The sequence below is a fragment of the Pusillimonas sp. MFBS29 genome, assembly GCF_020687695.1.
Taxonomy (GTDB): Bacteria; Pseudomonadota; Gammaproteobacteria; order Burkholderiales; family Burkholderiaceae_B; genus Pusillimonas_C.
The window spans coordinates 230,687-287,088 of record NZ_JAJEWL010000002.1 but is presented as its reverse complement, the minus strand read 5'-3'; the positions used below and the strand labels follow the sequence as shown (position 1 = coordinate 287,088).

The 56,402-nt window shown below is 57.9% G+C and carries 58 protein-coding genes (2 of these 58 running past the window's edge); 26 read left to right on the top strand and 32 right to left on the bottom strand.

Annotated features, from left to right (window positions below):
* The 7 genes from LKR43_RS04000 to LKR43_RS03970 form a co-directional block, all read right to left on the bottom strand.
* Positions 1 to 401, bottom strand: partial view of an efflux RND transporter periplasmic adaptor subunit gene (locus LKR43_RS04000; protein WP_227682568.1) — the beginning only. Its footprint begins 904 nt before the window's first position; only the first 401 of its 1,305 coding nucleotides appear in the window; its start codon is at positions 399 to 401; the stop codon falls past the left edge of the window.
* A 131-nt stretch (positions 402 to 532) separates the two neighbouring features.
* Entirely contained in the window at positions 533 to 1,327 is a 795-nt protein-coding gene (locus tag LKR43_RS03995; RefSeq protein ID WP_227682567.1) for an ABC transporter ATP-binding protein, read from the bottom strand.
* A gap of 1 nt (position 1,328) precedes the next feature.
* Positions 1,329 to 2,225, bottom strand: coding sequence for an ABC transporter permease (locus LKR43_RS03990; RefSeq protein ID WP_227682565.1), 897 nt, complete (start codon positions 2,223 to 2,225; stop codon positions 1,329 to 1,331).
* Between the two features lie 103 nt (positions 2,226 to 2,328).
* Complete coding sequence (locus tag LKR43_RS03985; RefSeq protein ID WP_227682563.1) at positions 2,329 to 3,297, bottom strand: ABC transporter substrate-binding protein; 969 nt, start codon at positions 3,295 to 3,297, stop codon at positions 2,329 to 2,331.
* Between the two features lie 136 nt (positions 3,298 to 3,433).
* Entirely contained in the window at positions 3,434 to 4,201 is a 768-nt protein-coding gene (locus LKR43_RS03980; RefSeq protein ID WP_227682561.1) for a spermidine synthase, read from the bottom strand.
* Positions 4,194 to 5,375, bottom strand: a complete 1,182-nt coding sequence (locus LKR43_RS03975; protein WP_227682559.1) for an acetyl-CoA C-acyltransferase family protein — start codon at positions 5,373 to 5,375, stop codon at positions 4,194 to 4,196. The genes LKR43_RS03980 and LKR43_RS03975 overlap by 8 nt, the downstream gene beginning before the upstream one ends.
* Before the next feature lie 157 nt (positions 5,376 to 5,532).
* On the bottom strand, positions 5,533 to 5,676 hold the full coding sequence (locus LKR43_RS03970; RefSeq protein WP_227682557.1) for a hypothetical protein: 144 nt from the start codon (positions 5,674 to 5,676) through the stop codon (positions 5,533 to 5,535).
* A gap of 118 nt (positions 5,677 to 5,794) precedes the next feature.
* Between LKR43_RS03970 and xth the strand changes: the two genes are divergently transcribed.
* The 5 genes from xth to LKR43_RS03945 all read left to right on the top strand — a co-directional run bounded on the left by xth (position 5,795) and on the right by LKR43_RS03945 (position 10,217).
* A complete protein-coding gene (gene xth / locus LKR43_RS03965; RefSeq protein ID WP_227682555.1) occupies positions 5,795 to 6,580 on the top strand; it encodes an exodeoxyribonuclease III in 786 nt (261 codons plus the stop codon).
* A gap of 82 nt (positions 6,581 to 6,662) precedes the next feature.
* Positions 6,663 to 6,998 carry a hypothetical protein gene (locus LKR43_RS03960; protein ID WP_227682554.1) on the top strand — a complete coding sequence of 112 codons (336 nt, stop codon included), beginning with the start codon at positions 6,663 to 6,665 and terminating at the stop codon, positions 6,996 to 6,998.
* Between the two features lie 58 nt (positions 6,999 to 7,056).
* The gene (gmk, locus tag LKR43_RS03955; protein ID WP_227682553.1) at positions 7,057 to 7,692 is read left to right on the top strand and encodes a guanylate kinase; all 636 of its coding nucleotides are present in this window, start codon (positions 7,057 to 7,059) and stop codon (positions 7,690 to 7,692) included.
* Positions 7,693 to 7,724: 32 nt separating this feature from the next.
* Positions 7,725 to 7,928, top strand: coding sequence for a DNA-directed RNA polymerase subunit omega (rpoZ, locus tag LKR43_RS03950; RefSeq protein WP_227682552.1), 204 nt, complete (start codon positions 7,725 to 7,727; stop codon positions 7,926 to 7,928).
* An 18-nt stretch (positions 7,929 to 7,946) separates the two neighbouring features.
* The gene (locus LKR43_RS03945; protein WP_227682550.1) at positions 7,947 to 10,217 is read left to right on the top strand and encodes a bifunctional (p)ppGpp synthetase/guanosine-3',5'-bis(diphosphate) 3'-pyrophosphohydrolase; all 2,271 of its coding nucleotides are present in this window, start codon (positions 7,947 to 7,949) and stop codon (positions 10,215 to 10,217) included.
* A 15-nt stretch (positions 10,218 to 10,232) separates the two neighbouring features.
* Here the strand turns inward: LKR43_RS03945 and LKR43_RS03940 are convergent, their stop codons facing one another.
* Positions 10,233 to 11,078, bottom strand: a complete 846-nt coding sequence (locus LKR43_RS03940; RefSeq protein ID WP_370632066.1) for a peptidoglycan DD-metalloendopeptidase family protein — start codon at positions 11,076 to 11,078, stop codon at positions 10,233 to 10,235.
* 6 nt (positions 11,079 to 11,084) lie between these two features.
* Positions 11,085 to 11,765 carry an ABC transporter ATP-binding protein gene (locus LKR43_RS03935; protein ID WP_255675951.1) on the bottom strand — a complete coding sequence of 227 codons (681 nt, stop codon included), beginning with the start codon at positions 11,763 to 11,765 and terminating at the stop codon, positions 11,085 to 11,087.
* A 4-nt stretch (positions 11,766 to 11,769) separates the two neighbouring features.
* Here LKR43_RS03935 and LKR43_RS03930 point away from each other — a divergent pair, with 4 nt between their 5' ends.
* Positions 11,770 to 12,441, top strand: a complete 672-nt coding sequence (locus LKR43_RS03930) for an arylesterase (RefSeq protein WP_370632059.1) — start codon at positions 11,770 to 11,772, stop codon at positions 12,439 to 12,441.
* Here the strand turns inward: LKR43_RS03930 and LKR43_RS03925 are convergent.
* Positions 12,438 to 14,402 (bottom strand): SurA N-terminal domain-containing protein, encoded by a 1,965-nt coding sequence (locus LKR43_RS03925; RefSeq protein ID WP_227682548.1) that lies wholly within the window; start codon positions 14,400 to 14,402, stop codon positions 12,438 to 12,440. The two genes, LKR43_RS03930 and LKR43_RS03925, sit on opposite strands and share 4 nt — an antisense overlap.
* A 217-nt stretch (positions 14,403 to 14,619) precedes the next feature.
* Here LKR43_RS03925 and ugpQ point away from each other — a divergent pair, with 217 nt between their 5' ends.
* Together ugpQ and LKR43_RS03915 are read left to right on the top strand one after the other, a co-directional pair.
* Positions 14,620 to 15,378 carry a glycerophosphodiester phosphodiesterase gene (ugpQ, locus tag LKR43_RS03920; protein ID WP_227682547.1) on the top strand — a complete coding sequence of 253 codons (759 nt, stop codon included), beginning with the start codon at positions 14,620 to 14,622 and terminating at the stop codon, positions 15,376 to 15,378.
* Positions 15,379 to 15,387: 9 nt separating this feature from the next.
* On the top strand, positions 15,388 to 16,242 hold the full coding sequence (locus LKR43_RS03915) for a 23S rRNA (adenine(2030)-N(6))-methyltransferase RlmJ (protein ID WP_227682546.1): 855 nt from the start codon (positions 15,388 to 15,390) through the stop codon (positions 16,240 to 16,242).
* 61 nt (positions 16,243 to 16,303) lie between these two features.
* Here the strand turns inward: LKR43_RS03915 and LKR43_RS03910 are convergent, their stop codons facing one another.
* Positions 16,304 to 17,038: a pseudouridine synthase gene (locus tag LKR43_RS03910; protein ID WP_227682545.1), complete on the bottom strand. Its 735-nt coding sequence runs from the start codon at positions 17,036 to 17,038 to the stop codon at positions 16,304 to 16,306.
* 81 nt (positions 17,039 to 17,119) lie between these two features.
* Between LKR43_RS03910 and LKR43_RS03905 the strand changes: the two genes are divergently transcribed.
* Positions 17,120 to 17,671, top strand: coding sequence for a chorismate lyase (locus LKR43_RS03905; RefSeq protein ID WP_370632058.1), 552 nt, complete (start codon positions 17,120 to 17,122; stop codon positions 17,669 to 17,671).
* A gap of 1 nt (position 17,672) precedes the next feature.
* Here the strand turns inward: LKR43_RS03905 and LKR43_RS03900 are convergent, their stop codons facing one another.
* Genes LKR43_RS03900 through LKR43_RS03890 form a run of 3 tightly spaced genes read right to left on the bottom strand, consistent with a single transcriptional unit; the run spans position 17,673 to position 19,868 of the window.
* Positions 17,673 to 18,209 (bottom strand): YaeQ family protein, encoded by a 537-nt coding sequence (locus LKR43_RS03900; RefSeq protein WP_227682543.1) that lies wholly within the window; start codon positions 18,207 to 18,209, stop codon positions 17,673 to 17,675.
* A 24-nt stretch (positions 18,210 to 18,233) separates the two neighbouring features.
* Positions 18,234 to 18,572, bottom strand: a complete 339-nt coding sequence (locus tag LKR43_RS03895) for a P-II family nitrogen regulator (RefSeq protein WP_227682541.1) — start codon at positions 18,570 to 18,572, stop codon at positions 18,234 to 18,236.
* A 51-nt stretch (positions 18,573 to 18,623) separates the two neighbouring features.
* Positions 18,624 to 19,868 carry a mechanosensitive ion channel family protein gene (locus LKR43_RS03890; RefSeq protein WP_227682812.1) on the bottom strand — a complete coding sequence of 415 codons (1,245 nt, stop codon included), beginning with the start codon at positions 19,866 to 19,868 and terminating at the stop codon, positions 18,624 to 18,626.
* A 123-nt stretch (positions 19,869 to 19,991) separates the two neighbouring features.
* Between LKR43_RS03890 and argH the strand changes: the two genes are divergently transcribed.
* Positions 19,992 to 21,410, top strand: coding sequence for an argininosuccinate lyase (gene argH, locus LKR43_RS03885; protein WP_227682540.1), 1,419 nt, complete (start codon positions 19,992 to 19,994; stop codon positions 21,408 to 21,410).
* Positions 21,411 to 21,427: 17 nt separating this feature from the next.
* On the opposite strand, the gene rlmD is transcribed toward argH, so the two are convergent.
* The 6 genes from rlmD to surE all read right to left on the bottom strand — a co-directional run bounded on the left by rlmD (position 21,428) and on the right by surE (position 26,833).
* Positions 21,428 to 22,759 (bottom strand): 23S rRNA (uracil(1939)-C(5))-methyltransferase RlmD, encoded by a 1,332-nt coding sequence (gene rlmD, locus LKR43_RS03880; RefSeq protein ID WP_227682539.1) that lies wholly within the window; start codon positions 22,757 to 22,759, stop codon positions 21,428 to 21,430.
* Positions 22,760 to 22,953: 194 nt separating this feature from the next.
* The gene (locus LKR43_RS03875; protein WP_227682538.1) at positions 22,954 to 23,580 is read right to left on the bottom strand and encodes a hypothetical protein; all 627 of its coding nucleotides are present in this window, start codon (positions 23,578 to 23,580) and stop codon (positions 22,954 to 22,956) included.
* Positions 23,581 to 23,686: 106 nt separating this feature from the next.
* On the bottom strand, positions 23,687 to 24,469 hold the full coding sequence (locus LKR43_RS03870) for a 3'-5' exonuclease (RefSeq protein ID WP_227682537.1): 783 nt from the start codon (positions 24,467 to 24,469) through the stop codon (positions 23,687 to 23,689).
* On the bottom strand, positions 24,466 to 25,257 hold the full coding sequence (locus LKR43_RS03865; protein WP_227682536.1) for a peptidoglycan DD-metalloendopeptidase family protein: 792 nt from the start codon (positions 25,255 to 25,257) through the stop codon (positions 24,466 to 24,468). Before LKR43_RS03865 ends, LKR43_RS03870 begins: the two co-directional genes overlap by 4 nt.
* A 14-nt stretch (positions 25,258 to 25,271) precedes the next feature.
* The gene (locus LKR43_RS03860) at positions 25,272 to 26,090 is read right to left on the bottom strand and encodes a protein-L-isoaspartate(D-aspartate) O-methyltransferase (RefSeq protein WP_227682535.1); all 819 of its coding nucleotides are present in this window, start codon (positions 26,088 to 26,090) and stop codon (positions 25,272 to 25,274) included.
* On the bottom strand, positions 26,075 to 26,833 hold the full coding sequence (gene surE / locus LKR43_RS03855) for a 5'/3'-nucleotidase SurE (protein WP_227682534.1): 759 nt from the start codon (positions 26,831 to 26,833) through the stop codon (positions 26,075 to 26,077). The genes LKR43_RS03860 and surE overlap by 16 nt, the downstream gene beginning before the upstream one ends.
* A 111-nt stretch (positions 26,834 to 26,944) precedes the next feature.
* On the opposite strand from surE, the gene plsY reads away from it, so the two are divergent.
* Positions 26,945 to 27,586 carry a glycerol-3-phosphate 1-O-acyltransferase PlsY gene (plsY, locus tag LKR43_RS03850; RefSeq protein ID WP_227682533.1) on the top strand — a complete coding sequence of 214 codons (642 nt, stop codon included), beginning with the start codon at positions 26,945 to 26,947 and terminating at the stop codon, positions 27,584 to 27,586.
* Between the two features lie 40 nt (positions 27,587 to 27,626).
* Here the strand turns inward: plsY and tsaD are convergent, their stop codons facing one another.
* Complete coding sequence (gene tsaD, locus LKR43_RS03845) at positions 27,627 to 28,697, bottom strand: tRNA (adenosine(37)-N6)-threonylcarbamoyltransferase complex transferase subunit TsaD (RefSeq protein WP_227682811.1); 1,071 nt, start codon at positions 28,695 to 28,697, stop codon at positions 27,627 to 27,629.
* A 154-nt stretch (positions 28,698 to 28,851) separates the two neighbouring features.
* Between tsaD and LKR43_RS03840 the strand changes: the two genes are divergently transcribed.
* Entirely contained in the window at positions 28,852 to 30,144 is a 1,293-nt protein-coding gene (locus tag LKR43_RS03840; protein ID WP_227682532.1) for an NCS2 family permease, read from the top strand.
* 128 nt (positions 30,145 to 30,272) lie between these two features.
* Positions 30,273 to 30,653 (top strand): thioredoxin, encoded by a 381-nt coding sequence (gene trxA, locus LKR43_RS03835; RefSeq protein ID WP_227682531.1) that lies wholly within the window; start codon positions 30,273 to 30,275, stop codon positions 30,651 to 30,653.
* A 24-nt stretch (positions 30,654 to 30,677) separates the two neighbouring features.
* Here the strand turns inward: trxA and LKR43_RS03830 are convergent, their stop codons facing one another.
* The 6 genes from LKR43_RS03830 to LKR43_RS03805 all read right to left on the bottom strand — a co-directional run bounded on the left by LKR43_RS03830 (position 30,678) and on the right by LKR43_RS03805 (position 36,818).
* Positions 30,678 to 31,271: a YigZ family protein gene (locus LKR43_RS03830; RefSeq protein ID WP_227682530.1), complete on the bottom strand. Its 594-nt coding sequence runs from the start codon at positions 31,269 to 31,271 to the stop codon at positions 30,678 to 30,680.
* Between the two features lie 18 nt (positions 31,272 to 31,289).
* On the bottom strand, positions 31,290 to 32,891 hold the full coding sequence (locus tag LKR43_RS03825) for an ABC-F family ATPase (RefSeq protein WP_227682529.1): 1,602 nt from the start codon (positions 32,889 to 32,891) through the stop codon (positions 31,290 to 31,292).
* Between the two features lie 54 nt (positions 32,892 to 32,945).
* Positions 32,946 to 33,899 (bottom strand): LD-carboxypeptidase, encoded by a 954-nt coding sequence (locus LKR43_RS03820; RefSeq protein WP_227682527.1) that lies wholly within the window; start codon positions 33,897 to 33,899, stop codon positions 32,946 to 32,948.
* 86 nt (positions 33,900 to 33,985) lie between these two features.
* On the bottom strand, positions 33,986 to 34,444 hold the full coding sequence (tadA, locus tag LKR43_RS03815; protein WP_227682810.1) for a tRNA adenosine(34) deaminase TadA: 459 nt from the start codon (positions 34,442 to 34,444) through the stop codon (positions 33,986 to 33,988).
* A 10-nt stretch (positions 34,445 to 34,454) separates the two neighbouring features.
* The gene (locus LKR43_RS03810; protein ID WP_227682526.1) at positions 34,455 to 35,303 is read right to left on the bottom strand and encodes an HAD family hydrolase; all 849 of its coding nucleotides are present in this window, start codon (positions 35,301 to 35,303) and stop codon (positions 34,455 to 34,457) included.
* 30 nt (positions 35,304 to 35,333) lie between these two features.
* The gene (locus LKR43_RS03805; RefSeq protein ID WP_227682525.1) at positions 35,334 to 36,818 is read right to left on the bottom strand and encodes an NAD(P)H-hydrate dehydratase; all 1,485 of its coding nucleotides are present in this window, start codon (positions 36,816 to 36,818) and stop codon (positions 35,334 to 35,336) included.
* Between the two features lie 87 nt (positions 36,819 to 36,905).
* On the opposite strand from LKR43_RS03805, the gene LKR43_RS03800 reads away from it, so the two are divergent.
* Both LKR43_RS03800 and LKR43_RS03795 read left to right on the top strand, forming a co-directional pair.
* Positions 36,906 to 37,832, top strand: coding sequence for an ABC transporter ATP-binding protein (locus tag LKR43_RS03800; protein WP_227682524.1), 927 nt, complete (start codon positions 36,906 to 36,908; stop codon positions 37,830 to 37,832).
* Complete coding sequence (locus tag LKR43_RS03795) at positions 37,829 to 38,590, top strand: ABC transporter permease (protein ID WP_227682523.1); 762 nt, start codon at positions 37,829 to 37,831, stop codon at positions 38,588 to 38,590. The genes LKR43_RS03800 and LKR43_RS03795 overlap by 4 nt, the downstream gene beginning before the upstream one ends.
* A gap of 5 nt (positions 38,591 to 38,595) precedes the next feature.
* Here LKR43_RS03795 and LKR43_RS03790 read toward each other — a convergent pair whose 3' ends face one another.
* From LKR43_RS03790 to LKR43_RS03770, 5 genes are all read right to left on the bottom strand, one after another.
* Positions 38,596 to 39,078, bottom strand: a complete 483-nt coding sequence (locus LKR43_RS03790; protein WP_227682522.1) for a YajQ family cyclic di-GMP-binding protein — start codon at positions 39,076 to 39,078, stop codon at positions 38,596 to 38,598.
* 56 nt (positions 39,079 to 39,134) lie between these two features.
* Positions 39,135 to 40,790 carry an acyl-CoA synthetase gene (locus tag LKR43_RS03785; protein ID WP_227682521.1) on the bottom strand — a complete coding sequence of 552 codons (1,656 nt, stop codon included), beginning with the start codon at positions 40,788 to 40,790 and terminating at the stop codon, positions 39,135 to 39,137.
* 95 nt (positions 40,791 to 40,885) lie between these two features.
* On the bottom strand, positions 40,886 to 41,611 hold the full coding sequence (locus tag LKR43_RS03780) for an LrgB family protein (protein WP_227682520.1): 726 nt from the start codon (positions 41,609 to 41,611) through the stop codon (positions 40,886 to 40,888).
* A complete protein-coding gene (locus tag LKR43_RS03775) occupies positions 41,608 to 41,961 on the bottom strand; it encodes a CidA/LrgA family protein (RefSeq protein ID WP_227682809.1) in 354 nt (117 codons plus the stop codon). The genes LKR43_RS03780 and LKR43_RS03775 overlap by 4 nt, the downstream gene beginning before the upstream one ends.
* Before the next feature lie 53 nt (positions 41,962 to 42,014).
* Positions 42,015 to 42,878 (bottom strand): DMT family transporter, encoded by an 864-nt coding sequence (locus tag LKR43_RS03770; protein ID WP_255675960.1) that lies wholly within the window; start codon positions 42,876 to 42,878, stop codon positions 42,015 to 42,017.
* A 156-nt stretch (positions 42,879 to 43,034) separates the two neighbouring features.
* On the opposite strand from LKR43_RS03770, the gene LKR43_RS03765 reads away from it, so the two are divergent.
* The 11 genes from LKR43_RS03765 to dhbA form a co-directional block, all read left to right on the top strand.
* On the top strand, positions 43,035 to 43,772 hold the full coding sequence (locus LKR43_RS03765; RefSeq protein WP_227682518.1) for a hypothetical protein: 738 nt from the start codon (positions 43,035 to 43,037) through the stop codon (positions 43,770 to 43,772).
* A gap of 70 nt (positions 43,773 to 43,842) precedes the next feature.
* Complete coding sequence (locus LKR43_RS03760; protein WP_227682517.1) at positions 43,843 to 44,895, top strand: iron ABC transporter permease; 1,053 nt, start codon at positions 43,843 to 43,845, stop codon at positions 44,893 to 44,895.
* Positions 44,896 to 44,900: 5 nt separating this feature from the next.
* A complete protein-coding gene (locus LKR43_RS03755) occupies positions 44,901 to 45,686 on the top strand; it encodes an ABC transporter ATP-binding protein (RefSeq protein WP_227682516.1) in 786 nt (261 codons plus the stop codon).
* 4 nt (positions 45,687 to 45,690) lie between these two features.
* On the top strand, positions 45,691 to 46,821 hold the full coding sequence (locus LKR43_RS03750; RefSeq protein ID WP_227682515.1) for an ABC transporter substrate-binding protein: 1,131 nt from the start codon (positions 45,691 to 45,693) through the stop codon (positions 46,819 to 46,821).
* 18 nt (positions 46,822 to 46,839) lie between these two features.
* Entirely contained in the window at positions 46,840 to 47,646 is an 807-nt protein-coding gene (locus tag LKR43_RS03745) for an alpha/beta hydrolase (protein WP_227682514.1), read from the top strand.
* A 106-nt stretch (positions 47,647 to 47,752) separates the two neighbouring features.
* A complete protein-coding gene (locus tag LKR43_RS03740; RefSeq protein WP_227682513.1) occupies positions 47,753 to 49,396 on the top strand; it encodes a (2,3-dihydroxybenzoyl)adenylate synthase in 1,644 nt (547 codons plus the stop codon).
* The gene (locus LKR43_RS03735; protein ID WP_227682511.1) at positions 49,393 to 49,632 is read left to right on the top strand and encodes a phosphopantetheine-binding protein; all 240 of its coding nucleotides are present in this window, start codon (positions 49,393 to 49,395) and stop codon (positions 49,630 to 49,632) included. The genes LKR43_RS03740 and LKR43_RS03735 overlap by 4 nt, the downstream gene beginning before the upstream one ends.
* A 78-nt stretch (positions 49,633 to 49,710) precedes the next feature.
* On the top strand, positions 49,711 to 53,703 hold the full coding sequence (locus LKR43_RS03730) for a non-ribosomal peptide synthetase (RefSeq protein ID WP_227682510.1): 3,993 nt from the start codon (positions 49,711 to 49,713) through the stop codon (positions 53,701 to 53,703).
* Positions 53,704 to 53,781: 78 nt separating this feature from the next.
* Positions 53,782 to 55,182 (top strand): YncE family protein, encoded by a 1,401-nt coding sequence (locus LKR43_RS03725; RefSeq protein ID WP_227682509.1) that lies wholly within the window; start codon positions 53,782 to 53,784, stop codon positions 55,180 to 55,182.
* Positions 55,183 to 55,244: 62 nt separating this feature from the next.
* Complete coding sequence (locus LKR43_RS03720; RefSeq protein ID WP_227682508.1) at positions 55,245 to 55,904, top strand: isochorismatase family protein; 660 nt, start codon at positions 55,245 to 55,247, stop codon at positions 55,902 to 55,904.
* Positions 55,901 to 56,402, top strand: the 5' portion of a protein-coding gene (gene dhbA, locus LKR43_RS03715) for a 2,3-dihydro-2,3-dihydroxybenzoate dehydrogenase (RefSeq protein ID WP_227682507.1). 284 nt of this gene lie beyond the right edge of the window; 502 of the gene's 786 nt are visible here — the first part of the coding sequence; it begins with the start codon at positions 55,901 to 55,903; its stop codon lies beyond the right edge, outside the window. The genes LKR43_RS03720 and dhbA overlap by 4 nt, the downstream gene beginning before the upstream one ends.

Sequence of the window (56,402 nt, the reverse complement as noted above, 5' to 3'; positions counted from 1 at the left end):
AGCTTGGCATAGCGATCTGCCAGCAATCGTGCGCTACGCACGTCGGCCTCGGCGCTCTTGAGCTGGGCAACCGCTTGCGCACGCTCGGCAGCATAAGGAGCAGGGTCGATTGTGAACAGCAGCTGCCCGTCTTTGACATCGCTGCCCTGTTCGAAATTGATCTCGGTAACTATCCCGGTGACACGAGCGCGAATTTGAGCATCTTTAAGTGCCTGGACACGGCCTGGAAGATCGACAAAGACTTCGGTGCGCGATGGCTCGACAGTCACTACGCTGACCGGTACCTTCATGCCGCCCGGCCCCTGCTGTTCTGGTTTTTCGCCACACGCAGCCAGCACGAGAAGGCCGGCAAGCACAACAACATATCCTTTCCGCCGGGTAGGCAGTGTAAGGTTAGGCATTCAATAACTCCTGTACAGCGCGGCACTTCATGAGTCCGCCCCGGGCCCTGGGCACTAGGTTAAAGCGTGAGTATATATGGAAAACCGCGCCATTAGCCACCCTGCAGGGAGGCTGTATTGCAACCGCCAGCCTAACTTAACAGCAAACCGTCGTCGGAAAGTGCTTCGCCACGAACACGCTCAAACATGTGTAACAGATCAGGGACATCCAGCCCCTGGCGCTGCGGCCCCGATACATCAAGTACGACATTACCCTGGTGCAACATGACCGTGCGCTCGCCGACATCCAGCGCCTGCCGCATGCTGTGGGTCACCATCATGGTAGTGAGCTTGCTTTCCGCCACAATACGGGTGGTGAGCTCGAGCACAAACTGAGCCGTGCGTGGATCGAGCGCCGCGGTGTGTTCGTCGAGCAGCAGTATGCGCGAAGGACGCAAAGCAGCCATCAGCAGGCTGACAGCCTGGCGCTGGCCGCCCGACAGCAGGCCTATGCGGTCGGTCAGGCGGTTTTCCAGACCCAGGCCGAGTGTGGACAAGCGCTCCCGAAACTCTTCACGCATGGATTTCCTGACAGCTGTGCCGAGTCCACGGCGTTCACCTCGGCTGGAGGCCAGAGCCAGATTCTCTTCGATGGTCAGGTCTTCACAGGTGCCGGCCATGGGATCCTGAAATACCCGCGCAACACGCTCGGCACGTGTCCATACCGGCTGGCGGGTGACATCTTGTCCATCGATGACAATGCTGCCTTCGTCTACGGGCAAATCACCGGAGACGGCATTCAGGAAGGTAGACTTGCCTGCTCCGTTCGAACCAATGACGGTAACGAACTGGCCTGCGGGTATCTCGAGCGTCATGCCGCGCAAGGCACGGGTTTCTATGGGCGTACCGGGATTGAAAGTAATGTGCAGGTTCTTGGCGCTCAACATATCAGTATCCCCCTTGCTTCTTGCCGCGTAGTCGTTGCTTGATCAAAGGGATGACCAGGGCAATGGTCACCAGCACGGCGGTCACCAGATTCAAATCCTGGGCTTTCAAACCCACGAAGTCGGCATTCAGTGCCAGGGCGATAAAGAATCTATACAGTATGGCACCCACGATTACGGCAAGCGTCAGCACTACCATACGACGCGACGGCATGATGCTTTCTCCTACGATCACAGCGGCCAGGCCGATCACGATGGTGCCTATACCCATGGAAATATCTGCACCGCCCTGTGATTGTGCAAACAAGGCACCGGCCAGGGCGCACAGCGCATTCGAGATGCCCATGCCTGCCAGCACGCGGTTACCTGTCGCAACACCCTGGGAACGCGCCATGCGCGGATTGGATCCTGTGGCGCGCATGGCCAGACCGGCCTTGGTCGCGAAATACCAGTCCAGCCCCAGCTTGATGACGATGACCAGCACCAGCAACAGCAAGGGACGAACGATAAAGTCGCTCAAGCCTTCCGGCTGCAGGATGGTGAATACGGTGGGTTCGGAAATAAGCGGTACGTTAGGCCGGCCCATGATGCGCAGATTTATGGAGTACAGCGCGATCATCATCAGGATACTGGCCAGCAGATCCATGATCTTGAGTTTTACATTCAGCCAGCCCGTGACCATACCGGCGAAGGCGCCTGCGAAGGTTGCGACCAGTGTCGACGTGAATGGGTCCATGCCTGCGCTGATAAGCGTGGCGGCTACTGCACCGCCCAGAGGAAAACTGCCATCCACGGTCAGGTCGGGAAAACGCAGCACCCGGAACGAGATGAATACACCGAGCGCCACCAGGCCAAAAATCAGGCCGATTTCAAGCGCGCCCCACAGAGAATAAATAGACATTTAGGTAATCAATCCAGCCAAAAACAGAAGCAGGCGGGCTGTAGGCAACAACCCGCCTGCTTTAAGCCGTGCAGCCGCTTTTCAGCCGACAAGCAACAATATTTTACTCGACAACCTGTGTGGCCGACTTGATGAACTCTTCGGACAGGGTGACGCCCTGCTTCTTCGCCGCGCCCGGATTGACGTAAAGCTCGAGCTTGTCGCTGGTTTCAGAGGCAATATTGCCGGGTTTCTCGCCCTTCAGGATCTTGATGACCATCTTGCCGGTCTGCAGGCCCAGATCTTTGTAGTTCACGCCCAGCGCGGCAATGGCACCGCGCTTGACGCTGTCGGTGTCGGACGCAATCAGGGGAACCTTGGCGTCGATGCCAACCTTGACCATGGCCTCGTAGGCCGATACCACGTTGTTGTCGGTATTGGTGTAGATAACGTCAACTTTGCCAACCAGACTGCGTGCTGCCGCACCGACATCGACGGTGCGGGCTGCCGTAGCCTCGACCAGCGACATATCTGCTTGTGGCAGTAGCTTGCGCATTTGCTCGACGACAACCACCGAGTTGGCTTCGCCAGGGTTATAGACCATACCTACCCGCTTGGCGTTTGGTACGACTTTCTTGATGAGTTCGACCTGCTTTTCCAGTGCCAGGCTGTCGGAGACACCGGTGACGTTGGTACCCGATGGCTCCATGGATGGCACCAGCTGCGCAGCTATGGGATCGGTAACTGCCGAGTAAACGACCGGAATCGACTTGGTGGCGGCAACCACGGCCTGAGCTGAAGGTGTGGCGATCGCAACGATGACATCGGGATTATCGCCTACGAACTTGCGCGCAATCTGTGCTGCGATGGCAGTATTGCCCTGTGCCGTCTGAAATTGCCATTCCAGTCCTTTGGCCTGGGTGTAACCGGCCTCTTTCAGTGCTTGCGCGACGCCGTCCCTGATGGAGTCCAGCGCCGGGTGTTCGACAATGGAGGTAACCGCCACCGACTGCGCCGACACCGGCCCCCACGTCAGCGCGCTAAGGATTGCTGCGGTTCCGAAAGCCAGCTTGGCAGAATTGCTAAACCTCATGAAATGCTCCTTGGACAAATAACTGGCGGCGCATCTGCGCGCCGCAGATGGGCGGTAGTCTAACCTGTTGAACGCCAAAATACCCCAAGGGATATCCCTTGAAAACTGCTGCATCAAGCCAGACCACGACCATTTGCTACACAGACAGTGAGCGCCCGGGCCGCTGGGACAACAGCTCTTTGGCCCACCGGCGTGCGGGCAAGTCGTACCCGGACTGCAGCTCGTCTGCGCGCAGCAAAAACTGTCTGGCGCTGACATCCAGCACCGGCCCCTTGAACGCAAGCACGATTCGGTTGCCGGCGTCCATTTCGGGCAATTCCAGCACTCTGCCGTCGAAAGCTTCGCGAATATTCTGCAGATTCGGGCCAAAGCTGGCGTGGTCGCCAAACAAATTCACCGTCATGACACCGGTGTCTGCCAGGGCGCGATGGCAACCTTGATAGAACTCCAGGGAATCGCGCACCGGACCCATCGCGTCAGCATCGTACAGATCGACCATTAATGCCATATAACGATTGAAATTCCGGCTGTCCTGCACCCACAAGGCCGCGTCTTGGTGGTCTATGCGGGATCTGCGTGTTTCGGGCAGGCGGAAGTACGCGCGGCAGATTGCCGTAACGGCCGGATTCCACTCCACAGTAACGACTGAAGCCGGCGTGTACTTGAGTGTATACCTGAGCAGGGATCCGGCTCCCAGCCCCATGATGCCGATCTGGTCGGATTTGGCCGGCTCAAGAAACATGAGCCAGGCCATCATCTGGGCCGTGTAGGCCAGCACCAGTTCGGCGGGCTTGCGCACGCGCATTGCACCCTGCACCCACTCTGTACCGAAATGCAGATAGCGTATGCCGTCAAGTTCGGACAGCGTGGGCTCATCGACCAGGTAAGGTTGTGACTCAGACACGCTCGAAGATCGCTGCAATACCCTGTCCGCCGCCTATGCACATGGTGACCAGCGCGTAGCGCCCCTGGATGCGCGTCAGCTCATGCAGTGCCTTGACCGTAATGATCGCGCCTGTGGCGCCTATGGGGTGACCCAGGCCTATGCCGCTGCCGTTAGGGTTCACCTTGGCAGGATCCATGCCCAGACCCTTGGTGACCGCACACGCCTGCGCAGCAAACGCCTCGTTGGCTTCGATAACATCCATTTGCTCTATGCCAAGACCTGCCTTCTCGAGTGCGATCTTCGTGGCCGGCACCGGGCCAATACCCATATAGCGGGGGTCTACGCCAGCGTGTCCGTAGGACACCAGTCTTGCCATGGGCGCCATGCCCTGGGCCTGTGCGTGACTGGCCGTCATCAGCAATACGGCAGCCGCGCCATCATTCAGGCCCGATGCGTTGCCCGCGGTGACCGTGCCGTTTTCCTTGACAAAGACGGGCTTGAGCTTCGAGAAGTTCTCGGCGGTTGCACCCATCCGTACATGCTCGTCAGTATCAAAGACGACATCACCCTTGCGGGTCTTTTGCACAATGGGAACGATCTGATCCTTGAAATAGCCCTGCGCAATCGCTGCTTCGGCCCGCTGGTGAGACTGCAATGCGAGACTATCCTGCTCTTCCCGGCTGATGGAGTATTTGCTTGCCACGTTTTCGGCAGTGACTCCCATGTGCATTTTTTCGAATGGGTCTGACAAGGCGCCGGTCATCATGTCCAGCAGCGCGCTATCGCCCATGCGGGCACCCCAGCGATGTGCCGGTGCCAGATAAGGTGCACGGCTCATGCTTTCTGCGCCGCCGGCAACGGCTACCCGGGCATCGCCAAGCATCAGGGTTTGAGCGGCTGAAACGATGGCCTGCAAACCCGATCCGCACAAGCGGTTCACGTTGAATGCCGGCGTATCATGCGGAATGCCGGCCTGCACCGCAGCGACACGAGAAAGATACATGTCACGTGGCTCAGTATTGATGACATTGCCCATAACAACGTGACCGACATCAGCAGCCGGAACATTGCTGCGATCCAGCACGGCCCTGATTACGGTCGCACCCAACTCGCAAGGCGCAACATCTTTCAATCCTCCGCCAAAGTCTCCGATAGCGGTGCGGCATGCTCCAACTACAACGACGTCTTCCATGTGATGGCTCCCGGTATGTATCCATGAGTGAGTATTTAGCGACAAATATTATCGCACTGCACAAAATATGATAACCGCATATTTGCCACCGGATGCTGACAAAAAAAGCAGAGCGGATGGGCTCTGCTTTTTTTGTCAGAATTCGATCAGGCCGGCTTTATTCCTGTGATTCTTTTTGCTGCTTGGCTTGCTTCGCATCGTCGGCGCTTTTTTCAGCTTTTTCGTTCGATGCGCTGGGTGCGACCCAGTTAAGTGGTTCAATTACGAATGGCTGCTTCTTGGCAGTCGGTTTGCTTGTCATGTTGAACTCCTTAGTAGCATTACAAAAGGCGCACCGTGCGCCTTCGTACTCTTCTAGGGTAACCTATCGCCAAGAATAAATCCAATCAGCTCAATAACTTAGACAAATCGAGGACCACGTGAAGCTAGCAACATGGAACGTCAATTCACTTAAAGTACGCCTGCAACAGGTGCTGGACTGGCTGGAAAGTTCTCCTGTAGAAGCACTATGTCTGCAGGAATTGAAACTGACCGACGACAAATTTCCCATCGAAGCTTTTCGGGAGGCGGGTTTTGAGGCCTGCTGGGCAGGACAAAAAACCTATAACGGCGTCGCCATCATTACCAAGGCAGCCGGCACCGACATACAACGCAACCTGCCCGGACTTGAAGATCCTCAGCAACGCATCATCGCAACGACGCTGGCAAGCCCGGCGGGTGACATTCGCGTGATCAGTGCCTACTGCCCCAACGGACAGGCCGTAGGCAGCGACAAATATGAATACAAGCTCAGGTGGTTCCAGGCCTTGCGCGACTGGCTGCAGCAAGAGCTGCAACGTTATCCACGCCTGGCAATTCTGGGGGATTACAACGTGGCGCCCCATGACGAAGACGTTCACGACCCACAGAAATGGGAGGGTGACGTCCTGGTTTCCGAACCCGAACGCGCAGCATTCAACTCCCTGCTTGCACTTGGCCTGACTGACGCATTCCGCCAGTTCGACCAAGAGGAAAAATCTTTCACCTGGTGGGATTACCGACGCTTCGCCTTCCGGCGCAACGCCGGCTTGCGCATTGATCACGTTCTGCTCTCGGATGCCCTGCTGCCCTATTGCGCCTCGTGTACGATAGACAAAGACCCCAGAAGGAATGAGCAACCGTCGGATCACACGCCTGTCGTTGCCACGCTGGACTTCAATCGATAGCACCACGGCAAACGGTGTTGCTATCGAGTTCACGTACAATCTGCACTGTTCCACACATTTCACACCAGCAAGCTACCCTTCCATGAGTATCCAGCCCCAGAGCACACTTGTAGACACCCTTGAGCAGGGTCTGATCCTTGATGTCCAGATCGAAGACCTGCAGTTCACTGCTTACGTCGTGATCAGTGCGCCCGACATCAACCTGGTGGCAGATTTCGTACCGGCCGAGCAGTTCGAGCAGGATGGCGATGTGCATGTGACAGCCGTCAGCCATCCGGACGAGGTCCGTACGCAAATTCAGGATCTCGCTTTCAATATGAACATGGGCGACGCCGCCGTATTCTTATGTGGTAACGCTAAGGTGTTCCAGCAAACCCTGGAAGAGCTCGGCCATCAGGCGCCCGACCAGCTTAATTAGCCACAGGCATCGTTCTTTTGCTATTCTTGCCCCTGACATTTCTTTTGTAACGCTTATCATGTCGTCTAACTCTGGCAATATTTTCATGGTCGTGGCTCCCAGCGGCGCGGGCAAATCCAGCCTGGTCAATGCCTTGCTTGCCCAAGACCCCAGCCTGGTTTTATCTATTTCCTGCACTACCCGTGAACCGCGGCCTGGCGAAGAAGCCGGCAAGCATTACCGCTTTGTGAGCCACGACGAATTCAACGAACTGCGCGACAACAATGCAATGCTGGAATGGGCCGAAGTGCATGGAAATTTCTATGGCACGCCACGCGACCGCATCGATGAAGCGCTGAGCCAGGGACACGACGTTCTGCTCGAAATAGACTGGCAAGGCGCCCGTCAGGTTACCAAGCACTTTCCTCAGGCAATTGGCATTTTTATTTTGCCGCCCTCGATCGAGGCCCTGGAGGCTCGCCTGACCAAGCGTGGGCAAGACTCACCACAAGTTATTTCGCGCCGATTGCTGGCCGCCGGAGGCGAGATGTCGCACGCTTCCGAGTGCCAATATGTTATTATTAATCAAGAATTTAGCGTCGCGTTGCGGCAACTGTCCGAAATTGTTGCAGCCACGCGTCTGCGTTATGCCACGCAAGCTCGGCGGCATACAGAACTCTTTTCACAATTGGGCATCAGCAAAACCATTGCTTGATGCTTCTAACCCTTTAATTCCATAGGTAAAAAATGGCACGCATTACTGTTGAAGACTGCCTGAAGCAAATACCCAATCGCTTTAACCTGACGCTGGCAGCGACCTACCGCGCCCGTGAACTGGCCCAAGGCCACGAGCCTCGCCTCGACAGCAAAAACAAGCCCACAGTAACCGCCCTACGCGAAATAGCTGCCGGCGCAACCGGTCTGGAAATGCTGCGCAAAGTGCCGACCTGATCAACTTCTGGGGATTCCATGGCGTTTTCCGTATTTCGTGGTGCTTCTTCAGGCCTGCTGGCCGCGCTAAAGAAAGGCCCACGGCTGCGCCGACGCAAAGGTGGCGGTAAACCAGCACAGTTACCGCCACCCCAGGAAGGCCCCAACACCATTGCATCGCTCGACCCGCTGACAAAAATAGTCAGCCAGTACCTTAAACCAAAGGAAGTCGAGCGCATAAAAGAAGCATACCGCTTTGCCGACCAAGCTCATCTGGGCCAGTTCCGGGCAAGCGGCGAACCTTACATTTCCCACCCCATTACCGTTACCGAAATTTGCGCCGGCTGGAAGCTTGACGCCGATTCCCTGATGGCTGCCCTGCTGCACGATGTCATGGAAGACCAGGGCATCAGCAAACAGGAGCTTGCCGAAAAATTCGGTACCGATGTGGCTGAAATCGTAGACGGGTTGTCAAAACTCGACCGCCTGGACTTTGCCACCAAGGCCGAACAGCAGGCCGAAAGTTTCCGCAAAATGTTGCTGGCCATGGCACGCGACGTGCGCGTCATTCTCATCAAACTTGCCGACCGCCTGCACAATATGCGCACGCTGGGTGCCGTGGCACCCGAGAAGCGACGACGCGTCGCGCGCGAAACCATGGAGATCTACACGCCTATCGCACACAGGCTCGGACTCAATGCCTTGTTTCGCGAACTGCAAGACCTTTGCTTCCAGGCCATGCATCCAAACCGCTATCAGGTTCTGCACAAGGCCATGATGGCTGCACGTGGAAATCGGCGCGAGGTACTTAGCAAAATCACCGAGGCCGCGCGTGTTGCCTTGCCGGCCGCTGGCATCGAGGCCGAAGTAAGCGGCCGAGAAAAATCGCTGTACAGCATTTATTCCAAGATGGTCGAGCAGAAAAAGTCGTTCTCCGACGTACTCGATATCTACGGTTTTCGCGTCATAGTGCATACGCTGCCGGAATGCTATCTTGCACTGGGCACGCTGCATCAGCTTTACCGCCCTGTGCCTGGCAAGTTCAAGGATTACATTGCCATTCCCAAACTCAATGGCTATCAGTCCCTGCACACAACGCTGGTCGGCCCCTACGGCACACCGGTGGAGTTCCAGTTTCGTACGCGCGACATGGATCACATTGCAGAAGAAGGCGTCGCTTCGCATTGGCTCTACAAAGACGACGACGTTTCGTTGAACGATCTGCAAAAACGCACCCACCAATGGTTGCAGTCGCTGCTCGACATCCAGAGCCAGACCGGTGATTCGGGCGAGTTCCTTGAACACGTCAAGGTCGATCTGTTTCCCGACGCCGTATACGTATTCACGCCGCAGGGCAAGATCATTTCGCTGCCACGCGGTGCCACCCCCGTCGATTTTGCCTACACCATTCACACTGACATCGGCAATCAGGCAGTCGCATCCAAGATCAACGGGGAGTTTGCGCCGTTGCGTACCGAGCTGAAAAGTGGCGACTCGGTGGAAATCATTACCTCACCGGCTGCCCGCCCCAGCACACAGTGGCTGAACTATGTGCGCACGGGTCGTGCCCGCTCCGAAATTCGCCACTATCTGCGAACGGTGAAATATGCCGAGTCCGTCGCTTTCGGCCTGCGCCTGCTCAACCAGGCGTTCGATCAGATGAATCTTCCGCGGCCGGCCGAAGACGATCCCGAATGGGAAAAACTCGCCAAGAGCTCCGGCGCCAGTTCCCGCGACGAGATTCTGGCCGATATTGGCCTGGGCAAACGCCTCGCCGCAGTCGTTGCGCGGCGGTTTGCCCCCGAAAACCCGCTACTGGCCACAACGGCTGCCGCCATCGACGAGCTCTCTTCCGTCACCAGCGCACCCATAGTCATACATGGCAACGAAGGCCAGGCGGTGCAGCTGGCGCCATGCTGCGGCCCGCTGCCGGGCGATGCAATTATTGGCGGCATACGCCTCGGACACGGTCTGGTCGTGCACATGGACGAATGTGCGGTGGCCCAAAGGCAGCGCGCGCGCGAACCCGAGCGCTGGATACCTGTCGTATGGGACGCCAATACTGCGCGTCACCTGAGCACCCGTCTTGACGTTACGGTCATCAACGAGCGCGGTGTGCTCGGCCGTCTTGCAGCCGAAATTACCGCGGCTGACTCGAACATCATGCACCTTACGATGCCCGACGATGCGGCTACCACCGGTCTGATCCACCTTACAGTACAGGTCGACAACCGCAAGCATCTGGCCCAGGTCATACGGGCAATACGCCACGTACCCCAGGTACAGAAAATCGTACGGGTCAAGGGTTAAGCATCAATCCAGGAATCAGGGCACAAAAGCATTGATGAAAATGGCCGGATCAACCCTCGCGTTGTTCAGGCTGACATTCCAATGCAAATGCGGTCCGGTGGCGCGCCCTGTCGCACCTACCTTGCCTATGACCTGCCCTCGCTCGACTGGCTGCCCCTGCTCGACCTGGAATGCCGACAAGTGGCAGTACATGGTGACAAAGCCCTGTCCATGATCAATAAAAACTGTCTTGCCATTGAAAAAATAGTCGGCGACTATGGTCACGACACCCGCGGCCGGCGCCTTGATCGCCGTTCCGGCAGGTACTGCAAAATCAAGTCCCGAATGGGCATTACGCTCTTCACCGTTAAAGAAGCGCCGTAAACCAAAGGGGCTGGACAGACGGCCACTGACGGGCTTGTCGAGCAACACATTGCTTGGCATTGTGGGGCGGAAATTCTTGTATGCCCGAATCTGTTCCTCATACTCGCGCTCAAAGCGCCGGGTTTGCTCGGGATCGGGGTTTACATGGCTCTTGTTCTTCAGCCTGATGTGCTGGCTCTTGTATTCCTTTGCCTTCACGCTGAAACTCAGCTGACGCTTGCCATTGGCATCGTGTACCTGCACGGTATGTGCCCCGACGGGGGTTTTCAGATCGAGCCCAACCACCGCAATCCATCTCTGGTCACTGTCTTGCAGCACCATTACCTGCTCACCCTTGAAGTACGCGGCAGGCGCTGCTGGAGCGTTGCCTGCATCAACCACCGCAACACCTCCGGGTACGGGATGATTCAGCAAACGCGTGATATAGCCCTGCGCACTCGCCATGCCTGGCACGAACAACACTGCGGCAATCAATAAAAAAGACATGCGACGAAACATAAGCATTCAGACTCCGGATTCAGGCGGTTGCACACGGCCGCCAGACAAATGCAGCTCACGCTGGCACAAGGCAGCCAGCTGCGGATCATGAGTAACCATTACCAGCGTCGTATCGAGCTCACGATGCAGTTCAAACATCAGCTCGATCACACGTGCCCCGTTGCGGGTATCCAGGCTGCCAGTGGGTTCGTCTGCAAACAGCAGCCTGGGTTGTACTACAAAGGCGCGCGCCAGGGATACGCGCTGCTGTTCGCCGCCGGAAAGTGTTTTGGGATAGTGCATCAGCCTGTCTTGCAGACCAACTCTTTCCAGCATGGCGGTCGCAGCTTCACGCGCCGGCTTGCCGGCCAGTTCGAGTGGCAGCATGACGTTTTCAAGCGCGGTAAGATTGGGCAGAAGCTGAAATGACTGGAACACAAAGCCAAGATGGGCTGCCCGTAATGCGGCCCGGGCTTCTTCATTCATGGCGAACAAATCTTGTCCAAGCAGGATAACCTTGCCGGAGCTGGGAACATCCAGACCCGCGAGCAGTCCAAGCAGGGTCGATTTACCTGAACCCGAGCTGCCCGTGATGGCCAGGGCTTCACCGGTTGCCACCTTAAAGCTTACATTATCCAGAATATCCAGTACCCCGGACGAATCCACGACCCGCTGGCACAACTCGTTAACTTCAATGGAATGGATCATACAGATGTCGATACGCCGTAGTTTTGCAATAGCTGTGCTGTCAGTGTTTATGTTGTCAGGCGGAGCAGCCTGGGCCCAGGTAGAGCATAACAGCCCTGCGTCCACCATATTGGTGATCGGCGACAGTCTTTCGGCAGAATACGGCCTGCGGCGCAATTCCGGCTGGGTTGCCCTGATTGAAAAGCGCCTGCATGAACACAAGCAGCCATATCAGGTGCAAAACAGCAGCATCAGCGGCGACACCACCAGCGGAGGCCTGAGCCGTTTACCCGAAGCGCTGCAGGACTACCAGCCCGATATCGTTATTATCGAACTCGGCGCCAACGACGCCCTGCGCGGGCTGTCGCTTGCCATGACTGAAAAAAACCTGTCGGAAATGATAACGCTGGCACAACAGGCCAACGCAAGTGTATTGTTGCTGGGCATGCAGATACCACCCAACTATGGCCGTGCATATACCCGGAAGTTCCAGGATTTGTTTCCGTTATTGGCTGAGCGCCACAACACGCAACTGACCCCATTTCTGCTTGAAGGCATCGCTGCAGACCGCGACCGGTTCCAGCCCGACGGCATACATCCGAACGAGGCCGCACAGGAAGTGCTGGCCGACAATGTATGGAAACAGCTGGAACCCATGCTGCAGGAACATGGGTCAGCTGCAGTGACAGCCGGTTAATTCTGGCTGTCGTTTTCGCCGGCAAGTGCCTCCTGGGCCTCCGGCAACAACGTTACCTTGGCTGCGGTGCGCATGGCTTGCAGTACGGCTTGCTCTTCAGCCTGGCCCAAGGCCTGATTCAACTGGAAAGGCAAGGCGGCCAGCATGACATTATTTTCATCGCCAGGCTTCACGGCTTCGATACGTGCAATCACATAACCCTGGGGCCCGTTCACTCCGATGTATACGGGCAATTTGTCTGTGGATGTCCCGAAGATTGCATCGGCAATGGATTTATCCAGACCTTGTGAATTGATGCGGCTGACCTCGAGAGGCGTACCGAACCCTTCAGGCACTTCTTCGACTACCTTGCTGAAGTCGGCCAATGCTGCCTGTCCGGCCTTCTCTGAAGCCAACAAGGCGCGCTCGTCCTTCAGTTGCTCGCGAATGTAGTCGGATACCTGGGCAACTTCGGGAATGTGCGCAGGCTTGACGCCAGCCACACGAACGACGACCATGCTGCCGGGAGTGATCTCGATCACGCCCGAGTTCTGTTTCTCGTTCAGGACAGCAGGTGAAAACAGAATCCGGCGCACACGCACGTCGTCGAGCAAGGCAGCATCTTCGCTGGCCGAAGCCGCATTGGCACCGACTTCATCGGATGAGAGCAACCGATCACGGGCGATACCCGCAGCACTCTTTATCTTCAGGCCCAGCTCGTCGGCAGCCGGCTGCAGGCTGGTCGGATTGTCGTAGACCAGGCTGGTCAGTTTGGTGGCCATATCGGCATAGCGGTCGGCCCCCAGCTGGCGACGGACTTCAGCCTCGACTTTGGCTTTGGCCTCTTCAAATGTTTCGCCCTTTTCCGGCTGCACTTCGTTCGCCAGGAATACGTGATAGCCGCCGGGCCCTTCTACTGCATCGGAAACCTGACCTGGCTTAAGTGCAAAAACCACTTGCTCGAGTGCGGCCGGCCAGGCTCCCTGGGTGATCCAGCCCAGTTTTCCACCTGCTTTGGCGGTACCGGCATCCTGGGACTCGGCACTGGCCAGTTCTGCAAACCTGGCGGTATCGGCTTGTGCCTGCTTGGCAAGATCCTGGGCCTTGGCCAGCACTTCTTTGCGCTGCTCTTCGGTAGCATCGGACGGTATGTTGACCTGGATGTGGCTGACGTTGACACGTGCAGGCTGCACATAGCGCGCCTTGTTCTGGTCGTAGTACTTGCGCAGCTCTTCGTCGCTGACTTGCGGCAGGTTCGCCATGGCGGCAGCCTCGTCGAGCAACAGATACTCTGCGCTTACCTGCTCGGGAAGCTGCAGGCTTTCTTTGTTCTTGTCGTACCAGGCCTGAATATCGGCATCGGAAATCTGCACGTCGCTCTCGTACTCTGTTGCCGGATAGGCCAGCAAGCGTACCGTACGCTCCTCGGTCAGGGCCAGGCCAAGCTTATCGATTACGACCGATGGCACCGAAGCGGTATAGGAAACGGGTCCAAGCACACGGCTCAATGCCATTTCGCCACGCTGGCTCTGCTCGAAGTCGCGGGTAGTCAGGCCTGCGGACGCGAGTGCATCGTTGTAGCGCTCGGGCGAGAACTGCCCGTCGACCTGCAACTGAGGCATGGCGGCGATGGCCTGGCGCAAGACAGTGTCGGACACGCTGAATCGCTCGTTGGCCGCTGTTTCAGCCAGCACACGCCGATCTATCATTGATTCCAGCAAAGCGCTACGGGCAGCAGGCGTATCGAGCACTGCCGGGTCAAAGCCACCCTGACTGCTCTGTTGCATCTGCCGCAATTGATTGCTGCGCGCCTGATCGAACTCTTGCTGAGTAATCGATGTATCACCGAGCGTGACGATATCGTGGTCGCCCGATACGTAATTGGTATAGCCGCTTACGCCAATCAGCACGAAGGACGGAAGGATCAATACCAGCAGAACCAGCTGCATCAGGCGTTGATGGGTGCGAATAAAATCGAACATTAAACACTCACTGACCTGCGACCCCATAGAGCCCGCAAGACGGTAACATCAAAAAAGGCGATATAAATCGCCAATATTATAAAAACCAGAGCGGCACGTGAAAATTTTATGCAGTTTACCACCACCATTACAGCAAGGCAGACGGCAGGAGCGATAAAATGCCAGCCACACCATGCTGCACATCGCAGTGCCTGCAAATTGACTCCGGAACACTGAAATGACACACCCCGGGCCACAGTGGCCTTACCCCGCATTGATAGCACATCGTGGCGCTGGCCGCCACGCACCCGAAAACACACTTGCTGCGTTTCGCCTGGGTGCCCGACAAGGCTTCAAAATGATGGAATACGACGTCAAGCTCAGCCGCGACGGAGTCGCCATGCTGCTGCACGACGACAGTCTGGATCGCACCTCGAATGCATCGGGCAACGCGGCCGAGCGCAGCTGGGCCGAACTGGCAGAGGTAGACGCAGGCGGCTGGCATTCTGCCGAGTATGCAGGCGAGCCGCTGCCGTCGCTGCATGCCATCGCCGCCTATACCCTGGCTAACGGCATTTGCAGCAACATAGAAATCAAGCCTCACACCGGCCTTGAGGCCGAAACCGGCACACAGGTCGCCCGATTGGCCCGCAAGCTGTGGGCCGGTGCCACACAGGCTCCGCTACTGTCGTCGTTCTCTGAAACCGCTCTGGAAGCCGCACTAAAAGAAGCCCCGGAGCTGCCTCGCGCACTGCTGATCGCCAAAGAAGTCCCGGCCGACTGGCATGATCGTGTACAGCGCCTGCAATGCTGCGGCCTGAACCTGAACGACCGTTACACCACCAAATCCATCGTCGATGAAGTACGCAAGGCGGGTTGTACGGTAGCCATCTGGACCGTCAATGACGCAGCGCGCGCACAAGAGTTGCTGGATTGGGGTTGTAATGCGATTGTTACTGACGAGGTGTTCAGCATGACACCCGACAAATTCTTCTAAGGAACCCTTTTGTTCAGCTACCGCCACGCCTTTCACGCCGGCAACCATGCCGACGTCCTGAAGCACGCCATTTTCGTGCATATTCTGGATCACATGAATCGCAAGGATACCCCGTACTGGGTCATAGACACCCACGCCGGGGCCGGCCTGTACGACTTGCGCAGCGACTGGGCTGCCCAGAACGGCGAGTTCACCGACGGCCTGGATCGCCTGCTGGGCGCCGACAACATGCCGCCGCTGGTAGAGCGCTATCTGGAAGAGGTTCATCACTTCAATCCCGACGGCGTCGCCAATTTTTACCCCGGCTCTCCCTGGCTGGCCTTGCGTGCCCTACGCACTGCAGACCGCCTGCGCCTGTTCGAAATGCACCCTTCGGAAGTGGATGTGCTCAGGCAAAACCTGCAGAGCCAGGGCCGTGCAGCCTTGCGACAAACCACAATCCATGAATCAGATGGCTTCACTGGATTGAAAAGCCAGCTACCCCCCGCCCCGCGCCGGGGTGTCATCATCATCGACCCCTCTTACGAGGACAAGCACGATTACCGAAAAACCCTGCAGGCGGTCAACGAAGGCCTGAAGCGGTTTGCAACAGGCTGCTTTGCAATTTGGTATCCCCTGGTTCAGCGCCTTGAGGTTCAGGAGCTGGTGCGTTCACTCGAACGTCTGAAAACACCCTGGGTGCATGCCAGCCTTACCGTACGCAAGCCATCGACAGACGGGTACGGGCTCCATGGCAGCGGCATGTTTGTGCTGAATCCACCCTGGACGCTGCACGATGAACTGGCGGTCGCGCTGCCCTGGCTGAGCGAAAGGCTGAAAATTGACGACAGGGCCGGCTTTACGCTGAAGCGGCACGAATCATAGGCCAGACGGGAACAACACCGGGCATATGCAATATGAAAGCCCGGTGCCCGACAGGCGATGACTACAGAAAACGTTCGCCCTCTTTCAGATAACGCCATTGCCCGGGAGGCAGATCGCCCAGCACGATACGCCCCATACGCACACGCTTCAGGCCTATGACCTTCAGGCCAACCTGCTCGCACATGCGTCTGATCTGCCGCTTCTTGCCTTCCTGCAGCACAAAACGCAATTGATCCTCGTTCTGCCATTCGACGTATGCCGGACGCAGCGGTTTGCCGTCGAGCGACAGGCCATGCCGGAGCATGGCCAGCCCGTTACCGGCAATCTTGCCTTGCACGCGCACGAGGTATTCCTTGTCGATGTCGGAATCTTCGTTGATCAGCTGGCGTGCGATGCGGCCATCTTGTGTAAGCACCAGCAAGCCCTGGGAATCGATGTCAAGCCGGCCTGCGGGAGCCAGACCGCGCAAATGACCTGGTTCAAACTTGAGCGGCGATTTATCAACGCGATAACGTGTAGCCGCGCTGATCAGTGAAACAGCAGGCCGGTACCCTTGCTCGGCCTGGCCTGAAACGTAACCGACCGGTTTGTTCAGCAAAATGGTCACACGTGAGGTCTGGCGGCGCTGCGCCTGCCTGTCGAGCGTGATCTTCTGGCCGGGCCAGGCTTTGCTGCCCAGCTCTGATACCACTGCGCCGTCGACACGCACCCAGCCTCGTTCGATATAGGCGTCGGCCTCGCGGCGAGAGCACAAGCCCTGCTCGGCCATTAATTTTGAAATTCGTACTTTTTCCATAAGCGATATTTTAAGACTTTGGCGATAATAGTGGTTATGCAATTACAGCCTAACCAACGAAGCACATGGAAGTCGGCCCCCATGCCCTGTCTGGGCCGAATACAAAAACACTGGCTTTTCCGGCCTGGCGCCCTGACGGCCGGTTTGCGCCAACTGGGAAACGTGCAATTAAGGGTCGTGAACGAGCAGGCGATCGGCCTGCATCCCGACGAGGCATGGATGCTCAGGCGCGATCCCCGCGACCCGGTCTGGCTGCGTGAAATCATGATGTCCATAGACGGCATCGACTGCGTATTTGCACGCAGTTTCACACCATTGAAAGCATCGCACGGATTATGGCAAGGCATGCGTCGCTTGCGTTCACGGCCGCTGGCAGACATGCTGTATCACAATCCGCAAATCACACGCTCTCCTTTCTTTGCCTGCCGTCTGCACCAGCAGAACCCGTTTTATGGCACCGCAAGACGCATTTACGGTCTGGATCGCCCCGCTGCCCACAAGCTGCTGGCACGTTGTTCTGTGTTCTGGCGCGGCGGCGAGCCTTTGCTGGTCGCCGAGTGCTTTTTGCCGGAATTCTGGGCGCTCGCAGCGCGATCGGCCTATGCCCAGGGGCAGGATCCGGCCAGGGTGTAACTTAGCGCCAGCGCTCAACCTCGACTGACACGCTGTCGCTGTCGGAAGCAATCAGGGCAACGCCTTCCTGTATGGTCACATGCAAGACCATATTGCGCTGTGCCAGCGCGGCCAAAGCCTGCACCGCCGAAGGGTTGACCGAAAGCACGCTTAGCCGGCGCATTCTGGCCACTGCGCCCTGCACACCCTGCCACCAGACCTGGCTGGCGTGGCCACCATAGCAAAACACCACGACCTCGTCTGATTTACCGCTGGCTTGCAACAGACGCCGCTCATCGGGATGACCGAGTTCTATCCAGTTCAGAATGGCGCCGGTAAGATCCTTTTGCCAGAGCGACGGCTCATCGGTTGTGCTCAGCCCACGTGTGAACGCAAGATCTTCATTCGCGTACAAGGAAAAAGCCAGCACCCTGAGCATCATGCGCTCGTCGGTTTCGGACGGATGCCTGGCCAGTGTCAGCACATGGCTGCCGTAATAGTTGCGGTCGGTATCGGCCACATGCAATTCAAGCTTGAATATCGTGGCACGCAAGGCCATGTTTCAGTACTCCGCCAGCCCGGTTTACAGCGCGTCTATGCCCGACTCGCCGGTACGTATCCGCACGGCTTGCTCGACGGCCGTAACGAAAATCTTGCCGTCGCCTATCTTGCCCGTATAGGCAGCCTTGATAATGGCATCGATGGCGGCATCGACCATGGTGGCTGGCAGGACGACGTCTATGCGCAGCTTTGGCAGAAAATCAACCACGTACTCGGCACCCCGATACAGCTCGGTGTGGCCTTTCTGGCGGCCAAAACCCTTCACTTCCGTGACGGTAAGGCCGCTGACTCCCATGTCGGCGAGCGCTTCTCGTACTTCGTCCAGCTTGAACGGCTTGATGATGGCCGAAACTTGTTTCATTAATTGGCTCCAGAGTAAAGGAAAATTATCGCACGCCGGCAGGCATCATGCTTATTCCTGTGCGGGCGTATCTGCCCAGCCTTTGCTGAAGTCTGCACCTGAAGGAGCCTGGTACAAACGCAAAGACAGCTCGGGCAAGATAGCCAGCAGATGATCAAAGATATTGCCCTGTATGCGCTCATATTCAACCCAGGCGGTATTGTTGGCAAAGCAATAGATCTCGACGGGAATGCCCTGCGACTCCGGCTCCATCATGCGCACGATCATCAGCATGTCCTGGTGCAGCTCGCTCTGGGTACGCAGATAAGCCAGCGCATAGGCCCGGAAGGTGCCGATATTGGTCAGGCGCCGCCGGTTTCCGTCCAGGCCGGCATTATCGCCCAGCGCCTGATTGCTGGCCTCCAGCTCCTGCTGCTTGCCATCCAGATAATCGTGAAGCAGCGTGAACCGCTTCAGTGCCTGAATCTCGTCGTTATTCAGGAAACGCACGGTGCTGGCGTCTATGCGCAGCTTGCGCTTGATGCGGCGCCCGCCCGACTCGAACATATAGCGCCAATTCCGGTAACTCTCGGAAAACAGCTTGTAGGTCGGCACCGTCGTGACGGTCTTGTCCCAGTTTTGCACCTTGACGGTATGCAATGCCATGTCGATGACAAAACCGTCTGCCCCCGCCTGCGGCATTTCTATCCAGTCGCCGATGCGCAGCATGTCGTTCGACGTCATTTGTGTACTGGCCACGAGCGAAAGCAGGGTGTCCTTGAATACCAGCAGCAGAACTGCCGACAACGCACCAAGGCCGGACAGCATTAATAATGGAGAACGATTGACCAGTATGGAAATGATCAGAATCAGGCAGATCGCCCAGACAGCGATCTTTGCAAGTTCGAGATAGCCTTTGATCGAACGCGTTTGCGCCCGTGAACTGGCTGAATAGATATCCTGCCATGCCGACAGCGCTCCATTGATCGCCATGAACAGGAAAACTATGCACGCAGACAGAAAAACGCGGGTCAGCATGCCTACGTATTTATCGTCAATCGGCAACAGGCCTATGTTCGCAATGATGGCCAGCAACGGCATCGCGTAGCTGACATTGCGAAACACCCGTCGACGTGACAAGGCCACAGACCAGTCGTTGTGGCCCACGGCGGTCAATGCGCGACGCGTGATCTTGGTCAGTACATGGGTTGTAATCCAGCCCGTCACCACCACGACAACAGCCAGCACAGCCACGCCCAGCAGCACCTGCGCCCACAGGGCATCAGGCACGTTGTGGCTTATCCAGTTGTCACCCATCCAGCGTACCAGCCAGCTCTGCTCCTGTAGTTCTTGCAGTTCTTGCATTGCGTTGCGTCAATCTCGTGAATTTGGCAGCCTTCAATCATAACTTAAGGCTTCCTCCCTTATAATCACGGCACTATGCCAAAAAATACTTCTTCCGATCTGCAAAACCAGTTTGCCAACAAGGCGCAGGCCTGGTCCGCCCGGTTTTCCGAGCCCGTTTCCGACCTCGTCAAGCGCTATACGGCTTCCGTCAATTTCGAACAGCGTCTGGCCCCCTTCGATATCCAGGGTTCGCTGGCGCACGCCGACATGCTGGCGTCCATAGGCATCATCAGTGCCGACGACGAAGCGGCCATCCAGAAAGGCATGGCCCGGATCCTCGAAGAGATCGCATCCGGCTCCTTCACGTGGTCCATCGACCTCGAAGACGTGCACCTGAACATTGAAAAGCGCTTGGTCGAGCTCATAGGCGATGCCGGCAAGCGCCTGCATACCGGCCGCTCACGCAACGACCAGGTAGCCACCGATATCCGCCTGTGGATGCGCAATGAAATTGACCTGGCCATCGATTTGCTGGGTCAACTGCGTCACAAGCTGGCTACGCTGGCCCTCGAACACGCAGCTACCATCCTGCCGGGCTTCACCCATTTGCAGGTTGCACAGCCGGTTACTTTTGGGCATCACCTGCTGGCCTACGCCGAAATGTTCGGCCGCGATGCCGAACGTCTGGCAGACTGCCGCAAGCGGGTCAACCGCTTGCCCCTGGGCGCAGCTGCATTGGCCGGCACGTCCTACCCCATAGATCGTGAACGCGTGGCCCGCAGCCTGGGCTTTGACGAAGTTTGCCGCAATTCGCTTGATGCGGTGTCCGATCGCGACTTCGCCATTGAATTTTGCGCCGCTGCCGCCCTGATCATGACCCACATTTCACGGCTCTCGGAAGAGCTAGTGTTGTGGATGAGCCCGCGCGTGGGTTTTATCGATCTTGCCGACCGCTTCTGCACCGGCAGCTCCATCATGCCCCAGAAGAAGAACCCCGATGTGCCCGAGCTGGCACGCGGCAAGACCGGGCGTGTGAATGGTCACCTGGTTGCCTTGCTGACGCTTATGAAAGGCCAGCCACTGGCTTATAACAAAGACAATCAGGAAGACAAGGAAGGTCTGTTCGACGCTGCCGACACCATCCGCGACACCCTCACCATCTTTGTCGATATGGCTGGCGGCATCGAGGTCAGGCCAGAGGCCATGCGAGCCGCTGCCCTGCAGGGCTTTGCCACCGCCACCGACCTTGCCGACTACCTGGTCAAGAAAGGCATCCCCTTTCGCGATGCCCACGAAACCGTGGCGCATGCCGTGCGCGCCTGCGAAGAACAGGGCTGCGATCTGGCAGATCTGTCCCTAGAGCAGTTACAGGCCTTCCATGCATCAATAGAGCAAGACGTGTTCAGCGTGCTCACACTGGAAGGCTCGGTTGCCGCACGTAACCATATAGGCGGCACTGCGCCAGAACGCGTGCGAATCGAAGCGCAGCGGGTGCTCGACGCTACCCGCTAAGCCACCCGGCCCACCCTTCAGGTGGGCCGTTTGCTACTGCGATCAAAAACCGCAATAGACTCCACATGGCCCGTGTGCGGGAACATATTCACGACACCTGCGCTTTGCAACTGATAGCCGCCTTCGTTTACCAGTATGCCTGCATCACGTGCCAGCGTACCGGGGCTGCATGAAACGTAGACGATGCGCTCGGGGCGCTCCTCGGGCAGCAAGGCCGACAGCGCCCTGGCCACAGCCTCTGCGCCTTCTCTGGGCGGATCAATCAGAACGCGATCAAATCGCCCCAGATCGCGTAGCCATTGCACATCCACCTCGAACAGATTCAGTGTAGAGAATGCCGTCCTGGTTTCCAGGCCATGCTGGCGCGCTGCTTCGAGGGCCCGTTCGGTCAGCGCCGTGCTGCCCTCGATGCCCACCACAGAGGCGGCCTGCGTAGCCAGCGGCAAGGTAAAGTTGCCAAGTCCGCAAAACAGGTCTGCCACGCGGTCGCCTTCCTGAACATCCAGAAGACTCAGTGCCTTTGAGATCAGCGTACGATTGATTGCATGATTGACCTGGGTGAAATCCGTAGGCCGGTAAGGCATGCGCAAGCCGAATTCCGGCAAGGAGTAAGCCAGCTTGCCTTCGTCGGCAGCATCGAGCAAATGGACAGTTTCGGGGCCTTTGGGCTGCAGCCACCAGCTAACGTTATGGCGTTCGGCAAATTCACGCAACAGCGTGATGTCGTCCGCCGTAAGTGCTTCCATGTGACGCAGCAGCAGTGCAATGGTCATGTCGCCCACGGCCACCTCTATCTGAGGGATTCGATCGGGCTGTGCCAGCGATGAAACCAGTTCGCGCAGCTTGGGCAGAAGCTCCGATACCTGCGGCGGCAAAACCAGACAGCGTGTCATGTCGGCCACGTAACTGCCGCGACGCTCCCGGAAACCCACCAGCACCCCGCCTTTTTTCCTGACCAGACGCACTGACAGACGCGCACGATAGCGGTAGCCGAAGGTGGGGCCATGCAGAGGTGGCAGCACGCGTGCCGGCTTGACCTTGCCTACGTGCTCCAGCGCATCCTCGAGTACGCGCTGCTTGACGGCAACCTGGGTCGCCGGCTCCAGATGCTGCATGGCACAGCCTCCGCAAACGCCAAAATACTCACAGGGCGGACTCACCCGCTGCGACGAGGACTTCAATATCTGCTCGGTCTTTGCTGTGTCAAAGGAAGGCTTGCGTTTTGCCATGCGCGCCAGCACGCGCTCGCCGGGCAAGGCGCCATCAACAAAAACAACCTTGCCGTCACGACGGGCAATACCGCGTGCCTCGAGGTCCAGCGATTCAATTTCCAATACTTCTAGCGTCATTATCCAGATACCTAAAGCGTTAAGAACCCGGGCTCAGGCTGGCGGCAATATGCCTGCTTGCAGCGGCCCCGGTGTTCTCCGGCCCGAATTTTACCCGCTCTGGCGATCGCGCGAAGCCAAAAGCAAGGAGCCGGCATAAGCCGGCTCCTGAAAATATTGCCAAGCGCCCGGTTCTACCGGGAGCCAGGGCGGGATCAAGAGGTGGTGCTTTCAGCTTTCGCTTTGCGATCCTTGCGCTCTTGCATGCGCTTCGCAAACTTTTCGGCACGCTCATTGAAATGAGTCGCTACTTTCTGCTGCTGCGAGTCATCCAGCCCCTTCCAGACGGCGAGCCATTTTTCGTCAACCTTGCGGCGCTCGTCCATGAGCTTCTGACGACCTTCATCCTTCTGCTTCAGTGCGGCTTGAGGATCAAGTTTCCCGCTCTTGAGCTGCTCCAGCTTTTCTTTGTGCGCTGCCTTCATGGCATCGCGCCGCTCTGCCCGACCGGCTTTCTGCTCGGCCCTGGCTGCTTCGACCAGCTTGAGCTGGTCATCATTCAGCGACAAGGTGTCAACAAATTCCTTGTCCAGCGGGCCATAGCCTGGCACCCACATGGCTGCATCGTGCATGCGTCCATGACCATGCCTGTGGCCGTGCCTGTGATGGCCTTTCTTGCTCATCTGTTTCGTAGACTGCTCCACACTCGTAGTGGCCACCTCGGCACTGGCGCCCGGCGATGTGCTCGCCGCGCTACCCGTCGCCGCAAACGCGGTGCCGCAAAGGGCCAGGGCGGCGGTCAGGGTGGCAAGCTTGGCAGAATGGGCGATCGTTTTTTTCATGAGGATTCCTTGTGGTAGGTAGGAGGCCTCATTGTGCTGTTCAAACGATTTCGACCTTGTTTCAGTTAAAACGAGAGTCTTTCAGACAGTTTCATGGATCGCAGGATCAGCCGGCATCCCAGGTTGCCATGTATTCTTTCCAGTGCGCAGCGTCACTGGCCTGCAGCGTATCGCGCACCAACTGCACCTCGGCGTCGTATGCCTGGCGGTCCAGCTCGCCCTTCATCAGGCGGAAACGACAATACACCAGCCAGGTGTTCACCACATCAGTTTCACAATACGCCCGGACCTCGTCGGCCTGACCGTTCGACCACGCCTTCCAGACCTGGCTGCCGTCCATACCCAATTTGCCGGGAAACCCGCAAAGCTTGGCCAGATCGTCCAGCGGAGCATTGGCACGGCCGTTGTACTTCGCCAGCAGATCCATCAGATCGATATGCCGGTTGTGGTAGCGACTGATGTAGTTGTTGTATTTGAAGTCGCGGTCATCTTCGCCCATGTCCCAGTAGCGTGGCGCCTGCACACCATGGATCAGGCTGCGGTAGTGCAATACCGGAAGATCAAAACCCGAGCCATTCCAGCTGATCAACCTGGGGGTATAGTGCCCTATGGTCTTGAAGAACGCTGACAGCAGCACTTCTTCGGGGTCGTCGGCCTTGCCCAGTGTTTTAACGCGAAAGCCGTTGTCGTCGCGAAATACACAACCAACCACCGCGACCTTATGCAGGTGCAGCGGCAGAAAATCCGACCCGTGCGAGGCTCGTCGCGCCTCGAGCGCAGCCTCGATGACCTGTTCATCCGTAAGGCCGGTGTCCCATTCCGGATTCAGGCGTCGCAAGCCTTGCGCATCCGGAATGGTCTCGAGGTCGAAGACCAGCGAGGGAATCATCGTGCGGGCAGATAAGACAGCGGATTGACCGGTGTACCACTGCGACGTATTTCAAAGTGCAGACGCGGTGACGTGGTATCGGTTTGCCCGATGGCGGCGATCTTGTCGCCCTTCTTTACTTCCTGGCCTGTCTTGACCAACAAGGCCTGGTTATGGGCGTAAGCGGTGATGAAGCCGTTGCCATGGCCCAGCAGTATCAGGTTGCCAAGGCCCCGCACGCCATTGCCCGCATACATTACCTTGCCATCGGCTGCGGCATGCACCGGATCTCCGGCGGCGCCTTCGATGTCTATGCCCTTGGTATTGGTGTTGAAACTCTGGATGATCTTTCCGGGTGCCGGCCAACCCCAGCTGACGACGCTGGCGTCACTGGCACGTACCGTGCTGGTCGGCTGAACCGGTTCGACCGGTGTGACAGGAATCGGAGTGGCCACGGCGGGAGCGGTGCCACCCGACGGCGCCGGTGCACTTTTGTTCAGACGAAGAACCTGGCCAATTCGCAATTGGCCAGGATCGGCAATATTGTTCAGGCTGGTGATCTCTGCAAGCGTCATTCCATGTGCCAGGGCTATCTTGTACAGCGTGTCGCCCGCCTTGACCACATAAGTAGACTGGGCGACAGGCGTTTCGGTGCCTGTCATGTCGGTAATGGGCGCCTGGGCCGTTCGCGATGCGCATCCGGCCAACGTAATCGTTGCCACAACGGCAGTCAGCATCAAGGCGCGGGACGAACATTTGGAAAATGGTAGTGTCTTGGTGACCAAAAATTGAAACGTCCCTGCTTGCATGGGGATCTCCTGTATCAAAGCTGTGTACCCGGTCGTAATGGAACGAAGCGAACCGATTCGAGCTCTTCGCGGCGCCATGTGGCGGCGCCCGTACGCTCTATGAGAATCAGGCGTTGCGCTGTCGTCCCTTCCGGGGCGATCAAACGGCCCCCAATCGTTAGCTGTTCCAGCAACGCCTGGGGAATTTTAATACCGGCTGCGGCAACGATGATACCGTCGAAAGGCGCGACACCAGGCAGTCCTGCCATACCGTCGCCAAACCCTAAACGGACGCGGCCTATAAGCTTCAACGCTCGAAGCCGTTCGCGGGCCACATCGTAAAGACCACGTATCCGTTCGATTGCGTGTACTTCCTTTATGAATTGCGCCAATACAGCGGCCTGATAGCCGCAGCCTGCACCCACCTCCATTACTTTAACCGGAACACGGTTTTCGCACATGGCGGATATCATTCTGGCCACAACCCAGGGCTGCGAAATGGTCTGGCTGTATCCAATGGGGAGCGCTGCGTCTTCATAGGCGCGACTGGCGAGGCCTTCGTCTACAAACAAATGCCTGGGCACAGCCATCATGGCAGCGAGCACGCGTTCGTCTTGTATGCCTTGCTTGCGCAGTCGGGCAATCATCATGCCACGCGAACGATCGGAATTCAAACCCAGATTAACAGTTGTTGACATATCGGGCGCTGCGGCCGACACATTCGCAGCGGTCTTGCCATGCAAGAACACACGCGTATTGCTGTTGGTGGCAGTGACCCCGCCACCAAAGCTGGTTCGACCAAAGCGATTGGTGCTGCCGGTGGCAAAAGGCGACGGCACTAAGGGCTTACGCATAGCGGCCCCGCCCAGTTGCGGACTTGATCAAGTTGCTCATAATGCGTCAGGTCAAAACGCAATGGCGTCACAGAGACCGCGTTCTGGCCGATAGCGCCAAAATCAGTGTCTTGCGCAGAATCTGAAACGCTACCCACAGGGCCTATCCAGTAAACCGGTTCGCCGTAGGGTGTACTGCTTTTCACCACTGGCTCGGACGGATGGCGTTTGCCCAATCGGGTCACCCGGATTTCCTGGATGGCTTCGTAGGGTACGGAAGGAATATTGACATTCAACAAGGTAGAACCCGACAAAGGATTCTGCTTGTGCTGTTCGACAATCCGGCGGGCAATCCTTGCGGCTCCATCAAGGTGCTCCCAACCCTTCTCGGTCAGGGAAAAAGCGATGGCGGGAATGCCAAACAGATAGCCTTCGGTGGCTGCAGCGACTGTGCCCGAATACAGGGTGTCTTCACCCATATTGGCACCATTGTTGATGCCTGAGACCACCAGATCAGGACGAAAATCGAGCAGTCCGGTCAGGGCAATGTGCACACAATCGGATGGCGTACCGTTCACATAATAGAAACCATTATTGGCCTTGCGGACCGACATCGGCCGATTGAGCGTGAGGGAATTGGATGCGCCGCTGCAGTTGGTCTCGGGTGCGACGATGGTCATTTCGCCCAGTCCGTGCAAGGCTTGCACTAACGCTTCCAGTCCTGGTGCCGTGTAGCCGTCATCATTGGATACCAGTATGTGCATTGCCTTCCATCCCTATCAACCGAACGTAGCGAATTGTACCCGGTCGTTTTGTTGTTTTGGGTGACTCTGGGTAGAATCGCGGCAGAACCTTCAGGACACATGAACTTCACTATGACAGCTGCTACCACTATTCTGATCTCTACAGGCACGATAATTCTCGCCTATCTGCTTGGGTCAGTTCCTTTTGCCGTGGTTGTCAGTCGTGCCATGGGGCTTGCCGACCCGCGCAGCTTTGGTTCCGGGAACCCGGGCGCCACCAACGTGTTGCGCACCGGCAACAAAACAGCAGCAGGACTGACCTTGCTCGGCGACGCAGCCAAGGGCTGGGTTGCGGTACTCATCGCCATTTACGTGGCACAGCATTTCGGCATAGGTCCGGTGCTTGTGGCAGCAAGCGCGGTAGCGGCATTTCTGGGCCACGTATTTCCTGTGTTTTTGCGCTTCAAGGGTGGCAAGGGCGTGGCGACCGCGCTGGGTGTGCTGATCGCGATCAATCCCTGGCTGGCGTTTGCCACGGCAGCAACCTGGCTGATTCTTGCCTACGTCACACGGTACTCGTCTTTGTCTTCGATATTGGCGGCCATCTTCGCCCCACTTTATTATTTGCTGGGCGGCAATGTAGCCTGGCGTCTGGATACGTCCATCGCGCTGGCCATTGTCATCATCAGCGCGGTGCTGATATACAGACACCGCGCCAACATCAGCCGCTTGATGACAGGTAAGGAAAGCCGCATAGGCGGCAAGAAAAAATAAGTGCTCTTGTGCTGCCTGCTGTGCGGCCATCGAACAGCCACTAGCCTTGAACAGCCGCCTGCTCTTTTTCGGGTCGAATGCAAACATCGTGCAGATCCCAACGCGGCCTGACCGTAAAGGCATGGTTATTGCCGTCAAGCCTGGCCAAGCCGGCCTGAATGCGCAGCGCACCGGCATAGGCAATCATTGCGCCGTTATCCGTACACAAATCGAGCGGCGGGAAATATACCTCCCCCTTCAGGCGCTCCATGGCCTGCTTCAACTGTGCACGCAAATGCCTGTTGGCCCCGACACCGCCTGCCACGACCAGGCGCTTCAGACCGGTTTGCTTCATGGCCTTGATGGATTTTCTTGCCAGCACATCGACTATGGCCGCCTCGGTCGAAGCCGCCAGATCAGCCCTTTGCTGGTCTGACAGCGTACCGTTGCCTTTTTCCATGGCTTTCAGACGAGTCAGCACTGCGGTCTTCAGACCACTGAAACTGAAGTCCAGGTCACCGCTGTGCAGCATGGGCCGGGGCAGATCAAACGCAGCGGAATCACCCTGCTCGGCCAGCTTCGACAAGGCAGGCCCACCCGGGTAGCCCAAGCCCATCAGCTTGGCTGTTTTATCGAAGGCCTCGCCGGCCGCATCGTCCAGCGTTTCGCCCAGCAGCTCGTAGGAACCTACTGCATCGACGCGCATCAGCTGCGTATGGCCGCCAGACACGAGCAATGCCACGAAGGGAAACTCAGGCCTGGGCTCGGCCAAAAGTGGCGAAAGCAAATGCCCTTCAAGGTGATGGATGGGTATGGCCGGCAGGCCGCGCGACCAGGCAAAGGACTGTGCCACGCTGGCACCCACAAGCAATGCCCCGGCAAGCCCCGGGCCGGCGGTATAGGCCACGGCATCGATGTCGTCCACGTCGAGGCCGGCCTGCTCAAGCACCTGCCGTGTCAGGGGCAGGATGCGCCGTATGTGATCGCGCGACGCCAATTCGGGTACGACGCCGCCATATTCACGATGCATGGCGATCTGACTGTGCAGGGCGTGCGCAAGCAGGCCCCTGCTGGTGCAGGCCAGGGCGACGCCGGTTTCGTCGCAGGAACTTTCAAAGCCAATAATTATCATGGCGATAGTGTACAACCGCCTGTGTACACGCGCCGCACGGGAAAATGGAATTAGAATCTTGCTGATGCGCAAGGTGCGGCGGGCAATAATGGGCAATCGAAGCCCTTCCTGCTTGTGCCGCAAACGCGCGTCAATGCACTCATAGGAAAACCGCATGTTCGAACGTTTTTTTCAGTTGCGCGAGCACGACACCTCTGCACGTACAGAGATCCTGGCAGGTCTCACCACGTTCCTGACCATGTCATACATTATTTTCGTGAACCCGGAAATTCTGTCGAGCACTGGCATGGATAAAAGCGCTGTCTTTGTTGCAACCTGCCTGGCAGCGGCCTTGGGCTCGCTTATCATGGCCCTGGTCGCCAACTGGCCGATAGGCATGGCGCCCGGCATGGGTCTGAACGCCTTCTTTGCATTCACAGTTGTTGGCAGCCTGGGCTATACCTGGCAACAAGCGCTGGGTGCGGTATTCATTTCCGGCATGATCTTCGTGCTGATTACCGTTACCGGTGTGCGCTCCTGGCTGGTCAAGGGCATTCCCAAATCGCTGCGATCAGCCATCGCCGCAGGCATAGGCCTGTTTTTGGCCATCATTGCCCTGGGTAGCGCCGGTATCGTTGTGGCCCATCCCGCCACCAAAGTTGCCCTGGGCGATCTGACTGCGCCACCTGCACTGTTCGCCCTGCTGGGTTTTTTCATTATTGCCGCACTCGATGCCCTGAAAGTGCGCGGTGCCATCCTGATCGGCATCCTGTCGGTCACCGTGCTGTCCGTCCTCACAGGCCAGAATGAGTATCAAGGTATTTTCTCGGCTCCTCCCAGCCTGGCGCCCACCTTTTTTCAGCTGGATATCATGGGTGCCTTGCATACCGGCTTTGTCCACGTGATTCTTGTACTGGTTCTGGTCGAAGTCTTTGACGCAACCGGCACCATGATCGGCGTGGCCACGCGTGCAGGGCTCATAGAGCCGGGTAAACCCAATCGGCTGGGGCGTGCCTTGCTTGCCGACAGCTCGGCGATCGTGGCCGGCTCGTTTCTGGGCACCAGCAGCACCACCGCCTACGTTGAAAGCGCCTCGGGCGTGCAGGCCGGCGGGCGCACCGGCCTGACCGCCCTGACCGTCGCAGTACTGTTTCTGCTTTCGCTGTTCCTGGCCCCCTTGGCCGGCTCGGTGCCCGGCTATGCCACGGCCCCCGCCCTGCTCTATGTGGCCGGCCTGATGCTGCGCGAGATCACCCTGATCGACTGGGACGACATCACTGAAGCCACACCCGCCGCCCTGACGGCCATCGTCATGCCGTTCACCTACTCCATTGCCAACGGCCTGGCATTCGGCTTCATCAGCTACGCCGTGCTCAAGGCCGTTACCGGCAGGTTCCGCGACATCCATCCGGCCACCCTGCTCGTTGCCGTGCTGTTCATCATCAAGTACGCCTTCTTCCCGGAGTAAGTTTATGTAACGCAGCCCCGATATTACGGGGCTGCGATCGCCCCTGTTCAATAAAGGCGTTACACTGGACGTTCATCTATCATCAAAACACTGGCGGCTGGCAAGCCGCTTTTTTATTGGGGGTTCCCATGAGCACCATAGACTTGAACAAGGACACTTTCCAGACAGCCATCCAGGATGGCAAGCCGCTGATCGTGGATTTCTGGGCGCCGTGGTGTGGCCCGTGCCGCAATTTCGCACCGGTATTTGAAGAAGCATCCAGGCAGCATGAAGATGTCGTATTCGCCAAGGTCAACACCGAAGACGAGCAAGAGCTGGCCTCCGCCCTGAATATCCGGTCCATCCCGACACTGATGGTATTTCGCGAACAAGTGCTGCTGTTTTCTCAAGCCGGCGCCCTGGCACCCGCCCAGCTTGAAGAATTGCTTGCCCAGGTCAAGGAAGTCGATATGGAAAAGGTCCATGCGGAAATTGCCGCCCAGGAAAAGGACAGCGATCAGGCCGGTTAACGCACAGGTTTGGGTCGGCGAACCTCAGGCATCACCGACCAATGACCACTCACCCTGACCGCGCGTCAGGTTGGTAAATTGTGCGGCCATTTCCGGCTGATTGGTTCGGGGCACGGCCAGCAGCCAGACCACACCCTGGTCATCAAAGCTTTCCTGGACGACACGTGCCCCGTGGGTTGCCATGCGCGACTGCACCAATGCAATATCGGCGAAACTGCAACGGCAGCATACCCGGACCTCATCAACGATCTCGGTTTTTGCAGCCAGCCGCAGGCATTGGGCGGCCACACCGCCATAAGCCCTGATCAGGCCACCGGGCCCGAGCTTCACGCCACCAAACCACCGTACAACCAGTACAGCCACGCGATCGCATTGCTGACCATCTATGGCCTGAAGTATCGGGCGTCCTGCCGTGCCACCCGGTTCGCCGTCATCGTTGAAGCGATATTCGTCACCCATACGATAGGCCCAGCAATTATGCGTGGCGTCCGCCACGCTGTGCGCTGCAAAGAAATCAAGGGCCTGCGCGGGACTGTCTACCTTGTCGGCCAGGGCAATAAAGCGGCTCTTCTTGATGTCTTCCTGGTAGCTTGCCAGGCCGGTCAAGGTACTGAGCATGGCAAAAACCCGGTGCGATCAGGCCTCTATCCCGCGTGAGGACAGATACTCATCGTAGGTACCGTGGTAATCGACCACTTCGCCGCCGGGCATGATTTCCAGTATGCGCGTTGCGAGGCCGGAAACGAACTCCCGGTCGTGCGATACGAAGAACAAGGTGCCCTTGTACAGCTCCAGGGCGAACTGCAGCGATTCGATCGACTCCATATCCAGGTGGTTGGTGGGCTCGTCGAGCAGCATCACATTATGACGACCCAGCATAAGGCGGCCAAAACTCATGCGGTTTTTCTCGCCACCCGACAATACATTCACTTCCTTGGTGATGTCGTCGCCCGAAAAAAGCAGGCGGCCCAATACCGAGCGCATGGACTGGTCATCGTCGCCGGCCTGGCGGTAATCGCCCAGCCAGTCAAACAGGTTCTTGTCGGACTCGAACTGATCGGAGACGTCTTGAGCCATATAGCCCAGATCAGCACTTTCAGACCACTTTACACTGCCTGTATCGGGCGCGAGATCGCCGGCCAGCATGCGCAGCAAAGTGGTCTTACCCACCCCGTTGGCACCGACGATGGCAATCTTCTGCCCGGCCTCTACCATGGCGGAAAAAGGCTTGATCACGGGTGCGTCGTAAGACTTGCTGATGTGATCAACAGTAACTGCCAGGCGATGCAGCACTTTGTTCTGCTCAAAACGTATATAGGGATTCTGACGCGAGGACGGCTTGACCTCGACAGCACTGGCCTTGATGCGGTCTATTTGCTTGAGGCGGGACGTGGCCTGCCTGGCCTTGGATTTGTTGGCTGCGAAACGGCGTACAAAGTCCTGCAGTTCGGCAACTCGCTCCTTGGCCTTGGCATTGGCTGCACTCTGGCGCTCGCGCGCCTGGGTGGAGGCGAGCATGTAATCGTCATAGTTGCCGGGATAGATGCGCAGCTCACGGTAGTCCAGGTCAGCCATGTGCGTGCAGACCTGATTCAGGAAGTGACGGTCGTGACTGATGATGATCATGGTGCTTTGATAGCTGTTGATCACGTCTTCCAGCCAGCGAATGGTATTGATATCCAGGTTGTTGGTGGGTTCGTCCAGCAACAGCACGTCAGGATTTGAAAACAATGCCTGGGCCAGCAACACGCGCAGCTTCCAGCCCGGTGCAATTTCGCTCATGGGCAGCTCGTGCTGCTCGACCGGAATTTCCAGACCCAGCAACAGTTCGCCGGCCCGGGCCTCGGCCGTATAGCCGTCGTACTCGGCAAATTTCGCCTCGAGATTGGCGGCATGCATGTAGTCGTCTTCGGTCGCCTCGGGGTTGGCATAGATGGCATCACGCTCGGTCATGACCTGCCACATTTCCACGTGCCCCATCATGACCACATCCAGCACCCGAACGTCTTCGTAGGCGAACTGATCCTGGCGCAGCTTGCCCAGACGCACCCCGGGATCCAGCGACACATTGCCCGCGGTCGGCTCCAGGTCGCCACCAATGATTTTCATGAAGGTGGACTTGCCCGAGCCGTTGGCCCCGATCAGGCCATAGCGATTGCCCTCGCCGAACTTGACGCTGACATTCTCGAACAGGGGTTTGGGGCCAAACTGAATAGTAAGATTTGCGGTGGAGATCACAGGATGCCGTTCACATAAAAAAGAAAAACAACCTGCTAGTTTAACAAGCCGCCGTTAAAAATGCTCTTCGAGCACCAGATGCGCCATGCCCGGCTCTGTGGCAATACCCACTTTTCGACCTATGGGTAAAGTGGCCTTGACCCGGACGTGCCCATAAGGCAAACCCGTGATCACGGGAACCTTGATCACCGAGCGCAGCCAGGCCACGGTGGACGGCAGATCGTAGCCGCCATCGGCACTGCCCAGGCGATAGTCGGTGAAGCGACCCAGCACGATGGCTTTCTGCCGTTCCAGTATGCCGGCGTGCAAAAGCTGCGTCAGCATGCGCTCGATTCTATAGGGGTGTTCGCCTATATCTTCCAGAAACAGTATGCCGCCACGAATCTTGGGCATATAAGGCGTACCCACCAGCGAGGCGACCATGGCGAGGTTCCCGCCCCACAGGACCCCCCGGGCGTCGACCGGGTCTGCATCCTGGGTTTCGAAGCTGAGAATTTCGAGCTCCTGGCACATGCTTTCGACAAACAGTGCAGCTGTCAGATCGTCCATCTTCTTCGCCCCGAAGTCGAAGATGGCGGTTGGGCCTGAAAAGCTGCCGGCGCCTGTTCTGGCCAGCAATGCCAGATTGAAAGCCGTGAAATCGCTCAGACCTACAAAAGTTTTTCCACTATCGGCAACCTGCTGCCAGTCTATGAGTGGCAACAAACGGCTCAGTCCGTAACCGCCTCGCGTGGCCATGACGATAGGATGTTTCTGCTTGAGCGAGCGGTTGATGGCAGCCAGGCGCTGCTTGTCGGTACCGGCAAAGCGCTCGTGTACCGCCAGGGCCGTGCGATCTACTGACGTCTTGAACCCCAGATCTGCCAGACGCTGGCGGGCCAGATCGAGCACAGCCGGATCGGCCACTGCGCCAGATGGGGAAATCAGATAGATGCCACCTGGCTTCTTGTGCTGATGGGCATGATGATGATCGTGATCATGGCCGTGCTCGTGGTGGGACTGCGTCATCTTGAACCTGTATGGGTAATTAAAACTAACGGGAAATATAGTAATGCATGCCGGCGGTCAGTGGCATGTGCGCCTGCCGGAAATGCTCAGGCCGACTTGCCTGCCTTGGCCTGGGCACGACGTTCACGGAAGAAACGTCTTAACAGTTCTGCGCATTCGTCTTCAAGCACACCACCCTGTACTGTCGTCTGGTGATTCAGCCGGGATATTTCGTGCGCAGCCAGCACGCTGCCACAAGCCCCGGTCTTGGGATCTGCCGCCCCGTACACAATGCGATCCAGTCGTGCATGCAACATGGCGCCGATACACATGATGCAGGGCTCCAGCGTTACATAGAGTCTGGCGCCAGGCAGTCGGTAATTGCCCATGTGCGCAGCCGCCACACGCAATGCCACGATTTCGGCGTGTGCTGTCGGGTCACTGTCGGTTATGGTGCGGTTAAAGCCGCTGCCTATCAGCTCACCTTCGGCATCAAGCACGACTGCACCCACCGGTACTTCACCAGCCGCATAAGCCAGCCCGGCCTGTGCCAGCGCCAGTTGCATCGCATCGGCATCAACCACGGTAGATCCGATTGTTAAGGGTGATACGCCCTGCCAGACTTTCCACGGCCTCTTCCAGCCACTGGTAAAGCTCGGCCTCATCGTCATAGCGCGCCTGATTCAGGTTCGACACGCGTCCTTCCTGTATGAAGCCCCATGCCCGGCTGCGCTTGTCACGGTGTTTGGGATCCCAGACGCCAAAAGCCACTCCACCCGACCGCCGGATCAGCGAAAAACAGGGAATATCTGTATAGCCGTCGCCCACGAATATCATTTGCTCGAAAGGAATGCGCAACTTGTCCGGGGCAATCTTTCGATTGACCTCGAAGGGCTTGTTGCGCGAAGCCGGACCGACTATACCTTTCTGAATATGGAACAGATAGCGGGTCTTATCGGTAAAGCTGACTATCCGCCGAGGAAAACGAATGGCGCCCGCATCGTCATAAATGAATTCCGACGCCCAGATATCGGTGAACTCGTGCGCGATGGGAGTTTGACGCACGACATCGCCTATGCCGCTGGAAATCAGATAGAACTCAATCTGCACCTGCGGATGCTGTACCCTGATCATCTCGCGCAGGCGGCTGAACAGCGTTTCCACACCGGCATGCAACGGCAACCGCCTGCCCCAGGCCTCGAGTCGTTCCCGCGTAATGGGGCCGTGAGTGCCGGACTCGGACAGCGCTATCATCTGATACAGATAGGCAGGAACCGGATCCCAATCGTCCTGGAACAGCAAGGGGCCTACCTGATCATTCCAGAATTGCTCGACGTCGACGCCCATGTCAGCCAGGAAACCTGTGGTGCTGTCAGGTGCAAGCGTATCGTCGAAATCGAAAATCAAGGCTATGACGTCGGACATGAAAAGCTCGCGTAGTAAGGTACCCGCAGTTTAACGCGATAGATGATGCCGCAACATGCGCCGCAGAACGCGTGGCAACATACCCGGCAGATCTTCGGATATCAGCCCGGGACCAAACAGCCGGGCTGCCTCGCCATGCAGCCACACGCCTGCGGCTGCCGCATCGAAGGGCTCCATACCCTGCGCCATCAAACCCGTAATCAGGCCGGCCAGCACGTCACCCGTACCGCCGGTAGCCAATGTTGGTGGTGCGTTGGCGTTTATGATTGCCCGTCCGTCCGGCGCAGCAATCACGGTATCGGCGCCTTTAAGCACCACCACCGCAGCGCTGGCCTGCGCCGCCCGCACAGCCCGCTCGAGCTTGTTTCCCTCAACGGAAAACACGCGATTGAACTCACCTTCGTGAGGCGTAAGCACACAAGGCCCGGTTATCGCCTTGAACAGCGCTTGCGGATCGGAGCCGAACGCACTGATGGCGTCGGCATCGAGTACAACAGCCCTCGCACTACACAGTGCCTGCAATACCTGCCGGCGTGTCAGATCGGATATACCTGCACCGGGGCCAAGCAACACCGCATTGATGCGCGTATCGGACAGGATGGTATCCAGTGTGCCCGACTCGTGCATAGGCTGCACCATGATGCTGGTCAGGCTGGCCGCATAAACCGGCCAGACGGTTGCCGGCGCAGCAATACTTACCAGCCCCGCCCCCGCCCTTGCGCAAGCCATGGCCGCCATCCTGGCTGCCCCGGTCATGGTACGGCCACCCACCACCAGCGCATGGCCACGCTGGTACTTGTGTTCGTGCGGTGAAGGAACCGGATAGCGCGACAGCCATAAATCAGGCCCATTCTGAAAACTGCTGATGGGCAGATCTTTGAGTACCTCTGACGGTATGCCAATATCTGCCACAACCAGCTCACCGCAAAGTTGCCTGCCGGGCATCAGCACATGCCCCGGTTTCTTGCGGAAAAAAGTAACGGTGAGGCTGGCCGGCGCGGCAACACCCAATACTTGTCCGGTATTCCCATCCAGGCCGCTGGGCACATCGACGGCACAGACCGGCAGCCGGCCGGCAATCAGGGCATCAATGATTGCCGCCGCATCGCCGTCTAGTGCTCGCGACAACCCGGCACCAAACAAGGCATCCACGACCAGCTCCGCGCCATCAAGCAGTTCGGCTGAGAGGGGCAGGATATCGTCACCCCACAACCGGGTATGATGGGCGGCATCACCGGTCAGTGCCGAACGGGCGCCCAAAAGGCCCAGACGTACAGGCCAGCCGGCATCACGCAAATGCCTGGCAACCACAAAGCCATCACCACCGTTGTTGCCCGGGCCACACAATACGGTCACGTTACGGATAGCCCAGCGCCGGGCAATCGCATCGACAACGGCGGCACCCGCCGCTTCCATCAGGGCAACTCCGCTGACCCCTGAGGCAATAGCCGCCCGATCGGCTTGTGCCATTTGCGAAGTAGTCAGCAAGGCCAGTTTGTGTGAAGAAACATTCATTGCAGTAATAATCCGTGTTGGACAAGCAAAGGCAGCTTTCAAGCGTGTACCATTGGCATTGTGCCGCAGTCCAGCCGGAATCACTTCATGCGCCCCATAATTTCAATTGCGAATCTCGGTAAAACCTACGCCTCAGGCTTTCAGGCGCTCAAGAATGTCAATCTTGAGATACGGCAAGGTGAAATTTTCGCACTTCTTGGCCCTAACGGAGCCGGCAAGACCACGCTGATCAGCATAATCTGTGGCCTGGCCAGGCCCAGCACAGGTACCGTCACCGCCGACGGCTACGATATCGTCACCGATTACCGTGAGGCCCGTGCAAAAATCGGCCTGGTGCCGCAGGAACTGACGACCGACGCATTCGAAACAGTCTGGGCGACCGTCAGTTTCAGCCGAGGTCTGTTTGGCAAGCCCGCCGACCCTGCCCACATAGAAAAAATCCTGCGCCAGCTGTCCCTCTGGAGCAAGAAAGACAATCAACTGATTACATTGTCGGGTGGAATGAAGCGCCGAGTCCTGATAGCCAAGGCTCTGTCGCACGAACCGCAGATTCTCTTTCTTGACGAGCCCACCGCAGGTGTGGACGTTTCTCTGCGCAAGGAAATGTGGGAAGTGGTGCGCACACTGCGCGAAACTGGAGTGACGGTCATTCTGACGACTCACTATATCGAGGAAGCCGAAGAAATGGCAGACCGGATAGGCGTCATCAACAATGGGGAAATCCTGCTGGTCGAAGAAAAGCACGAGCTCATGCGCAAGCTCGGCAAAAAGCAGCTTACCCTCCAGCTGTACGAACCACTGGCAGCCATTCCGCAAGCGCTATCGGGGTATCAGCTGGCCCTGTCGGATGATGCTTGCGAAATTGTCTACACCTACGACGCTCAGCATGAGCATAATGACATGGCCGGCCTGTTTCACGACCTGGCACGAGCCGGAATAGTCTTCAAAGACTTGCAAACCAAGCAAAGTTCCCTCGAAGAGATTTTCGTGCAACTTGTACGGAGCGCAGCATGAATCTGCACGCAATGCGGGCCATCTACCTTTTTGAGATGGCCAGAACCTGGCGCACGCTGATGCAAAGCATTATTGCGCCCGTGATTTCCACATCGTTGTACTTCGTGGTTTTTGGCGCGGCCATTGGCAACCGCATCACAGAAGTGGGCGGTATCAGCTACGGCGCCTTCATCGTGCCTGGCCTGATCATGCTTTCCTTGCTCACGCAAAGCATATCGAACGCATCATTCGGCATCTATTTCCCGAAATTCACTGGCACCATTTACGAATTATTGTCCGCCCCCGTCTCGTATCTGGAGATCACGCTCAGTTATGTAGGAGCAGCGGCGACCAAGTCCATTATTCTGGCCGCAATCATTTTGCTGACTGCCACCTTCTTCGTTCCGCTGCGTATTGACCATCCGGTCTGGATGCTGCTGTTTCTGATACTGACCGCCCTGACATTCAGCCTGTTCGGCTTCATCATAGGCATATGGGCAGACGGCTTTGAAAAGCTGCAAATTGTGCCATTGCTGATTGTCACGCCCCTGACCTTTCTGGGTGGCAGCTTCTATTCCATAGACATGCTGCCACCCTTCTGGCAAACCGTAACCTTGTTCAATCCGGTGGTTTACCTGATCAGCGGTTTCCGCTGGAGCTTCTACAGCCTGGCCGACGTGAATGTTTACGTCAGCCTGGGCATGACGCTGCTATTCCTGGCCCTTTGCCTGGTAACTGTTGCCTGGATCTTTCGTACCGGTTACCGCTTGCGCCCCTGACCGGCTTAGTCGCGGAAATTATTGAACTGCAGCGGAAGATCGACATCTGACTTGCGCATCAAAGCCATTGCGCCTTGCAAGTCGTCGCGCTTCTTGCCGGACACGCGCAGCTTCTCGCCGTTAATTTGCGCTTCCACCTTGAGCTTGGCTGACTTCAATTCAGCGATCAGTTTTTTCGAGATGGCCTGTTCGATGCCCTGGCGGATCGTGACCTTGCGGCGTGCCCCACCCAGGTTTTCAAGCGGATCACCGACTTCCATGCAGCGCACATCGATGCTGCGCGCCGTAAGGCGGCCACGCAGGATGTCGAGCATCTGATTCAACTGGAATACGCTGGGTGCTGTTTGCGTGACCACAAAGCCGTCAAGCTCGAACTTGGCATCGACGCCCTTGAAGTCAAAGCGCGTGGACAGCTCGCGATTGGCCTGATCAACGGCATTGCTCAGTTCGTGCTTGTCGACTTCAGAAACCACATCAAAAGAAGGCATTACTCGTTCCCTAAAAATAAGCAGACGCAAGTTTACCGCGCGCCCGGAACTACCGGTCAGACCACAGGTTCCAGCGCTTCGGCTTTCTTGCGTAACTCGAACTTTTGTATCTTGCCGGTCGAGGTTTTTGGCAATTCGCAGAACACTACGTGGCGCGGTACCTTATAGCCGGCCATATGCTTCTTGCAATGCTCGATGATAGCCTGATCGCTGGTTGCCGAACCCTCTTTCAGCTCGATGAAGGCGCAGGGAGTTTCGCCCCAGCGCGTGTCCGAGCGTGCCACCACTGCCGCGGCGAGCACATCGGGATGACGGTACAGCACATCTTCCACCTCGATGGAAGAAATATTTTCGCCACCGGAAATAATGATGTCTTTGCTGCGGTCTTTGATCTTCACATAGCCGTCAGGGTCCATGACGGCCAGGTCGCCACTGTGAAACCAGCCGCCTGCCAGAGCTTCCTGTGTGGCCTTGGGGTTCTTCAGGTAGCCCTTCATGGTGATATTGCCCCGGAACATGATTTCGCCCATGGTTACGCCATCAGCCGGTACTGGCTGCATGGTTTCGGGGTTCATGACGGCAATCCCGCGCTCAAGATGGTAGGTGACGCCCTGACGGGCATTCAACCGCGCCCGCTCGCCAATATCGAGTTGGCTCCAGTCGTCATGCTGGGCGCAAACCGTAGCCGGCCCATAGGTTTCGGTAAGACCGTACACATGAAGCAGGTTGAAGCCCATGCGCTCCATGCCTTCTATCATGGACGCCGGTGGCGCCGCACCAGCCACCATGGCCTTTACCCCTTGCGGTACACCCTCCTTGAGGCTGTCGGGGGCATTCACCAGCATGCCGTGCACGATCGGCGCACCACAATAATGATCGACGCCATGCTCGCGGATGGCGTCGAATATGGCCTTGGCCTCGACCCGCCGCAAACATACGTTGACGCCTGCTCGCGCCGCAACGGCCCAGGGAAAGCACCATCCGTTGCAATGGAACATGGGCAAGGTCCACAAGTAGACGGCGTGCTTGGGCATGTCCCATTCGAGAATATTGGATATGGCTGCCGTGGCAGCGCCCCGGTGATGGTAAACCACGCCCTTGGGGTTGCCGGTGGTGCCACTGGTGTAGTTCAGTGCGATGGCGTCCCACTCGTTCTCAGGCAGCTCCCAGGCGAACTCGGGATCGCCCCCGGCGATGAAGGCCTCGTATTCCGTATCACCGATGGGCAGACTGGAACCCGTATACAGGCTGTCGGCTGCATCAATGACCTTGATGGGCGTTGTTGACGTACGCAATTCCAGCGCCTTGCTCATGGTCGGCGCGAATTCGGCATCGACAATCACCACCCTGGCTTCACCGTGGTCGAGCATGAATGCGACCGTTTGCGGATCCAGCCGCGTATTAATGGTGTTAAGCACTGCGCCGGCCATGGGTACGCCGAAATGAGCCTCGACCATGGGTGGCGTATTGGGCAGCATCACGGCGACGGTGTCGCCTTTGCCGATTCCCGACCGGTTCAGGGCGCTGGCCAGCTGGCGGCAGCGGCTGTAAAGCTCGGACCACGTACGGCGTAAGGCGGTGGGCCCGCTGCCGTGCACGACTGCAAGGTGCTGCGGATACGTATAGGCGGAGCGCTCTATGAACGACAAAGGCGATATCGCGGTGTAGTTGGCAGGCGTCTGGGGCAGATCCTGGTCGAAAATACTGGTCATGGAGTCTCCTTGCATTATTTTATTTGTGCAGCCCTGAAGCGCAGCCGATGCCTGCGCTTCAGGGCGTTCCTGATGACAAAATCATAGCGCCCGCTTCAGAAAAGTGCCAGCAAAGACAAAAGCAGCGGCATCAGCACCGCCGTGGCGATACCGTTCAGGCCCATGCCAAGGGCGGCAAAAGCACCGGCTGTTTCATTTGTCTGGAAGGAGCGCGCCACACCTATGGCATGCGCGCTAAGCCCCAGAGCAAATCCACGGGTCGCCGGATCATGGATACGCAGCACCTTGAGCAACAATCCGCAGATCATGGCACCCGATATACCAGTTATGGCGACCGCCACGGTAGTCAATGACGGCAGGCCACCATTTATGGCAGCGACTTCCATCGCAATAGGCATGGTGGCTGACTTTGGACCTAGTGACATCTGGGTCTGCACACTGGCGCCCAAGGCCCAGGCGATTCCTATGGCTGACAAAATGGCGCAAGCCGAACCCGCCAGCAGTGCCACCATGACCGGCAGAAAAAGGCGCTTCAGTCGGCCCAACTGGCTGTACAACGGTATGGCCAGAGCCACAGTCGCGGGCCCGATGAGAAACTCCAGCAGCCAGGTGTTTTTTGCGTAGACCTCGTAGGGCGTACCGGTGGCATACAGAAAAGCAACCACCCCGATGACAGCAGTGAATACAGGCAGCAGCAAGGGATTCCCCCCGCTGCGTTGATAAATCGTTGCGGCAAGCAGATAAGCCGCCAGAGTGAAGCCCAGCCAGAACAGCGGGGTATCAGCCAGATAAGCCCAGGCCGCGAGCAGACTGCTGCTCATGACTCATCTTTCCCGGTTATACGCAGCATCCAGCGCAGTGTTACGGCGGTAACCACGACGGTCAGCCCCACCCCTGCGATACAAGCCAGCAGAAAAGGTATCCACTCGCGTTCAAGCGGACCGATATACAGCATGATGCCGGCCACCGGCGGGATGAACAGCAGCATCAGGTGTTTGAGCATGTGGTGACAGGTGTCGCGCAAACCGGCCGGCACACGGCCATACACCATAAGCGCCGCCAGCATGAGCAGCATGCCGATCAGGGCGCCGGGCAATGGCAAGCCCGTAAGCCGCGCCAGAACCTCTCCGGCGGCCTGCATCAGGAATAACGTGGTTAGTGCAAACAGAATGGGCATATGGATATGCTGGCCGGATCAGTTGTTACGACGAGTGAAGCCGCACACTAGCACACTGTTGCGGGACGCCTCAAGCCCCAGCCTTGTTGCATGGCTGCAGCCGCAAGCAATATTGCAGCGACACCCAGCCACTGCATCCATTGCAGTCTGTACCCGAAAGCGATCCAATCCACCAGAATGGCCACAACCGGATAAATGAATGACAGCGCACCGGTAATGGAGGTCGGCAGCTTCTGAATGCCGCCATACAGCAATATGTACATCAGGCCGGTGTGCACCACCCCCAGCGTCAGCAGAGTCAGCCAGGTTATCGGCGGTTGACTCGCCAGCGACTCTACCTGGACAAACGGAGCCAGCAGCAAAATTCCGCTGCAGACCTGAATCAACGCGATCAGGTAGGGAGGCGTCCCGGTCAGCTTCTTGACCACGATCGCAGCCACGGCGTACAAGAACGCAGCGCCCAGGGCCAGAGCAACACCCACGAGGTAATTGCCCGCGCCATAAGCTGGACCGGCACCATGCTGCTGTGTGATCGCCAGCATTCCCACGAAGGCCAGACCGAGCCACAGCACTTTGTCGAGTGTGATGCGCTCGCCCAGAAACAAGGCTCCCAAGCCTACCAGCATGAAGGGCTGCGTGTTGTACACCGCGGTTGCAATGCCTATAGAGGCACGGGAATAGGCAGCGAACAGCAACAGCCAGTTGCCCACGATGGCCACGCCGCTGATCAGGGCCCAGAAAAATCGTGTCCAGCCCAGCCTTTTCGGGTTCAGATAGCCCATCAGTGCGCAGATCAGCAACAGCACGGGAGCCCCGATGGCACAACGCCAGAACACGACATCGGACACCGCCTGACCCGACATCAGCACAAACCACCCTATCGTGCCCGAAATAACCATGGCACTTGCCATTTCGAGAGAGCCGCGTTTTATCTGTTTATCCACTAAACACACTCCAGAGTTTGATGGCAGGGTATATTCACCTTTTACTCAAGAAAACGCGATGCCGGACGAAACAGACCAAATTCTAATCTCTGCGCTCATGGAAAACTCACGCTGCTCGCCGAAATGAAGCACAATCTTTGCCAGCCGCCGGCGTTCGTCCTTATGGTGGCGGGCCTGTTGCTTCTCTCGGGTTGCGCCCTGCCACCCTTCAACCCCGACGCGACCGCGCCACGCACCGAAGAAGTATCGTTTGATCAACTGGGCCAGACGGACTTCAACCGCACTGTCACCATCGCCATGCGCGACAATCTGGACAGCCTGACACGCCTGCTTGAAAAGCTCTATCGCCGCAACCCTGCCGAATGGCGCAAGACCGGCGAACCCACGATAGAAGCTGCCATCGAGCGCGGGCGCCGCATGATAAATAGCGGCCGGCCGCCCCCGGAACTGGCCGGACTGCGCGACATTGAAATCCTGGCCGTAGCGCTCGATCCCGTATATACCGGTGATCGGGTCGGCGCCTTCGTTGCCGGCATGGCAAACATGATCATCAGTGCACACGATGGCGAGACACGCTTCTACATATCCGATGTGCTCAACGCCGAACATGTCTATAACGCCGCCCGCAACGTCGAAACCGCAGCCTGGCTGCTGGCTACCCGGAAAAGTCCTTCCGGCGCTCCCCTGCTGTGGGCCAATGAAATGAGCGATTCGGCCACCAACCTGAGCTTCGAGCGCGAGTTCGGCGCCCTGATAGGTCGGCTGGACCTGGTAGCGAATTTGCTGGACGAGAATTTGCGCCGTGTGGGCATCAATTACGTACAAGGCTTGCTGTTCTTTAACTTCCTGCCAGTGCGTTGACAGTCAGCACGTCCTGATGCCCGAATACTCTATACTTTCGTTTTTGTAAACTATTCTCATTCTGCATTTAATGCTTTCTGCTCAAACATCGGGGATTGCCGAGACGCACTATCGGCAACTGCTCAAGACGCGCTGGCTGCTGATTGCCGCACTGGTGGGTGTCATCGTATTTTCGATGCTGGCCGACTTTACCCTCGGCCCTTCCGCACTGACCTGGGCTGATTTGTTCCACACGCTGCTGCAGCCCGCTGATGCAGAACCCACCATGCGGGTCATAGTCTGGGAGTTCCGCCTGCCGTATGCCATGATGGCTGTCGTAATCGGCATGGCACTGGGGCTGGCCGGCGCCGAAATGCAGACCATATTGAACAACCCCCTGGCCAGCCCGTTTACGCTGGGTATTTCGTCAGCCGCCGCGTTTGGCGCCTCACTGGCCATCGTTCTTAACCTGTCGATACCCGGGCTGCCCCATGCCTGGATGATTTCCGGCAACGCCTTTGTATTTGCCCTGTTGTCGGCCCTGTTGCTCGATGCGGCCGCCCGCTGGGGAGCCATGAGCAGCTCAGGCCTGGTGCTGTTCGGCATCGCCCTGGTATTTTCCTTCAATGCACTGGTCTCGCTCATGCAGTTTGTGGCGAGTGCCGAAGATTTGCAAAGCCTGGTGTTCTGGACCATGGGCAGTCTGTCCCGGGCCACCTGGCCCAAAGTAGGCGCCATGGCGTTGGCTGTCGCCCTGATTTGGCCACTGGCCATGCGTGACGCGTGGAAACTGACCGCCTTGCGCCTGGGTGAAGACCGTGCATTCAGTTTCGGCATCAATGTGCAACGCCTGAGACTCACCTCGCTGCTGCGCATCAGCCTGCTCGCGGCGCTGGCCGTTTCTTTTGTCGGCACCATCAGCTTCATAGGCCTGATTGCTCCGCATATTGCCCGCCGCCTGTTCGGCGAAGACCATCGCTTCTATCTGCCGGGCAGCGCCCTGATTGGCGCCATGGTTCTGTCACTGGCTTCCATCGCGTCCAAGAATATAGCCAGCGGCAGCATCGTTCCCGTGGGGATCGTGACCTCGCTAGTCGGCGTTCCCTTCTTCCTGTCGGTGGTATTACGCCGCCAAAGCAATTGATCGCCATGCTTGAAGTCAGCAATCTGCGGGTGGCCTACCGTAAACAGGCGATTATTCCGGACCTTAGCCTGAAACCCATGGGCGAAGGACAGCTGGTCTCGCTGCTCGGCCCCAACGGCAGTGGCAAATCCACGCTGCTCAAGGCACTGGCCGGGCTGCTGCCACTGAAGCAGGGGTCGGTTCGTCTGAACGGGCAGAATCTGGAAAAAATCTCGTTCGAGCAGCGTGCACAACACGTGGTCTACCTGCCGCAATCGCTGCCGGCTTCCGTGCATCTGCGCGTGCTGGAATCAGTGCTGGTGGCGGCGCGTGCGTCTGCACTGTCAGCCGATGCCGGTCATGTTCACCTGGATCAGGTCATGGAACTCCTCAGGCGCCTGGGCATAGAGCATTTGTCCATGCATTTTCTGGATCAGCTGTCGGGGGGCCAGAAACAGCTGGTGGGCCTGGCCCAGGCGCTGATCCGGCGACCTCGCTTGCTGCTGCTCGATGAGCCGCTCTCGGCGCTGGATCTGAATTATCAGTTCCACGTCATGGATCTGCTGCGACAGGAAACCCACGAGCATGGCCTGATCACCCTGATTGTGCTGCATGATCTGAACGTTGCGCTGCGCCACAGCGATTATGCCGTCATGATCAGACAAGGCGAATTGCTGGGCGAGGGCCTGCCCTCCGAGGTCATCACCCCGGCTGCCCTGGCCGAAGGCTATGGCGTTGAAACCCGGATAGAACCATGCTCGCGGGGCATGTTGCAAGTATTGATTGACGGGCTACGTGCCCCGGTAAGGTGAAAAAATGCTATTGAAATTCGCCCGCGCATGCGCCTTGATCTGCCTGATGGCAAGCAGCGCATTAGTCAGCGCCCAGCCCATTACAGTAACCGATGCGCTGGGCCGCAGCATAAGCCTGCAGGCGCCCGCCAAACGCATCATTCTGACCCAGGCCCGCCACGTGCAGGTGCTGGCCTTGCTGCACCCCGATCCCGTCAGCATACTGGCCGGATGGTCCGACGAATTCCGCACCTCGTTCGCGAACGAGTACCAGAACTACCTGAAGCACTTTCCCGCCATTGCAGACATACCCGTGGTAGGCCGGCATACGGCCGATACCTTTTCGGTCGAGCAGGCACTTGCACTGCAACCCGACCTGGTCGTGCTTACCGCCAGTTTCGCCGGCATAGGCAAAGGACAGGACCCGGAAGACTCCCTGCTCATCAAACAGTTCAACGCCGCCGGCATACCGGTGATGATCATCGACTTCTTCGTTAACCCCATGGAAAACACCATACCCAGCCTGCGCGCCCTGGGTCAGGCCCTGGGGCAAGAGGAACGCACCGAAGCCTTCATCGAGCTGTACCAATCCCATATGGCCAATGTCGCCAAACGGCTGACCGACCTGCCCGCTGACCAAAGACCGCCGGTGTTTGTGCATGCCCACGCCGGCAGCACCGATTGCTGCAACTCGCCGGGCACGGGCACATTCAGTGAAATGATTGAATATGCGGGTGGCCACAATATAGGCAGCGATGTACTGAAAACCGTGACGGGACGGCTCAGCTTCGAATATATCAACTCCCGCAATCCGTCGATTTATGTTGCAACCGGCACCGGATCGGGCAAGCGCACTCGCACCGGCCTGGTCATTGGCACGGGCGCTGCCGAGGAAGAGGCCCGCGAGAGCCTTGAGCGCATCATTGACGCCAACCGGCTGGGTGCGCTGCCTGCGGTACGCAACGGCAACGCCCACGGAATCTGGCATGCATTCAACGACTCTCCCCTGCACGTAATCTTTATCGAAGCGCTGGCAGGCTGGATCCATCCCGAACGCTTAGGCGATATTTCCGCACAGAAGACACTGGATGAGATCAACGAACGCTTTCTGACCGTTCCTCTGGAAGGCACGTATATGGTGAACCTGAACAAATAGCATCGGGATTGTTCGAGCATGCCTGTATTTTCTTCCAACGAACACCTTCTGACCAACACCGCTGGACGTGAGTACCGCCTGCGCCTGTGGCGCCCCGCCGGCGCCGGCCCTGATGCCAGCCTGCCCACCGTGCTGTTTCTGGACGGCCATTGGCTGGACGAGACCTTGTCCTGCGCTCTGGATGTCGTCGACACAGACAAGATACAGATCGCCAGCCTGGGCTACAGGCTGGCCGAGCGCAGCATTCTGGCGCCGTGGCGCGCCCATGACTACACGCCAGCGGGCCCGCGCGGCCTGATGAGCGATCCGAGAAAAGCGGAATGGCCCTGTGGTGGAGCGGATTCATTGATGGATTTTCTGGAGCTGCAGGTGCTGCCTTTGCTGGATCAAACCGCAAAGACTGGCCCCGTCACGCTGTTCGGTCATTCCTATGCAGGCCTGTTCAGCCTTTATTGCTGGATAAAACGGCCTGCCATGTTCAACCGCTTTTATTCGGCCAGCCCTTCCTTGTGGTGGTACTGGCCACAAATGCTGGCCCTGCTGCAGGAGCGTCACCCGGGTGACTTGCTGGAAGTCGGAAATGCCCGGCCTGTGCATATGCTGGTAGGGAGCGAAGAGCGCTGGCGTCCCCAGCCTGCCGTTGCCGGAGCAATACGTGAATTTGGCGTTTCCACCATCCCTTTCGCCCAGCGGTTTCATAATGCCTTGCGTAACTCGGGGCACCCTGAAAACAGCCTGGATATTCTGCCCGGGCTGGCACATGGTCCCATGCTGCACGCCGCTGCCGGTAATGCGTTGAAACAGTTTCTGGCCACCACCGCCTAGAGCAAGCTGTTATCAGGCCCTGAAGCAGGCAAATACAAGAATGAGAAGTGTTATTATTCACTTGTTCCAGCCACCGTTCCGGCACAAGACATAGACACACACACTCATGGCAAAACACATTGGCCCCCAGCATGGCTGGCCCGAAGAATACGTACAGCGTTACCAACAGGCCGGATACTGGCGTGGAGAAACTTTTGGCACCATGTTGCGCGAGCGCGCGCTTGAACACCCCCAGCGTATCGCAGTAGCAGGCAATAAACAGCGGCTAAGCTATGAACAACTCGATCGGGATGCCTCGACGATCGGAGCGGGCCTGCTGGCCGGTGGGTTCAATGCCGGTGACCGCATAGTTGTTCACCTGCCCAATATTCCTGAGTTCGTCAGCGTCATATTCGGTATGTTCAGGGTGGGCATCGTACCCGTATACGCCCTGCCCGCCCATCGGATCACTGAAATAGAACACTTCGTGAATTCCAGTGGTGCCCGCGCCTATCTTTGTGCCGCGGAGCACGGCGGGTTCGATTACTGCAGCCTCGCGGATACGCTTAAGGAACGCTGCCCCGATCTGGAGCAAGTCTTCGTTATCGGTGAATCGTCAGGACGTCACACCAGCCTGCAGGCGCTCATGGACGGCGCCGCAGACACACAGTTGCCCGCCACGGCTGCCGCGCCGCAAGACATTGCATTCCTGCAAATTTCGGGCGGCACCACCGGTCTGTCGAAACTGATTCCACGTACGCACGATGACTATATCTACACCTTGCGTGAAAGTGCCCGCATCTGCGGGCTGGATGCCGACAGCGTCATGCTTTGCGCCTTGCCAATGGCGCACAACTTCCCGATGAGTTCACCGGGCTTTCTGGGTACCTTGTATGCAGGCGGCCGCGTCGTGCTCAGCCCCACGCCGACACCACAAGACTGCTTCGAGCTCATTGCGAGCGAGAAGGTCACGCAGTGCAGCCTTGTCCCGCCACTGCTGATGCTCTGGCTGGACGCTGCGGAACGCAGCAAACCGGATTTGTCGACGCTGCGCGTCATGCAGGTTGGCGGTGCGAAACTCAGCGCCGCAGTGGCTAGACGCGTCAAGCCGATTTTTGGTGTAACGCTCCAGCAGGTTTTCGGAATGGCCGAAGGCCTGGTCAACTACACCCGCCTGGACGACGATCAGGACACCATCATGGAAACCCAGGGACGCCCCATCAGCCCGGATGACGAAATATTGATCCTGGACGACAACGGCGTACCGGTGCCACCCGGACAGGCCGGTCATCTGCTGACGCGTGGCCCCTACACCATACGCGGCTATTACAACAACCCCGGCGCAAACCAGCGCTCTTTTGAAGACGGCTATTACCGTACCGGCGACATCGTCAAACTGACACCTGCAGGCTATCTGGTCGTACAAGGCCGGGCCGGCGACCATATCAATCGTGCGGGTGAAAAAATTTCAGCTGAAGAAGTCGAAAACTACCTGCTTTCGCATCCTGGAGTTTTCGACGCGGCCGTGGTCTCGGTACCGGATCCTTATCTGGGCGAGCGCAGCTGCGCCTTCATCATTCCCAAGAACGAAAAGCCCCGGGCCATCGAACTGAAAAAGTGGGTACGCGAACAAGGCATCGCCGAGTTCAAGGTGCCCGATCAAATCGTTTTCGTCGATACATTCAGCGAGACCGCCGTCGGCAAAATCAGTCGCAAGACTTTACGTGCGCAGTTGCGCGCCCAACTCGAACAAACACAACACAACTCATGAGCACTACTCTTACACTGGAATCCATGCGTGCCGATATTGCCCGCATACTGCACGAAGACCCGAGCGAGATTGCCGACGATGACAATCTCATGGACCTGGGGCTGGACTCCATGCGCACCATGACACTGGCCTCGCAATGGAGTGAGGCAGGCGCTCCCATGGACTTTTCCGAGATGGCACTCAACGCCACGCTGGGGCACTGGTGGGAGCTGGTTCAGGCAGGACAGTCACGCTGATCCTGATTTTCTTACCGAACCAACATTTCTTGCCACAAAGCGATTCCTGTAAGCCCGCATGCGTGCCGTTCCAGCGTTATGAAAGTCGACGATCTCAATACAACCGCGCCTGACAGCAGGCACTTCATGCAGGGGCCACAGGGCGCGGTGCCACTGACCGAAGCACAGGAAGGACTTTGGTATGCACAACGACTGGATCCGCAGAATCCGATATTCAACACCGGACACTGCACCGAAATTCGCGATACGCTGAATCTTTCGAAGTTTGTGCAGGCCATCAATCAGACGCTGCAAGAGGCCAACGCGCAGTCCCTGAGATTCATTGATCATGAGTCGGGCCCGTTGCAGTATCTGGATGACACTGCAACCCCCGTGCTCGAGATCGTGGATCTGAGTAAGCTGCCCAACGCTGCAGAACAGGCCAAAGCACAGATGCTTGGCGACCTGCGCTCGGCCATTGACCCGGTTGCCCAACCCCTTGCGCGCCACATCCTGTTCATTGCCGGCGAGCAGCATTTCTTCTGGTATCAGCGTGTTCATCACCTGGCCGCAGACGGCTATGGCATGTCGCTGATTGAAAAGCGCAGCATACAGTTGTATCAGGCATTCATAGGGCAAGGTGCTGAAGGCACGCCACTGACCCCTTTCCAGGAAGTCGTAAAGGAAGACATCGCCTATCGGAAAGGTGTGAAGCGCACCGAAGATGCGTCTTTCTGGCTGGACCAGTTGGGCGGGTCTGACGAAGTCGCCAGCCTGTGTGCCGCTCCTGCGCTGACAGCTTCCGGCATCCTTCAAGCCAGACGCGAGCTGGACGAAGATCTGATTGCGCGATTGCAACACCGGCAGGAACAGGCCCAGTGCAGCTGGCCGGACATGCTGACGACATTGATAGCAGCCTATGTACAGCGCCATACCGGCCAGGACATAACGGTGATAGGCGTTCCCTGGATGGGGCGCATGGGCAACGCAAGTGCACGCAGTGTTGCAACCATCATGAACGTAGCACCGCTACCGCTGCACATAAGCCAGCACGAACCGCTTGATACCTGTTTTCGCGCTGCGTCCAGGCAATTGCGTCTGGCCCGCAAGCACGGTCGCTATCGCAGCGAGCAGCTACGCCGCGATCTGGGGCTGCTGGGCGGGCTGCGACGCCTTCACGGGCCATTGGTCAATATCCTGCCCTTCGACGCGCCCTATCGACAATCAGGGCTGCAGGCGCATCAGGAAGTGCTGTGTGCAGGTCCGGTCGAGGATCTGAACTTCAACTTCAGGGCCATGGCAGATGGCTCGCAGCTGCGGCTGGAGCTTGAGGCCAACCCCAAGCTGTATCGACAACACGACCTTGATACGCATCTGGAACGAGTGATAGGTTTCATAGACCGTGCCCTGCAAGCCGAGTCCCTGGCTACCGTGCAAACGCTGGGCCCGGTGGAATGGCAACACTGGGTACACGGTGTCAACCAGACCGGACACGACGTTCCCGACACAACGCTCAGTGCCTTGACCCAGGCAAGCTGTCGGGATCATGCCGGGCGTATCGCCCTGCGTTTCGGTGAGCGAGTAATCAGCTACCGCGAATTTGACACCATGGTCGGCCGCGCCGCAGCTGGCTTGCGCATGGCCGGCGTGGGCTCAGGCGACGTAGTCGCTGTTGCCTTGCCCCGCAGCGACCTCATGGTCATGAGTCTGCACGCCATCCAGCGGGCAGGCGCCGCCTACCTGCCGCTGGATATTGAACAGCCCGACGACCGTATCGTTCGCATACTGGCTCTGGCACAACCGGCCTCCGTCATAGGTGACGCCAGCACACTGCCCCGGCTGTCGGGGGCATGCGCGCAGCTGGATGTCGAAACCCTGTTCACGTCCGAGAACGAGTTACCGGCCTGGTCCGCACCGGTGGCCAGCGATCCGGCTTATGTCCTTTTCACCTCAGGCTCCACGGGTGAGCCCAAGGGTGTCGTAGTCAGCCACGGCGCCATAGTCAACCGTCTGCTGTGGATGAAGGCCCACTACGGACTCACACCAGAGCACAATTTTCTTCAGAAGACGCCCTATACCTTTGATGTTTCGGTTTGGGAACTGTTCCTGCCCATGCTTTGCGGCGCCACGCTGGCCATTGCCGAGCCGGGGCTGCATCGCGATCCGCATGCCCTGAACCAGTTGATCAGGAATCAGAACGTCAACGTTGTGCATTTTGTGCCGTCCATGCTGGTTGCATTCCTGAATGAGCCTGAAAGCCGAGGACTTAAGCTCGACCATGTGTACTGCAGCGGCGAAGCATTAAGTGCCGGCTTGCGCGACCGATTCCATAGCCTGATCGACGCCCGGCTGCACAATCTTTACGGCCCGACCGAAGCCGCGGTCGACGTGAGTTATTGGCACGCACATCGGGATGACCGTTCCGATCCACTGCCTATAGGTTTGCCGGTATGGAATACCCAGCTTTACATTCTTGACCAGGATCTGCGACCGGTGCCCCCGGGCGTGACAGGCACTTTATACCTGGGCGGACGCCAGCTGGCCGACGGCTATCTGGGCCGGCCGGACCTGACCGCAGAACGTTTCGTGCCGGATCCGTTCGCCGCGCAGGCCGGAGCACGGATGTACGAAACCGGCGACCTGGCCCGCTGGCGCCAGGACGGCGCCGTGATTTACCTTGGCCGCCTGGACCACCAGGTCAAGATACGCGGTCAACGCATAGAACTGGGCGAGGTCGAAGCGGTACTCGGTCGCTACCCTGCATGTCGTGAGCTGGTTGTCGTGGCACGGGAAGACACGCCCGGCCTGGTTCGTCTGGTCGCCTATATGGTGGCGCATGAAGGCCGGCATGGCTCGCCCGATGACGCTCTGGCTTTTGCCAGAGACCATCTTCCGGAAGCCATGGTGCCCTCGGCCATACTATGGCTGGATGCACTGCCCGTAAACGTGAACGGCAAGCTCGATCGCAAGGCCCTGCCCGCGCCGACGTTTTCAGCCGGCAGGGGCCGCCAGGCGCAAACCGCAACCGAGCTCCTGGTCGCCCCGCTATTCAGGGAAGTCCTTGGACTGGCGAACAATCCAGCCGCCGACGATGACTTCTTCTCGCTGGGCGGTCACTCTTTGCTGGCGGCCCGGCTGGCACTGCTGCTGCGAAAACAGTTTGCACAAGATCTGACGCTGGGAGCCATTTTCGAGCACCCCACGGTTGCACGGCTGGCCTCTTACCTGGACCATGCAGACACCACGGCCCTGCCTGCGCTGGGCCATGGCTTCGGCAGCAACTTCACACTTCAGCCCGACGCCGGGCAAGAACGCCCTGCCCTGTTCTGCATACATCCGGCCGGCGGCCTGAGCTGGTGCTACGGACTACTGGCAAGACGATTGCCCACATCACGTCCGGTATACGGCGTGCAATCGCCCTGGCTGGATCACGAGAGCGCAGACATAGAAAGCCTGAGTGACCTGGCCAATCGTTATGCCGATCAGATCGTCGCCATGCAAAGTGAAGGCCCCTATCACCTGGCAGGCTGGTCGGTAGGAGGCATCATTGCGCACGAACTTGCCTGCGTGCTGGAAGCAAGAGGACACCATGTGGGCGTGGTATGCCTGCTCGATGCCTATCCCAGTGATGCCTGGCGCGAACGTCCGGAGCCCGAGCACGACGCAGCCTATAAGGCCATCATGCATATCGCAGGCTATGATCCTGACGCACTGGGCCCCGGAAAACTCAATCGCGAGGGCGTCACGACCTTTCTGCGCGACAGCGGACATGCACTGGGCCAACTGACGGATGACCAGCTGGGCGGCATTCTTGCATCGGTCGACCACAGCAACGCACTGGTACGCAAGCACCATCACCGAACCTATGGCGGCGAGCTGCTCTACTTCCGCGCGGCTCTGGATCATCAGGGCGAAACCCTGCATCCCGACATGTGGCTGCCCTGGACTACCCGAATGCAGTCTCACGACATTGACTCTTTGCACGCGCACCTGACCGGAGAGCACGCAGTCGCGCAGCTGCTGCCCACGCTGGATCGGGCCTTGACGGCGGCCGACGCGGCGGCCTGTCGTATGGAGCAGCCATGCGATTAGCGCTTGCTGTTCCGCTCACCCTTTAACGCTTACTCATTTCAACCTGGCTGTCCAGTCTGATTACATCAAGGACATTAAATGCAAACCCATCTTATTGCCATTAAGCTTAGTAGAGCTATCGCTTTGAAACGTACTGCTGCCCTGCTCGCCGCCCTGACCTTGTCCGGCGGCAGTGTGTACGCCGACAGCCTGTTCGACCAACCCGACCCGAACTTCAATGGCAGGGTTAGCAGCACGGGCGTGGTAACACCCGGAAGCACGGCCAACATCAGGGGTTCCGGATTCAAGTCCGGACAGGAAATTCAGTTGCTGCGCAGTGGCCAGAACATCGCGAAGGATCAGGTGCTGACCGCTGATCAGGAAGGAAAATTCAGCACCACCGTCGCCATCCCTGCCGACGCTGCTGTTGGCCGCCATCCTGTCGTTGTGCAAATTGCAAAGCCATCGGCCGCCACCATATTTGAACTGAAGGTATCGCCTGATATCAAATTCGCTGGTGCGGACAAATTCGATATCGCATCAGAGCGCCTGCTGCCCGGCATGTACCAAAGCGCCTACAGTGCAGCCAGCAACGCATTGTTTGTCACCTCGTCAGTGGGCCGCCCTCCGGTCAAGGAGTCGACGCTGCTCAAGGTAAATGCCGACACCCTCAAAGTAGAAGGAAATGTCACGCCCGCCGTGGACAAGAGCGATGACAAAGGCCAGGTCATGGCCGTCTATGGTGTAGCCGTTGATGATGTACAGGGCACGGTATGGGTGACCAACACCCGGGCCGACACGATCGCCGTGTACAAGCAATCTGACTTGTCATTGATCAAGCAGTTTGACCGCGGTGTCGCCCCGCACGCTCGCGATGTCGTAGTGGATGGAAAGCACCATCGCGCCTACGTATCAGCTTTTGGTGTGAGCGAGATCCTGGTCTTCGACACACAAAAGCTTGAGCAATTGGATTCCATCGCCATCAAATCCGGGACACGTGAAGACTTCAGCCCCCTTAGCGTGGAACTCGACCTCAAGAACAACAAACTTTACACCGTCAGCCTGACCACCAACGAAGCTGCCGTGATCGACCTGGCCAAACAGGAAACCGTCAAAGTCTACGCGCTGCCGGGCGCCAAGGGTGCCAGCGGTGTTACGGTCGCGCCGGAAGCACAAGTTCTGTTTGTCGCATCGCAAGGTAGCGACAATGTGCTGCTTGTCGATCTGAATAACGGCAACGTCCTGCATACCGTCAGCGTCGGCGCCGGCCCGCTCAATGCCGTTTGGGATGCGAAGAGCAAACTGGCCTATGTCGTCAGCCGCGCCGCAGGTTCCATTGCCGTCATTGACCTGGACGGCAAGCTGATCGCCAACCTGGATGCCGGCAGCCTGCCCAACCATCTGAGCACAGACGGTAAAGGCCATGTATTTGCCATCAACAAGGCACGCGGTAAAGAAGACGAAACGCGTGACCGCATCACCAGAATCAGCGTGAAATAAAACACGTGCGACCCGGACATACATGGCCGGGTCGTTATCGAACAGTATAGGAATCACAAGCCGTGAGCATACCTGCCATCGCCGCTTACCCCATGCCCAGCACCGAGCCCAGGCGACGTGTCAACTGGACGCTGCAGCCAGACCGGGCAGTGCTGCTCATTCATGATATGCAGCACTATTTTCTGCACAAGTACGACGTAAATGCCGAGCCCATACCTACCCTGATCAGAAATATAGTCGCCCTGCGCGAGCAATGTCATGATCTTGGCGTGCCGGTAATCTATACCGCCCAGCCTTCAGTTCAGCCTGCCCAGGACCGGGCGCTGCTGACTGATTTTTGGGGGCCTGGCCTGAGCGACCCGAGCAATGCAAAGCAAGTATCGATTATTGACGCGCTTGCTCCTGCACCGCAGGACACCGTATTGACCAAATGGCGCTACAGCGCCTTCTACCGCTCGGCGCTGAAGAAGCTCATGCAGGACCAGGGTCGCGACCAGCTGATCATCAGCGGCATATACTCACACATAGGTTGCATGACGACGGCGCTTGATGCGTTCATGAACGACATTCAGCCTTTTTTTGTCAGCGATGCAACCGCTGACTTTTCAGCTGCGGAACACGCCATGGCCATAGAGTACGTTGCACAGCTTTGCGGCGTATCCACCAGCACCAGGCAGCTCCAGCATTGGCTGGCCTCCCATGCCTTGCAGGACTCACAATGACTATCAGCAGCTCAGGCGAATTTTTTCAGCAATGCGTCGTCATCAGCGGCGCCGGCAGCGGCATAGGCTACACCCTGACTCAAAAGTTGCTGGCACAGGAAGCGCGCATAGTCGCCCTGGACCTGGATATTACGGCCCTGCAAGCCTTGCAGACCAGTTATCCCGAGCAGCTCCACGCCATCCAGGTGGACGTTTCCGATTTCAATGCAGTCGTGCTTGCGGTAAACGAAGGCATCGAGAAGTTCGGCCCTGCTGACAAACTGGTTTGTGCTGCAGGCATCCTGCAAATGGGCAACATTACCGAACTCACCCCCGAGCAGTGGGCACGCACCTTTGCATGCAACACCAACGGCGTCTTCAACCTGTGCAATATAGTGGCCAAGCAAATGCAGGCACGTGGGAAAGGCGCCATTGTTAACATCAGCTCGAACGCCGCCGGCACTCCCCGCATGGCCATGGGAGCCTATGCCGCTTCAAAGGCTGCAGTGACTCAGCTGA

Coding starts and splice junctions, on each gene's coding strand:
- LKR43_RS03940 (WP_370632066.1), bottom strand. CDS start 11,078: ATGTTTCGTCGCATGTCTTTTTTATTGATTGCCGCAGTGTTGTTCGTG.
- LKR43_RS03905 (WP_370632058.1), top strand. CDS start 17,120: ATGCCCTGTCTGGGCCGAATACAAAAACACTGGCTTTTCCGGCCTGGC.
- LKR43_RS03830 (WP_227682530.1), bottom strand. CDS start 31,271: ATGCTCAGTACCTTGACCGGCCTGGCAAGCTACCAGGAAGACATCAAG.
- LKR43_RS03945 (WP_227682550.1), top strand. CDS start 7,947: ATGGCGTTTTCCGTATTTCGTGGTGCTTCTTCAGGCCTGCTGGCCGCG.
- LKR43_RS03995 (WP_227682567.1), bottom strand. CDS start 1,327: ATGTTGAGCGCCAAGAACCTGCACATTACTTTCAATCCCGGTACGCCC.
- tsaD (WP_227682811.1), bottom strand. CDS start 28,697: ATGATAATTATTGGCTTTGAAAGTTCCTGCGACGAAACCGGCGTCGCC.
- ugpQ (WP_227682547.1), top strand. CDS start 14,620: ATGACACACCCCGGGCCACAGTGGCCTTACCCCGCATTGATAGCACAT.
- LKR43_RS03805 (WP_227682525.1), bottom strand. CDS start 36,818: ATGAATGTTTCTTCACACAAACTGGCCTTGCTGACTACTTCGCAAATG.
- LKR43_RS03730 (WP_227682510.1), top strand. CDS start 49,711: ATGAAAGTCGACGATCTCAATACAACCGCGCCTGACAGCAGGCACTTC.
- LKR43_RS03895 (WP_227682541.1), bottom strand. CDS start 18,572: ATGAAACAAGTTTCGGCCATCATCAAGCCGTTCAAGCTGGACGAAGTA.
- LKR43_RS03810 (WP_227682526.1), bottom strand. CDS start 35,303: ATGTCCGACGTCATAGCCTTGATTTTCGATTTCGACGATACGCTTGCA.
- LKR43_RS03910 (WP_227682545.1), bottom strand. CDS start 17,038: ATGGAAAAAGTACGAATTTCAAAATTAATGGCCGAGCAGGGCTTGTGC.
- LKR43_RS03740 (WP_227682513.1), top strand. CDS start 47,753: ATGGCAAAACACATTGGCCCCCAGCATGGCTGGCCCGAAGAATACGTA.
- LKR43_RS03970 (WP_227682557.1), bottom strand. CDS start 5,676: ATGACAAGCAAACCGACTGCCAAGAAGCAGCCATTCGTAATTGAACCA.
- LKR43_RS03760 (WP_227682517.1), top strand. CDS start 43,843: ATGCTTTCTGCTCAAACATCGGGGATTGCCGAGACGCACTATCGGCAA.
- LKR43_RS03860 (WP_227682535.1), bottom strand. CDS start 26,090: ATGCGTAAGCCCTTAGTGCCGTCGCCTTTTGCCACCGGCAGCACCAAT.
- tadA (WP_227682810.1), bottom strand. CDS start 34,444: ATGCAACTGGCGCTGGCACAGGCCGGGCTGGCTTATGCGGCTGGTGAA.
- LKR43_RS03900 (WP_227682543.1), bottom strand. CDS start 18,209: ATGGCCTTGCGTGCCACGATATTCAAGCTTGAATTGCATGTGGCCGAT.
- LKR43_RS03935 (WP_255675951.1), bottom strand. CDS start 11,765: ATGATCCATTCCATTGAAGTTAACGAGTTGTGCCAGCGGGTCGTGGAT.
- LKR43_RS03930 (WP_370632059.1), top strand. CDS start 11,770: ATGTCGATACGCCGTAGTTTTGCAATAGCTGTGCTGTCAGTGTTTATG.
- trxA (WP_227682531.1), top strand. CDS start 30,273: ATGAGCACCATAGACTTGAACAAGGACACTTTCCAGACAGCCATCCAG.
- LKR43_RS03985 (WP_227682563.1), bottom strand. CDS start 3,297: ATGAGGTTTAGCAATTCTGCCAAGCTGGCTTTCGGAACCGCAGCAATC.
- LKR43_RS03795 (WP_227682523.1), top strand. CDS start 37,829: ATGAATCTGCACGCAATGCGGGCCATCTACCTTTTTGAGATGGCCAGA.
- rlmD (WP_227682539.1), bottom strand. CDS start 22,759: ATGACGCTAGAAGTATTGGAAATTGAATCGCTGGACCTCGAGGCACGC.
- LKR43_RS03800 (WP_227682524.1), top strand. CDS start 36,906: ATGCGCCCCATAATTTCAATTGCGAATCTCGGTAAAACCTACGCCTCA.
- LKR43_RS03975 (WP_227682559.1), bottom strand. CDS start 5,375: ATGGAAGACGTCGTTGTAGTTGGAGCATGCCGCACCGCTATCGGAGAC.
- LKR43_RS03840 (WP_227682532.1), top strand. CDS start 28,852: ATGTTCGAACGTTTTTTTCAGTTGCGCGAGCACGACACCTCTGCACGT.
- LKR43_RS03745 (WP_227682514.1), top strand. CDS start 46,840: ATGCCTGTATTTTCTTCCAACGAACACCTTCTGACCAACACCGCTGGA.
- LKR43_RS03780 (WP_227682520.1), bottom strand. CDS start 41,611: ATGAGCAGCAGTCTGCTCGCGGCCTGGGCTTATCTGGCTGATACCCCG.
- LKR43_RS03820 (WP_227682527.1), bottom strand. CDS start 33,899: ATGACGCAGTCCCACCACGAGCACGGCCATGATCACGATCATCATCAT.
- LKR43_RS03925 (WP_227682548.1), bottom strand. CDS start 14,402: ATGTTCGATTTTATTCGCACCCATCAACGCCTGATGCAGCTGGTTCTG.
- surE (WP_227682534.1), bottom strand. CDS start 26,833: ATGCACATACTGGTATCCAATGATGACGGCTACACGGCACCAGGACTG.
- LKR43_RS03890 (WP_227682812.1), bottom strand. CDS start 19,868: ATGGGTGACAACTGGATAAGCCACAACGTGCCTGATGCCCTGTGGGCG.
- rpoZ (WP_227682552.1), top strand. CDS start 7,725: ATGGCACGCATTACTGTTGAAGACTGCCTGAAGCAAATACCCAATCGC.
- argH (WP_227682540.1), top strand. CDS start 19,992: ATGCCAAAAAATACTTCTTCCGATCTGCAAAACCAGTTTGCCAACAAG.
- LKR43_RS03755 (WP_227682516.1), top strand. CDS start 44,901: ATGCTTGAAGTCAGCAATCTGCGGGTGGCCTACCGTAAACAGGCGATT.
- LKR43_RS03865 (WP_227682536.1), bottom strand. CDS start 25,257: ATGCAAGCAGGGACGTTTCAATTTTTGGTCACCAAGACACTACCATTT.
- LKR43_RS03735 (WP_227682511.1), top strand. CDS start 49,393: ATGAGCACTACTCTTACACTGGAATCCATGCGTGCCGATATTGCCCGC.
- LKR43_RS03765 (WP_227682518.1), top strand. CDS start 43,035: ATGAAGCACAATCTTTGCCAGCCGCCGGCGTTCGTCCTTATGGTGGCG.
- LKR43_RS03960 (WP_227682554.1), top strand. CDS start 6,663: ATGAGTATCCAGCCCCAGAGCACACTTGTAGACACCCTTGAGCAGGGT.
- plsY (WP_227682533.1), top strand. CDS start 26,945: ATGACAGCTGCTACCACTATTCTGATCTCTACAGGCACGATAATTCTC.
- LKR43_RS03790 (WP_227682522.1), bottom strand. CDS start 39,078: ATGCCTTCTTTTGATGTGGTTTCTGAAGTCGACAAGCACGAACTGAGC.
- LKR43_RS03750 (WP_227682515.1), top strand. CDS start 45,691: ATGCTATTGAAATTCGCCCGCGCATGCGCCTTGATCTGCCTGATGGCA.
- gmk (WP_227682553.1), top strand. CDS start 7,057: ATGTCGTCTAACTCTGGCAATATTTTCATGGTCGTGGCTCCCAGCGGC.
- LKR43_RS03725 (WP_227682509.1), top strand. CDS start 53,782: ATGCAAACCCATCTTATTGCCATTAAGCTTAGTAGAGCTATCGCTTTG.
- LKR43_RS03870 (WP_227682537.1), bottom strand. CDS start 24,469: ATGATTCCCTCGCTGGTCTTCGACCTCGAGACCATTCCGGATGCGCAA.
- LKR43_RS03875 (WP_227682538.1), bottom strand. CDS start 23,580: ATGAAAAAAACGATCGCCCATTCTGCCAAGCTTGCCACCCTGACCGCC.
- LKR43_RS03990 (WP_227682565.1), bottom strand. CDS start 2,225: ATGTCTATTTATTCTCTGTGGGGCGCGCTTGAAATCGGCCTGATTTTT.
- LKR43_RS03770 (WP_255675960.1), bottom strand. CDS start 42,878: ATGGCAAGTGCCATGGTTATTTCGGGCACGATAGGGTGGTTTGTGCTG.
- LKR43_RS03785 (WP_227682521.1), bottom strand. CDS start 40,790: ATGACCAGTATTTTCGACCAGGATCTGCCCCAGACGCCTGCCAACTAC.